General features: G+C 48.5%; 63 protein-coding genes and 1 pseudogene (2 of these 64 cut by a window edge). 52 read left to right on the forward strand and 12 right to left on the reverse strand.

From position 1 onward, the window contains the following. Together MKO97_RS06060 and MKO97_RS06065 are read right to left on the reverse strand one after the other, a co-directional pair. Positions 1-1,957, reverse strand: partial view of a urocanate hydratase gene (locus MKO97_RS06060; protein ID WP_241105194.1) — the 5' portion only. 23 nt of this gene lie to the left of the window's left edge; 1,957 of the gene's 1,980 nt are visible here — the first part of the coding sequence; it begins with the start codon at positions 1,955-1,957; its stop codon lies beyond the left edge, outside the window. After that, positions 1,950-2,153, reverse strand: coding sequence for a DUF5522 domain-containing protein (locus MKO97_RS06065; protein WP_241105508.1), 204 nt, complete (start codon positions 2,151-2,153; stop codon positions 1,950-1,952). Before MKO97_RS06065 ends, MKO97_RS06060 begins: the two co-directional genes overlap by 8 nt. A gap of 136 nt (positions 2,154-2,289) precedes the next feature. Here MKO97_RS06065 and MKO97_RS06070 point away from each other — a divergent pair, with 136 nt between their 5' ends. From MKO97_RS06070 to hemL, 6 genes are all read left to right on the forward strand, one after another. Further along, positions 2,290-3,003 carry a LytTR family DNA-binding domain-containing protein gene (locus MKO97_RS06070; protein ID WP_241105196.1) on the forward strand — a complete coding sequence of 238 codons (714 nt, stop codon included), beginning with the start codon at positions 2,290-2,292 and terminating at the stop codon, positions 3,001-3,003. Between the two features lie 165 nt (positions 3,004-3,168). Continuing rightward, positions 3,169-5,013 carry a HAMP domain-containing sensor histidine kinase gene (locus tag MKO97_RS06075; protein WP_241105198.1) on the forward strand — a complete coding sequence of 615 codons (1,845 nt, stop codon included), beginning with the start codon at positions 3,169-3,171 and terminating at the stop codon, positions 5,011-5,013. A 719-nt stretch (positions 5,014-5,732) separates the two neighbouring features. Then, positions 5,733-7,523, forward strand: a complete 1,791-nt coding sequence (locus MKO97_RS06080) for a T9SS type A sorting domain-containing protein (protein ID WP_241105199.1) — start codon at positions 5,733-5,735, stop codon at positions 7,521-7,523. A gap of 45 nt (positions 7,524-7,568) precedes the next feature. Beyond that, the gene (locus MKO97_RS06085) at positions 7,569-8,468 is read left to right on the forward strand and encodes a 1-aminocyclopropane-1-carboxylate deaminase/D-cysteine desulfhydrase (protein WP_241105201.1); all 900 of its coding nucleotides are present in this window, start codon (positions 7,569-7,571) and stop codon (positions 8,466-8,468) included. Next, the gene (locus tag MKO97_RS06090; protein WP_241105202.1) at positions 8,461-9,339 is read left to right on the forward strand and encodes a glucosaminidase domain-containing protein; all 879 of its coding nucleotides are present in this window, start codon (positions 8,461-8,463) and stop codon (positions 9,337-9,339) included. Before MKO97_RS06085 ends, MKO97_RS06090 begins: the two co-directional genes overlap by 8 nt. 16 nt (positions 9,340-9,355) lie before the next feature. Next, positions 9,356-10,642, forward strand: coding sequence for a glutamate-1-semialdehyde 2,1-aminomutase (hemL, locus tag MKO97_RS06095; RefSeq protein WP_241105204.1), 1,287 nt, complete (start codon positions 9,356-9,358; stop codon positions 10,640-10,642). A gap of 47 nt (positions 10,643-10,689) precedes the next feature. Here hemL and MKO97_RS06100 read toward each other — a convergent pair whose 3' ends face one another. Further along, positions 10,690-11,052, reverse strand: coding sequence for a hypothetical protein (locus tag MKO97_RS06100; protein ID WP_241105206.1), 363 nt, complete (start codon positions 11,050-11,052; stop codon positions 10,690-10,692). A gap of 90 nt (positions 11,053-11,142) precedes the next feature. Then, the gene (gene lysS, locus MKO97_RS06105) at positions 11,143-12,852 is read right to left on the reverse strand and encodes a lysine--tRNA ligase (protein ID WP_241105207.1); all 1,710 of its coding nucleotides are present in this window, start codon (positions 12,850-12,852) and stop codon (positions 11,143-11,145) included. A gap of 131 nt (positions 12,853-12,983) precedes the next feature. Here lysS and MKO97_RS06110 point away from each other — a divergent pair, with 131 nt between their 5' ends. Together MKO97_RS06110 and lipB are read left to right on the forward strand one after the other, a co-directional pair. Further along, positions 12,984-13,715: a hypothetical protein gene (locus MKO97_RS06110; RefSeq protein WP_241105208.1), complete on the forward strand. Its 732-nt coding sequence runs from the start codon at positions 12,984-12,986 to the stop codon at positions 13,713-13,715. 44 nt (positions 13,716-13,759) lie between these two features. Next, positions 13,760-14,419: a lipoyl(octanoyl) transferase LipB gene (gene lipB / locus MKO97_RS06115; RefSeq protein ID WP_241105210.1), complete on the forward strand. Its 660-nt coding sequence runs from the start codon at positions 13,760-13,762 to the stop codon at positions 14,417-14,419. On the opposite strand, the gene MKO97_RS06120 is transcribed toward lipB, so the two are convergent. Further along, a complete protein-coding gene (locus tag MKO97_RS06120) occupies positions 14,416-15,024 on the reverse strand; it encodes a ribonuclease HII (protein WP_241105509.1) in 609 nt (202 codons plus the stop codon). The two genes, lipB and MKO97_RS06120, sit on opposite strands and share 4 nt — an antisense overlap. Before the next feature lie 119 nt (positions 15,025-15,143). Here MKO97_RS06120 and MKO97_RS06125 point away from each other — a divergent pair, with 119 nt between their 5' ends. From MKO97_RS06125 to MKO97_RS06165, 9 genes are all read left to right on the forward strand, one after another. Continuing rightward, on the forward strand, positions 15,144-17,033 hold the full coding sequence (locus MKO97_RS06125) for a S8 family serine peptidase (protein ID WP_241105212.1): 1,890 nt from the start codon (positions 15,144-15,146) through the stop codon (positions 17,031-17,033). 208 nt (positions 17,034-17,241) lie between these two features. Then, positions 17,242-20,346: a SusC/RagA family TonB-linked outer membrane protein gene (locus MKO97_RS06130; protein WP_241105214.1), complete on the forward strand. Its 3,105-nt coding sequence runs from the start codon at positions 17,242-17,244 to the stop codon at positions 20,344-20,346. A gap of 11 nt (positions 20,347-20,357) precedes the next feature. Then, positions 20,358-21,884, forward strand: a complete 1,527-nt coding sequence (locus tag MKO97_RS06135) for a RagB/SusD family nutrient uptake outer membrane protein (RefSeq protein WP_241105215.1) — start codon at positions 20,358-20,360, stop codon at positions 21,882-21,884. A 17-nt stretch (positions 21,885-21,901) separates the two neighbouring features. Then, entirely contained in the window at positions 21,902-22,756 is an 855-nt protein-coding gene (locus tag MKO97_RS06140; protein WP_241105217.1) for a Calx-beta domain-containing protein, read from the forward strand. Positions 22,757-22,854: 98 nt separating this feature from the next. Next, positions 22,855-23,550, forward strand: coding sequence for a lipopolysaccharide assembly protein LapB (locus MKO97_RS06145; protein ID WP_241105218.1), 696 nt, complete (start codon positions 22,855-22,857; stop codon positions 23,548-23,550). Beyond that, entirely contained in the window at positions 23,550-24,914 is a 1,365-nt protein-coding gene (gene murC / locus MKO97_RS06150) for a UDP-N-acetylmuramate--L-alanine ligase (RefSeq protein WP_241105219.1), read from the forward strand. Before MKO97_RS06145 ends, murC begins: the two co-directional genes overlap by 1 nt. 66 nt (positions 24,915-24,980) lie before the next feature. Further along, positions 24,981-25,676: a DNA repair protein RadC gene (gene radC, locus MKO97_RS06155; protein ID WP_241105220.1), complete on the forward strand. Its 696-nt coding sequence runs from the start codon at positions 24,981-24,983 to the stop codon at positions 25,674-25,676. 53 nt (positions 25,677-25,729) lie between these two features. After that, the gene (locus MKO97_RS06160; protein WP_241105221.1) at positions 25,730-26,422 is read left to right on the forward strand and encodes a YjjG family noncanonical pyrimidine nucleotidase; all 693 of its coding nucleotides are present in this window, start codon (positions 25,730-25,732) and stop codon (positions 26,420-26,422) included. A 2-nt stretch (positions 26,423-26,424) separates the two neighbouring features. Beyond that, positions 26,425-27,189, forward strand: a complete 765-nt coding sequence (locus MKO97_RS06165) for a hypothetical protein (protein WP_241105222.1) — start codon at positions 26,425-26,427, stop codon at positions 27,187-27,189. Here the strand turns inward: MKO97_RS06165 and MKO97_RS06170 are convergent. Further along, on the reverse strand, positions 27,186-28,463 hold the full coding sequence (locus MKO97_RS06170) for a replication-associated recombination protein A (RefSeq protein WP_241105223.1): 1,278 nt from the start codon (positions 28,461-28,463) through the stop codon (positions 27,186-27,188). The two genes, MKO97_RS06165 and MKO97_RS06170, sit on opposite strands and share 4 nt — an antisense overlap. Before the next feature lie 138 nt (positions 28,464-28,601). Between MKO97_RS06170 and MKO97_RS06175 the strand changes: the two genes are divergently transcribed. Continuing rightward, positions 28,602-29,360 (forward strand): rhomboid family intramembrane serine protease, encoded by a 759-nt coding sequence (locus tag MKO97_RS06175; RefSeq protein WP_241105224.1) that lies wholly within the window; start codon positions 28,602-28,604, stop codon positions 29,358-29,360. Here MKO97_RS06175 and rlmB read toward each other — a convergent pair. The 6 genes from rlmB to MKO97_RS06205 all read right to left on the reverse strand — a co-directional run bounded on the left by rlmB (position 29,357) and on the right by MKO97_RS06205 (position 37,799). Further along, positions 29,357-30,091, reverse strand: a complete 735-nt coding sequence (rlmB, locus tag MKO97_RS06180; protein WP_241105225.1) for a 23S rRNA (guanosine(2251)-2'-O)-methyltransferase RlmB — start codon at positions 30,089-30,091, stop codon at positions 29,357-29,359. The two genes, MKO97_RS06175 and rlmB, sit on opposite strands and share 4 nt — an antisense overlap. Before the next feature lie 65 nt (positions 30,092-30,156). Beyond that, the gene (locus tag MKO97_RS06185) at positions 30,157-30,666 is read right to left on the reverse strand and encodes a lipid-binding protein (RefSeq protein ID WP_241105226.1); all 510 of its coding nucleotides are present in this window, start codon (positions 30,664-30,666) and stop codon (positions 30,157-30,159) included. 11 nt (positions 30,667-30,677) lie between these two features. Further along, positions 30,678-31,400 (reverse strand): BT_2262 family domain-containing protein, encoded by a 723-nt coding sequence (locus MKO97_RS06190; protein WP_241105227.1) that lies wholly within the window; start codon positions 31,398-31,400, stop codon positions 30,678-30,680. 11 nt (positions 31,401-31,411) lie between these two features. After that, complete coding sequence (locus MKO97_RS06195; protein ID WP_241105228.1) at positions 31,412-32,854, reverse strand: SusD/RagB family nutrient-binding outer membrane lipoprotein; 1,443 nt, start codon at positions 32,852-32,854, stop codon at positions 31,412-31,414. A 12-nt stretch (positions 32,855-32,866) separates the two neighbouring features. Further along, entirely contained in the window at positions 32,867-36,043 is a 3,177-nt protein-coding gene (locus MKO97_RS06200) for a SusC/RagA family TonB-linked outer membrane protein (RefSeq protein ID WP_241105229.1), read from the reverse strand. 94 nt (positions 36,044-36,137) lie between these two features. Further along, a complete protein-coding gene (locus MKO97_RS06205) occupies positions 36,138-37,799 on the reverse strand; it encodes a hypothetical protein (RefSeq protein WP_241105231.1) in 1,662 nt (553 codons plus the stop codon). Positions 37,800-37,974: 175 nt separating this feature from the next. Here MKO97_RS06205 and rpsL point away from each other — a divergent pair, with 175 nt between their 5' ends. The 34 genes and pseudogenes from rpsL to carA form a co-directional block, all read left to right on the forward strand. Beyond that, the gene (rpsL, locus tag MKO97_RS06210) at positions 37,975-38,358 is read left to right on the forward strand and encodes a 30S ribosomal protein S12 (protein ID WP_241105232.1); all 384 of its coding nucleotides are present in this window, start codon (positions 37,975-37,977) and stop codon (positions 38,356-38,358) included. 90 nt (positions 38,359-38,448) lie between these two features. Continuing rightward, positions 38,449-38,925, forward strand: a complete 477-nt coding sequence (gene rpsG / locus MKO97_RS06215; RefSeq protein WP_241105233.1) for a 30S ribosomal protein S7 — start codon at positions 38,449-38,451, stop codon at positions 38,923-38,925. Between the two features lie 9 nt (positions 38,926-38,934). Continuing rightward, positions 38,935-41,058, forward strand: a complete 2,124-nt coding sequence (fusA, locus tag MKO97_RS06220; RefSeq protein WP_241105235.1) for an elongation factor G — start codon at positions 38,935-38,937, stop codon at positions 41,056-41,058. Positions 41,059-41,068: 10 nt separating this feature from the next. Beyond that, positions 41,069-41,374, forward strand: a complete 306-nt coding sequence (rpsJ, locus tag MKO97_RS06225; protein ID WP_241105237.1) for a 30S ribosomal protein S10 — start codon at positions 41,069-41,071, stop codon at positions 41,372-41,374. A gap of 616 nt (positions 41,375-41,990) precedes the next feature. Continuing rightward, positions 41,991-42,608 (forward strand): 50S ribosomal protein L3, encoded by a 618-nt coding sequence (rplC, locus tag MKO97_RS06230; RefSeq protein ID WP_241105239.1) that lies wholly within the window; start codon positions 41,991-41,993, stop codon positions 42,606-42,608. Then, positions 42,608-43,237, forward strand: coding sequence for a 50S ribosomal protein L4 (rplD, locus tag MKO97_RS06235; RefSeq protein ID WP_241105240.1), 630 nt, complete (start codon positions 42,608-42,610; stop codon positions 43,235-43,237). Before rplC ends, rplD begins: the two co-directional genes overlap by 1 nt. Positions 43,238-43,245: 8 nt before the next feature. Beyond that, a complete protein-coding gene (gene rplW, locus MKO97_RS06240; RefSeq protein ID WP_241105241.1) occupies positions 43,246-43,536 on the forward strand; it encodes a 50S ribosomal protein L23 in 291 nt (96 codons plus the stop codon). Positions 43,537-43,551: 15 nt separating this feature from the next. Beyond that, positions 43,552-44,376: a 50S ribosomal protein L2 gene (gene rplB, locus MKO97_RS06245; protein ID WP_241105242.1), complete on the forward strand. Its 825-nt coding sequence runs from the start codon at positions 43,552-43,554 to the stop codon at positions 44,374-44,376. Between the two features lie 6 nt (positions 44,377-44,382). Further along, a complete protein-coding gene (gene rpsS, locus MKO97_RS06250; RefSeq protein WP_241105243.1) occupies positions 44,383-44,652 on the forward strand; it encodes a 30S ribosomal protein S19 in 270 nt (89 codons plus the stop codon). 6 nt (positions 44,653-44,658) lie between these two features. After that, entirely contained in the window at positions 44,659-45,072 is a 414-nt protein-coding gene (gene rplV, locus MKO97_RS06255) for a 50S ribosomal protein L22 (protein ID WP_241105245.1), read from the forward strand. A 5-nt stretch (positions 45,073-45,077) separates the two neighbouring features. Beyond that, positions 45,078-45,839: a 30S ribosomal protein S3 gene (gene rpsC, locus MKO97_RS06260; RefSeq protein WP_241105247.1), complete on the forward strand. Its 762-nt coding sequence runs from the start codon at positions 45,078-45,080 to the stop codon at positions 45,837-45,839. A gap of 18 nt (positions 45,840-45,857) precedes the next feature. Then, complete coding sequence (gene rplP / locus MKO97_RS06265; protein ID WP_241105248.1) at positions 45,858-46,277, forward strand: 50S ribosomal protein L16; 420 nt, start codon at positions 45,858-45,860, stop codon at positions 46,275-46,277. Between the two features lie 12 nt (positions 46,278-46,289). After that, positions 46,290-46,481: a 50S ribosomal protein L29 gene (rpmC, locus tag MKO97_RS06270; RefSeq protein WP_241105249.1), complete on the forward strand. Its 192-nt coding sequence runs from the start codon at positions 46,290-46,292 to the stop codon at positions 46,479-46,481. 16 nt (positions 46,482-46,497) lie between these two features. Then, positions 46,498-46,755, forward strand: a complete 258-nt coding sequence (rpsQ, locus tag MKO97_RS06275) for a 30S ribosomal protein S17 (RefSeq protein WP_241105251.1) — start codon at positions 46,498-46,500, stop codon at positions 46,753-46,755. A 2-nt stretch (positions 46,756-46,757) separates the two neighbouring features. Beyond that, positions 46,758-47,126, forward strand: a complete 369-nt coding sequence (gene rplN, locus MKO97_RS06280) for a 50S ribosomal protein L14 (RefSeq protein WP_241105253.1) — start codon at positions 46,758-46,760, stop codon at positions 47,124-47,126. A gap of 12 nt (positions 47,127-47,138) precedes the next feature. Then, a complete protein-coding gene (rplX, locus tag MKO97_RS06285) occupies positions 47,139-47,453 on the forward strand; it encodes a 50S ribosomal protein L24 (RefSeq protein WP_241105254.1) in 315 nt (104 codons plus the stop codon). A 2-nt stretch (positions 47,454-47,455) separates the two neighbouring features. After that, a complete protein-coding gene (gene rplE / locus MKO97_RS06290) occupies positions 47,456-48,007 on the forward strand; it encodes a 50S ribosomal protein L5 (protein WP_241105255.1) in 552 nt (183 codons plus the stop codon). 3 nt (positions 48,008-48,010) lie between these two features. Further along, a complete protein-coding gene (gene rpsN / locus MKO97_RS06295; RefSeq protein ID WP_241105256.1) occupies positions 48,011-48,280 on the forward strand; it encodes a 30S ribosomal protein S14 in 270 nt (89 codons plus the stop codon). A gap of 153 nt (positions 48,281-48,433) precedes the next feature. Continuing rightward, on the forward strand, positions 48,434-48,832 hold the full coding sequence (gene rpsH, locus MKO97_RS06300) for a 30S ribosomal protein S8 (protein WP_241105257.1): 399 nt from the start codon (positions 48,434-48,436) through the stop codon (positions 48,830-48,832). Positions 48,833-48,843: 11 nt separating this feature from the next. Continuing rightward, positions 48,844-49,386 (forward strand): 50S ribosomal protein L6, encoded by a 543-nt coding sequence (gene rplF / locus MKO97_RS06305; protein WP_241105258.1) that lies wholly within the window; start codon positions 48,844-48,846, stop codon positions 49,384-49,386. A gap of 11 nt (positions 49,387-49,397) precedes the next feature. Continuing rightward, on the forward strand, positions 49,398-49,751 hold the full coding sequence (gene rplR, locus MKO97_RS06310) for a 50S ribosomal protein L18 (protein WP_241105260.1): 354 nt from the start codon (positions 49,398-49,400) through the stop codon (positions 49,749-49,751). A 6-nt stretch (positions 49,752-49,757) separates the two neighbouring features. Then, the gene (rpsE, locus tag MKO97_RS06315; protein WP_241105261.1) at positions 49,758-50,276 is read left to right on the forward strand and encodes a 30S ribosomal protein S5; all 519 of its coding nucleotides are present in this window, start codon (positions 49,758-49,760) and stop codon (positions 50,274-50,276) included. An 11-nt stretch (positions 50,277-50,287) separates the two neighbouring features. Then, entirely contained in the window at positions 50,288-50,470 is a 183-nt protein-coding gene (gene rpmD, locus MKO97_RS06320) for a 50S ribosomal protein L30 (RefSeq protein WP_241105263.1), read from the forward strand. Between the two features lie 12 nt (positions 50,471-50,482). Further along, entirely contained in the window at positions 50,483-50,935 is a 453-nt protein-coding gene (gene rplO, locus MKO97_RS06325; RefSeq protein WP_241105264.1) for a 50S ribosomal protein L15, read from the forward strand. A 13-nt stretch (positions 50,936-50,948) separates the two neighbouring features. Continuing rightward, the gene (secY, locus tag MKO97_RS06330; protein WP_241105266.1) at positions 50,949-52,295 is read left to right on the forward strand and encodes a preprotein translocase subunit SecY; all 1,347 of its coding nucleotides are present in this window, start codon (positions 50,949-50,951) and stop codon (positions 52,293-52,295) included. A gap of 2 nt (positions 52,296-52,297) precedes the next feature. Continuing rightward, the gene (infA, locus tag MKO97_RS06335; RefSeq protein ID WP_007136545.1) at positions 52,298-52,513 is read left to right on the forward strand and encodes a translation initiation factor IF-1; all 216 of its coding nucleotides are present in this window, start codon (positions 52,298-52,300) and stop codon (positions 52,511-52,513) included. A gap of 12 nt (positions 52,514-52,525) precedes the next feature. Continuing rightward, complete coding sequence (gene ykgO / locus MKO97_RS06340) at positions 52,526-52,642, forward strand: type B 50S ribosomal protein L36 (protein ID WP_084139925.1); 117 nt, start codon at positions 52,526-52,528, stop codon at positions 52,640-52,642. 2 nt (positions 52,643-52,644) lie between these two features. Continuing rightward, positions 52,645-53,019, forward strand: coding sequence for a 30S ribosomal protein S13 (gene rpsM, locus MKO97_RS06345; RefSeq protein ID WP_241105268.1), 375 nt, complete (start codon positions 52,645-52,647; stop codon positions 53,017-53,019). 9 nt (positions 53,020-53,028) lie between these two features. Continuing rightward, complete coding sequence (rpsK, locus tag MKO97_RS06350) at positions 53,029-53,412, forward strand: 30S ribosomal protein S11 (protein WP_241105270.1); 384 nt, start codon at positions 53,029-53,031, stop codon at positions 53,410-53,412. 80 nt (positions 53,413-53,492) lie between these two features. Further along, a complete protein-coding gene (rpsD, locus tag MKO97_RS06355) occupies positions 53,493-54,098 on the forward strand; it encodes a 30S ribosomal protein S4 (protein ID WP_241105274.1) in 606 nt (201 codons plus the stop codon). 17 nt (positions 54,099-54,115) lie between these two features. Then, entirely contained in the window at positions 54,116-55,108 is a 993-nt protein-coding gene (locus MKO97_RS06360; protein ID WP_241105276.1) for a DNA-directed RNA polymerase subunit alpha, read from the forward strand. Positions 55,109-55,173: 65 nt separating this feature from the next. Beyond that, a pseudogene (gene rplQ, locus MKO97_RS06365) lies at positions 55,174-55,662 on the forward strand (50S ribosomal protein L17); the annotation flags it as partial. Positions 55,663-55,920: 258 nt separating this feature from the next. After that, positions 55,921-56,715 carry a hypothetical protein gene (locus tag MKO97_RS06370; protein ID WP_241105278.1) on the forward strand — a complete coding sequence of 265 codons (795 nt, stop codon included), beginning with the start codon at positions 55,921-55,923 and terminating at the stop codon, positions 56,713-56,715. Between the two features lie 190 nt (positions 56,716-56,905). Continuing rightward, positions 56,906-57,059: the beginning of a glutamine-hydrolyzing carbamoyl-phosphate synthase small subunit gene (gene carA / locus MKO97_RS06375; RefSeq protein ID WP_241105282.1), read on the forward strand. The gene runs 965 nt beyond the window's last position; 154 of the gene's 1,119 nt are visible here — the first part of the coding sequence; it begins with the start codon at positions 56,906-56,908; its stop codon lies beyond the right edge, outside the window.

The following is a 57,059-nucleotide window of genomic DNA, read 5'->3' on the forward strand; positions in this document are numbered from 1 at the left end:
TATTCGGCAACGTCACCTTCAGCAACGGCTCGGCCTCCATGGCGCGTTTGATCGCAAAGACCGCACCTTCGTTACGGGCCCAGCTACGGCGTGAAATACCGTTGTTGACGTCCCAGAACAGCATGGATTTGAGTCGTCTTTCGGCGTCGGCGGTTCCGTCCAATAACATCCCGAAACCACCGTTGATGACTTCGCCCCAACCTACACCGCCTCCGTTGTGGATGCTGACCCACGTCGCACCCCGGAAGCTGTCGCCGATCACATTTTGGATGGCCATATCGGCCGTAAAACGGGAGCCGTCATAGATGTTCGACGTTTCACGGTAAGGCGAGTCGGTGCCCGAGACATCATGGTGGTCACGACCCAGTACCACGGGCCCGATGGCGCCAGAGGCAATGGCATCGTTAAAGGCTTGTGCGATGCGCATCCGTCCTTCCGCATCCGCATAGAGGATGCGTGCTTTCGACCCTACGACAAGGTCATTGGCCTTGGCTCCTTTGATCCAGCGGATGTTGTCTTCCATCTGCAAACGGATTTCATCGGGCGCCGTTTGTGCCATTTCCTCCAGGACCTGGCGGGCAATGGCATCCGTTTGGTCGAGATCTTCCTGTTTTCCGGAGGTACAAACCCATCGGAACGGTCCGAATCCGTAATCGAAACACATAGGTCCCATGATATCCTGCACATAGCTCGGATAGCGGAAATCGATGTGGTTTTCGGCCATAATATCGGCACCAGCCCTTGAGCATTCCAGCAGGAAGGCGTTTCCATAATCAAAGAAATAAGTGCCTTTTGCCGTGTGATGGTTCACGGCAGCCGCATGTCGTCGGAGGCTTTCCTGCACTTTCACACGAAATGCAGCCGGATCTTCCGCCATCATCCGGTTGGATTCCTCAAATGTGAGTCCGGCAGGGTAATAACCACCGGCCCACGGATTGTGGAGGGAGGTCTGGTCAGAACCCAGGTCTATATGTAATCCTTCCGCATCGAAGCGCTCCCAAATGTCCACCACGTTCCCGAGATACGCGAGCGAAACGGTTTCCTTTGCGGCCTGTGCGGCCCGAACGCGGGATACGAGTCCGTCAAGCTCTTCCCATACTTCATCAATCCATTTCTGGGAGTGGCGGATATGGGTAATTTTCGGATTGACTTCCGCGCAGACCGTGATACAGCCCGCGATATTGCCCGCTTTCGGCTGCGCACCGCTCATACCTCCGAGTCCGGAGGTTACGAACAAGGACCCCTCGGGTGATTTCCCGATTTTGCGGAAGCCATTCAATACGGTGATGGTGGTGCCGTGGACGATGCCTTGCGGACCGATATACATGTAGCTACCGGCCGTCATTTGTCCGTATTGCGTTACGCCCAGCGCATTGAAGCGTTCCCAATCGTCGGGTTTGGAATAGTTCGGGATCATCATACCGTTGGTCACGACGACCCGCGGCGCGTCTTTATGCGACGGAAAAAGGCCCATCGGATGCCCCGAATACATGACCAGCGTTTGCTCGTCTGTCATTTCGGAGAGGTAGCGCATGGTAAGCAGGTATTGCGCCCAGTTTTGGAACACGCCTCCATTGCCTCCATAGGTGATGAGTTCATGCGGGTGTTGGGCGACGGCATAGTCGAGGTTGTTTTGGATCATGAGCATGATGGCGCGCGCCTGCACGCTGTTTCCCGGATACTCATCAATGGGGCGGGCATACATGCGATAGTCGGGTCTGAGGCGGTACATGTAGATACGCCCATACGTTTCGAGTTCGGCCCTGAATTCCTGCAATAACGTCGCATGGTGCTTGGGGTCAAAATACCGCAAGGCATTCCGGAGTGCCAGTTTTTTTTCTTCCCCGCTTAGGATTTCCTTGCGTTTCGGGGCGTGGTTGATCGAGGGGTCATACGGTTTTGGTGCCGGAAGGGTAGCGGGAATACCCTGGCGTATCAGCTCCTTGAAATTATCCATTTTTCGGTGTATTGGAAGGTGTTTTCCGGTTGGTTCCGGTGTTTTTATCAAAGCCATATGGACAGTGGCGGCAGCCGCTTTTGCAGCAATAGCCGCGGGCCAGATGGTATTTTTCGGTGAAGCAACGATAGCCCTCAGGAGTGAGGTAGAAGTCTTCTCCTTCGATTAATGCAGGTTTTGGGCTGTTCTCGTTCATTTCTGGACTCAAAAATACGGTTTAATTGGATAATGCTCAATTTTCATGTGTGTCCGCTGAAAATATGCCTCAAATGAATCCTTGATGTAAATCTATGATGTGGAATTAGTATTTTTATCCCACTAACCAATCTGTAATGAAACCGCAACCGCACCTTTTGATCATCGATGACGATGACATGCACCTCGCCATGCTCGAAGAGAAGTTGGAAGCGCTGGGGTTCAAAAACATCATTAAAGCACAGGGTTATGATAATGCTGTTAAGGCATGGACGGATACCGACCCGGATATCGTTTTGATCGACTACTATCTCGACAAAGGGAAGACGGGATTGGATTTTGTGGAAGAGTACCTGCTGAATGCCAATGTACCCGTCATCATTCTGTCTACTTTTTATAATGATACGGTCTTCGACCAAATTATGAAAGTAAAGCCGATGGAGTTTCTTTCAAAAGGGTGTAGTGGGTTCGAGTTGCGTAAAGCAATTGATTTGGTGACAGCCAAATATGAAGCGGATGTACAGCAGAATGCCGTCAAGGATTTTTTCTTTATAAAAGTGGGGCGGCTGATTCGAAAAGTAGAAGTCGAAAAGATTGAGATTATTCAGGTCGACGGAAAGTATCTTAATGTTTGGTTCGACGGACGCCAATTCCCTTTTCGCTCAACCCTTCATCAGTTTGTCCGGAAACTACCCCCTCATTTTGCGCAGGTACATCAGTCGTATGTGGTGAACATGAAGTTTATTGATGCGATTGATCTGGAAGAGAATGTCATCTACCTGAAATCGACGAAAGCATATATCAGCCGTTCCTTCCGCAAATCGTTCCTTGATCGGTACTACCATTTATAAGCGTTACGATTCCTTTATCGCCATCCAAAAAGGAGGTAACAAAAGGCGATTAGCATAAATTTGTAAGGTAAATTGTAAATTTTAGGTTGCTGTAAAATGGGCAAGTACCTTTCAAAATCTCGTAACCATCGGTCTAAGCTGCTTATTTGTTGGGCAGTAACTATCATGTTCCCGATTTTTTTTGCCTGCTCTCCAAACGCAGGGGAAACGCATGAGGCGCGCCGTCTTTCTGCGTCCGACTTCCACCGCAACCATAGTTATGATGAGATGCTCAAGGCGCGGCAGCGTTACGGTTTGGGGCATCCGGTTGCCCTTCGTGTGATGATGTCACATTTACTGTACGAGTCCTCTCAAGAATCATATTCCACTCGTGACACCCTGAATTTGATTGACCGGCTTACCCGACGAAGCCACGATTCGATTTTTCGGTCGGTGTACCACATCCTTGAAGCGCGGTACCAAAATAAGTACAACCGCCACCTGTGCTACTTACATGCCACCAAGGCAAGGGATTTCTTCGAGGCCACCCAGGATACGTTTGGTATGGTCGACGCGTATAAAATTTTGGCGCACCGTTCCGGCACCACAACGGATGATGGGGGCATCAGTGCGTCCGATCTAAAGCGTTACGAGAAGCGGCTCACCGATTTGGTTCGGTCGTCTTCACACATCGAACACCGTCAATATTATTTGCAAAGCTTGTTGATAAGCGATCCCAGGCTGATTAAAAAACAGGACATTCGTTACTTTGAAGGCATCTACCGGCAATTGGAGGCGCTGCGGCCAGACTCAATCCTATTATGGACGGGCAGGCAGAATCTGATGATGGACTATTATTATAAAGGAATGCGTGTTCAGTCTGATTCGATGATGCGCGTGTGTGTCGCCACCGCACCAATGAGAAGGAGGAGCCGCGCCCTCCTTGATTCGAGTTATGCCAGTCAAATCACTACTCCGGACCAACAGATTGCCGTTTACCTGAAGGCATTGGCAGCGTACGAGCGAACTCGTATCCACGACAATCAGTTGTTGTTCGATATTTACGATTGTATGGCAGATGCATTCCGAAGAAAAAACGATTTCAGGAATGCGTTGGACTATACGGTTCTGAAAGACAGTGTAGAGGCTGCAGAGGCCTTGAGCCAAAAGGAGGTAGCGGTGCAAACCTTGGAATCTCGCTACAAAGTAAAACAGAAAGATGCGGAACTTCTTCAAAAGGAAAAAGAACGGCGCAAGTTTTATTACCTGTTTCTTATTGGGGCCCTTGTTGCGGTAATTACCACGGCACTAGGATACTACAATTACGTAACGCGCCGGAAATTGCAGGCGCTGAATCAGCAACAGGAAGACGTGAAACGCGTGATTTCACACGATTTGTTGTCTCCGTTAAGCGCACTGGAGATGTTAAATTCGCGAATGGAAAAGAGCCTTCCTGACGACGGTTCCATAAGCGAAGGGCTTAGGAGGCAACGGCTCTACCTTCATCATATACAGGGGCTTTGCCACAATTTGGTAGGCTGGCTATGGCATGACAGGTCTGACGCCCGCCAGGAAATGGCGCTTGAGGAAGTGGTCAAAGGAGTGCTCATAGAACTCGAAGCTTTCTTCGTCTCCTATGACACGAAAGTGGGCTATGAATTGTCTGGGCCAGCCTCGGAACTACAACTTTCAGATCCGAATGCATTCCGAACGATAGTGCGAAATCTGCTCACAAATTCAGTTCGGCATGGAAAAGCTCATGTCATAAAGATGTCGATAGACACCTCACCAAAATATCTGATATTCCAGATTTTGGACGACGGGACCGTTATTGACGCTGAACTGGCGAAGAGGTTAGCGGATTTCCTCAATGGGCAAGCCGACCAGCGAAATATTTCTGGTCTTGGCCTTTATTTGGCAGGCCGCTTTTTAAAACGCCTCCGAGGTCATTATGAAGTGGTGCCCGCCAGGGAATACGGCTTTAGTAATAGCCACAATTTACGATTTCCTCTCAACCGCTCCAAAATATAAGTAGGTAGCGGAAGGAAGCCGGTCTGCACTTTGGGGTCAGCCTCGGTCTCGACTTTTACCCATAAACCGAAAGGTCGTTTTGTCTTTTTGCCATACTATTCACGCGAATAATGTCGTAAATGGTATTAAAATTGACTTATTCGGTAATAATATCGGTATAAGCGGTTTACTACAGTCAATACGTAGTAGAAAATACCGAACATACCCCTTTTAGAAAGGCATATGTCCACCCGAAGGCAACTTTCGGACAACGTCCGTATAATCTTTGGTGCAGCACGATTTCCGGCGCACATTTGTTCCAGAAAAATGTACGGAGGCCGGGCAAGGTTGCCTTTCGTAAGAAGATAAAAAGGGGAAATATGTCAACAATTAGACAATACGAAGTAAGACAACCATTCAGAGCTACCAATATTGTGATTGGTCGCGATCTAAGATGGTGATCGAAACGTAAACATTGAGGCCAGCATCCTGCGTTTAGTACGCATCTCTTAATCCCCCCTTGTCTTCGTCTGAGATAATTTAAGATTATCGTTTTGGGGCAGACGTAGACACAATTCCTTGCTAGTGGAAAGACGTAGGATCGCGGGCTAATGTAGTATTTTTTTTAATACTGCGTGTAAATCTTTGAAAATTTTGAATAACGACGAAGGCGATGTGTGGTAGAAACGATGCCTACAGGCAAGGTGATGCGCACCGCGTTTTCCTCTAAATGACGAAAGATGAAACGATTCGTTTTGACATGTTGGTTCGCCTTTCAGTTGACTTCCGCTTATAGTCAATTGTATATGACGGGCAGTAGCTATTTGTATGCAGTTAATCAGGTGGTTACGGTATCGCAGCAGGTACAGTTGGGAGCCTCGACTTTTCTATACATGAGAGGTTCCTCTCAATTGATGCAGCGAACCAATGGCGCATCCAGTAATACCGGTTCTGGCGTGTTGTCTGTTTATCAGGAAGGAAGTTCCAACCAATATAAATATAACTATTGGTGCTCACCTGTGGGTGGCACAACGGGTACGGGCAATATTGATTTTGGTGTGACGCAGCTCTCCAGGCCAACTACAACTACGGCCAGCACCGCGGCGGTTATGTTGCCCAATAATGCAAGTGGCCTGGACGGCATCGCCAACCCGCTGAGTATTGCGCCGTATTGGGTGTATAAATTCCTGTCTGGCACCAACTATTCCGAATGGATCGCTGTCGGAAGCGCCTCCACCATCTCCGCGGGTCAGGGGTTCACGATGAAGGGGACATCTGGAACAGACGCCACGGCCATATTGGGCGTAAGTAACAATCCGGGAAGTGCGCAACGCTATGATTTCCGCGGGCGTCCGAACGACGGCACAATTTCAGTCAGTGTAGGTTTGGGAAAGTATACTCTTACCGGCAATCCATATCCGTCAGCTTTGGATCTCAATGCCTTCCTGCTGGATTCGGGTAATACTGCCATAGATGGATCTGCCTATTTTTGGGAGCAAAGTGTCACGCCCAACTCCCACAATCTTAACCAATATGTGGGCGGATATGGTGCATACGTACCCGTGAGCATGGCGTCAACAGGTGTTTACACGGCAGCAACGTTTGCTACTTACAACAATGACGGTTCTGTCAACAACCCGTCGGTCGGAACAGGTACGGCCATTCCGCGTCGTTATTCTCCTATCGGGCAGGGTTTTATGGTAAAAGGGACTAGTAATGGAAGTGTCTCCCTTAAAAATAGTCATCGCACTTTCGTAACGGAAGGCGCTTCCAACAACAGTGTCTTCTCGCGTTCGGCCGCTGCGGCCGCCGCAATTGATAGTGTGGAAGGAGAATCGAATGACACTCTTACAGTGCCCACCCAAATCCGCCTGAATATTTCGTTGGGTAATGGGTTCTCCCGACAAGCTGTATTGATTCTCGAACACACAGCTACCGAAGGCCTTGATCATGGTATGGAGGCGGAGAATGCAGACGATTTCACGACGGATGCAGGATTTTACCTTGACGGGAAAAATTTTGTAATTGATGCCGTACCGTTTTCAGTAAATCGCATAGTGCCCATGGTGGTGAAAGCAGAGGAAGATACAACCATTGGTTTTTCCTTGAGCGAAACCGTTGAGTTTCCGTCGCAGCAGGCTATTTTCATTCATGACACCGCCGACGACTCGTACCACAACTTGCGCGAGTCAGCCTACTTAGTCGACGTGGCCACTGGCGTGGATAGTGAACGATTCAAACTGTGCTTCCAAAATCCGAATATGCTGTCGACCTCGGATGACTCGCTCGCGACCCTAGGGGTATTCCAGAATAACACTTCTAAGCAATTATGGATTGAGAATCCGGCGTCTGATAAAATCCAGTCCGTACGTGTCTTTGATATTGCCGGAAGAGAGGTAATGACGGTCTCAGAGCCTGCCACTGCCACGCAGTTGCGCTACTCTATGGCGCAATTCGCTTCCGGAGCCTATATCGTAAAGATTGATCGGATTGGTAAGAAACCGGTTACCCGCAAAATACTGGTTAAGTAATAAGACGGCTACGGCCGTTTTTTTATTGCGTATTTTTACGCAATCGTGGAAGTATCAACACAACTTATTGCTACCCCTTTTCCAATTACGCTTGCTATTCGACGCGAAGATCTCATCCATCCCGTCGTATCGGGAAACAAATATCGAAAGCTCAAATACAATCTGAAGGATGCCATATCGGTTTGTGCCCGTTTATTGGTGACATTTGGCGGTCCGCACTCCAATCACATCGCGGCGACGGCTTTTGCCGCTCACGAAGCGGGTCTTTCATCGTTGGGACTTATTCGCGGTGAGGAATGGGAAGCCAAGCTATCCGAAAGCCCGACGCTGCAGTTTGCCAGGGAATGCGGTATGGAATTCCGATTTCTTTCAAGGGAAAACTATCGCATGCGTAACGACCCAGCGTTTTCCGATTCCCTCCGCCAGCAATGGCCACATGCCTTGGTATTGCCAGAAGGAGGGACCAACGAATTAGCAGTCACAGGGTGTAGCGAAATACTCGGAACGCAGGATGAGAACTATGACATCATCTGTTGCCCCGTCGGCACCGGTGGCACCATAGCGGGCCTCTCACGCGCCGCGGCACCCCACCAGAAAATCCTCGGATTTCCCGCGCTAAAAGGCGATTTTCTAAAAGAGGATATTCGTAAATTTGCGAACAACGATAATTGGGAACTCGTGACCGGCTATGAATTCGGAGGGTATGCCCAAACGGATGACCGATTGGTGGCCTTTATCAATGCGTTTTATGCCGAAACCGGAATTCCGCTCGACCCTGTCTATACGGGAAAGATGGTTTTCGGCGTTATGAAGGAAATCGCTACCGGACGGTTTGCCGCCGGGACCCGAATTTTGTTGATCCATACAGGTGGCTTACAAGGAGTTACTGCCATGAATGCACGCCTGCAAAAAATGAAACGACCAATACTGACGTTAGATGTATAAAAGAATCGCGTTTTTTCTCAGTCTTCTTACCCTGGTTTCCTGCCACTCTACGAAAAGTGTCGTACGAACGACCAAATCGGTGCCCGCCAAACCGCGAACACATGTGGCAGGAGGTGTTCGAAAGCCGTTACAAAAGCCGTCATCCAATGCTAACAACGGCGCTCCTGCAAGGCGCGATACAGAAACCATCGAGTCGACCTCACGTACCGTGGTGTACAGTGACGTGGTAAACGCCTACGTAGACCAGTTCAAGGAAACAGCTATGGGCAACATGCGGCAGTACGGCATTCCTGCCAGCATCATCCTCGCGCAGGGTATTCTCGAATCGGGTGCTGGAAGAGGGGATCTTGCCCTTTCCGCCAACAATCACTTTGGAATAAAATGCCACAACGACTGGACGGGTGATACGGTTCGCCACGATGACGACTCCGATCAAGAGTGTTTTCGTAAATACAAAGATCCGGCGGAATCCTATCGCGATCATGCCCTGTTTCTAACGGGTCGTAGTCGTTATGCCTCCCTGTTTCAATTGCCGAAGGGGGATTATGAGGCATGGGCGCGTGGACTGAAAAACGCGGGCTATGCGACCGATCCCAAATACCCGGATAAACTCATCGGTTACATCGAGCGCTACAATCTACATCAGTATGACAGCCAGGTATTGGGCGTCGAATTTGTACCGATAAAGAGAGAGGAAGATGTCCGCAAAGATCCAGTAGTATCGACCGAGCAGGGCACGTATGAAGTCCAAAAAGGCGATACACTCTATTCCATTTCAAAGCGGTTTAATCTAACCGTAGAAGAACTTATGACCAAAAATGGGCTTACCGGAAATGCACTTTCGATAGGGCAGAAGCTGCGGGTGCAATAAGCTGAAATCTTACATTATGATATACGAAAGAAGCAGTCGGTTGTTCGCCGACGCGCAACAAGTAATTCCCGGTGGCGTGAATTCACCGGTACGCGCTTTTAAAGGAGTCGGAGGCACTCCTATTTTTATGGAGCGTGCGGAAGGGGCCTACCTTTATGACGCAGACGGTAACCGCCTGATTGACTACATTAACTCCTGGGGCCCCATGATCTTGGGTCATGCCTATCCACCCGTCGTTGAGGCGATAACGGAAAGAGCGAAGCGGGGAACGTCGTTTGGAACCCCCACGGAGCTGGAAACCGAGATTGCCCGTCTGGCGCTGCGGATGGTGCCGGGTATCGATAAAATCCGTTTTGTCAATTCAGGAACGGAAGCGTGTATGAGCGCGGTACGTCTTGCCCGGGGTTTCACCAAACGCGAGAAAATCATCAAGTTTTCAGGATGCTACCACGGCCACTCCGATGCGTTTTTGATTGCCGCCGGCAGCGGAGGCGCCACTTTCGGAGTACCCAATAGCCCTGGCGTGACTCAAGGGACCGCGAAAGACACGTTGTTGGCCACCTATAATAATCTCGCTCATGTCGAAGAGCTCGTGGCTGCAAATTCAGGTGAGATTGCTGCCATTATCGTAGAGCCTGTGGCGGGTAATATGGGATGTATTCCACCTGTGCCGGGTTTTCTGGAAGGACTTCGGGCCGTTTGTGATAAGGAGGGCATTTTGCTCATTTTCGACGAGGTCATGACGGGTTTCCGTTTGGCCCGCGGCGGCGCCCAGGAACTATATGGCGTGACCTCCGACATCGTGTGTTTTGGGAAGGTAATCGGAGGTGGATTACCCGTAGGCGCTTTTGCTGCCCGGGATGAGATCATGTCGTATTTGGCGCCCTTAGGGCCGGTCTACCAGGCAGGTACCCTATCCGGAAATCCGCTGGCGATGGCGGCGGGTCTGGCGATGTTGTCAGCACTGGATGCCGATCCGGATGTGTTTCGACGATTAGAAGAAAAAACCACCTATTTGGGTAATGGCCTGTCCTCTGTACTGAACCATGCGGGCATTGCCCATACAATCAACCAAAAAGGCTCGATGATATCGGTACATTTCGACGCACGTCCGGTAGTGGATTTCGCTTCGGCGGCCAATGGCGACAACGAACGGTTCCGCGTATTTTTCCACGGGATGTTATCGGAAGGTATTTACATTGCCCCATCCGCCTATGAAACGTGGTTCCTGACGGATGCGTTGACTACCGATGACCTTGATTTTACCATCCAAGCGGTGGCAAGAGTAGCGAAGAAGTTATAAAAAAAGTCCGGTAGCAATACCGGACTTTCTATTCTGTTTGCACTAAACTATTCGTGTGTAAGACGATACAACAATTCTTTGTTGGCCCGTAGTTTTGACATCGTCTCTGCATCAAAGGTAGCAGCCATTTTGTGCTCAATTATCGAGGCAATGTACTCTTTACGCTCTGTCGATAAATCACCATTCTCCGTCAACATTTTATATTTCGTCACGAAAAGGCCTTTCATATCGGATTTTTGATTCGGTGTCAATGTGATAAAGTTGCTGAGTTCGGTGACGTTTTTTTCGACTCTTTGGTCAACTGAACTTTTCGGAGTCGACTCGGTCAATCCTTTTGGTTGGGCAGGTCGGGTCTGAGCTGATACGCCCAAACCGACTAATAAGGCAAATGCGACAAATAGTTTTTTCATGCTATGTTTCTTTACAAGTGGTTTAATCGAAGACCAAATCTAACCAATAAAAGTGGAAACGCAAAATGATCCTGCGTAAACGCTCCTTGATCAGGCAATTAAATGGACCGTTTTTTGGTCGCCGTCAACGGTTACCTGGATAAGCTTGTGACCCGATAGCGCTTTCATCGCCGCGTCCCATTTTTTGCCGCTCAATTCCGAACGTGTTTTCAATTCGGCCAATGGACTCACATTGTCAGATGCTTTCAACAGGTCTATAACCAGTTTTTCATCTGCGGATAGTTCGATCTGTACCTGCTTTTTCTCAGGACGCATTTGCGGGAAGAACAACACTTCCTGAATTGATGCATTGTTCGTAAGGAACATGATTAGGCGATCCATACCAATTCCAAGTCCTGATGTCGGCGGCATACCATATTCAAGTGCGCGCAGGAAGTCATTGTCGATAAACTGCGTGGCCTCAAGGTCACCGCGTTCGGCCAGGGCCAATTGGGCCTCAAAGCGCTCGCGTTGGTCAATCGGGTCGTTCAGTTCCGAGTAGGCATTGGCGATTTCCTTGCCACATACCATGAGTTCGAAGCGCTCGGTCAGTTCGGGATGGTCGCGGTGTTGTTTGCACAGCGGCGACATCTCTTTTGGATAGTCCGTGATAAAGGTCGGCTGGATAAAATGTCCTTCGCATTTCGCGCCGAAAATCTCGTCGATCAGTTTTCCTTTCCCCATGGTCGCATCTACTTCGATACCCATAGACTTGGCTGCTTCAAAGATTTCGTGCTCCGATTTCCCAGTGATGTCGAATCCGGTGAACTGAAGGATCGCATCGGTCATCGAAATGCGTTGGTAAGGCGCCTTGAAATCGACCGTATGTTCACCAAAGGTCGCCACCGTCGTTCCGTTTACTGCCATCGCACAGTGCTCGAGCAAACGCTCGGTGAAATCCATCATCCAGTGGTAATCTTTGTAGGCCACATAGATTTCCATCGCTGTAAACTCCGGGTTGTGGGTGCGGTCCATCCCTTCATTTCGGAAGTTCTTGGAAAACTCATATACACCATCGAAGCCCCCTACAATCAGGCGCTTGAGATACAATTCGTTGGCAATCCGCATGTAGAGCGGCACGTCGAGCGCATTGTGATGCGTGACGAAAGGACGTGCAGCCGCACCGCCCGGTATGGGCTGTAGAATCGGCGTCTCGACTTCCAGGTAGCCACGGTCATTAAAAAACGAGCGCATGGCATTGAAGAGGCGTGTGCGTTTGAGGAAGGTTTCTTTTACATGATCATTGACCGTAAGGTCGACATATCGCCGCCGGTACCGTTGTTCCGGGTCGGCGAACGCGTCATGGACCTTGCCGTCGGCGTCTGTTTTGACGATCGGAAGCGGGCGCAGCGCCTTGGCCAGCAATTGTAGCTCGGTTACGTGAACTGAGACTTCGCCGACCTGTGTTTTGAAAACCGTTCCTTTCACACCGATGAAATCACCGATGTCAAGCAGTTTTTTGAACACGACATTGTAGGCCGTTTTCTCTTCGTCGTTCGAAATATCATCGCGCGAGATGTAAATCTGCACCCGCCCTTCGGCATCTTTCAGTTCGGCAAACGATGCCTTACCCATGATCCGTTTACCCATCAACCGTCCGGCAAGCACGACTTCCTTCCCGTCAAACGCGTCGAATTGTTCGATGATGGTGCGGGAATGTGCAGTTACGTTGAATTCAGCGGCGGGATACGGCTCGATGCCGAGGGCCCGAAGTTCCTGGAGTGCCTCGCGGCGCCCGATTTCCTGTTCGGATAAGGCCATGACAGATTTTTTAAGGCTGCAAAGATACGGCGTCGGTAGAAATGTTGCAACCGCTTGTTTAGCGCGATATCTCGTGTCGGAGTCGATGGTTGGTGCTGCCAAAAAAAGCTACCTTTGTAAAAAGAAATCGTATGAAAAAAGGGTTCCTATTGCTGGGGGTCGCGCTGCTGATAGTGTCATGTCAGGTAGTGGAAAATATTGATATAAAGGAAGATGGAAGCGGTTCGATCCGTTATGATATCGATGCCTCGCAGATGATGCAAATGGCAGGCGATCAGGTAGAGCAATCGCTGAAGAGCGAAATGGGTGAGGTGCGCGATACCGTCATCGACTTCAGTTCGCTCGCCACGATGATGAAAGACAGTCTCGCTAAAATGACGGTAGAGGAAAAACAGTCATTTGAGGTGTTGAAAAGGTTAAAGCTGGGCATGCATATGGATCCCCAAAAGAAAGAGCTTGCCCTTAAAATGGACATGGCATTCGGTTCCGTTTCGGAGTTGCGGGATATGATGGAGCTTCTCAAGAAAACCCAGGAATTGAAAAACGGGAGCACTCCAACGGTAGGTGGAGGAGATTATCAGGAACTCTCCTATTCGTATGACGGCCGCAAGTTTGGCCGAAAGGTAACTATTACCAACAAGGATGCCTTTGCTAAAGCGAAAGATTCGCTAGGCGGGGTGATGGCGCTGTTCGGGAGTTCAAACTATACATTGAAATACCATTTCCCGAAAAAAGTCAAATCGGTTTCAGATAAAAAAGCTGTTATTAGCGACGACCGTCGTACAGTGACGATGCCATATGGACTGTCAGAGTATATGGGGAACCCGGAGGCAATGAGCCTCGAGATTGTTTTAGAGAAATGATTACTGTCTCCAATCGCGATGTGATCTTTCGGGATCTTGGTCACATGGACTATCAGGAAGCCTGGGATCTGCAAGAGCAACTGTTTTCGGAGATTGTGGCTCGGAAGACGGCCAATCGTTCGGGTTTAGAAGTGGCACCTACGCCTAATTACCTGCTGTTTGTAGAACATCCCCACGTCTATACGTTGGGGAAAAGCGGCGACCTCTCGAATTTGCTGCTCAACGAATCACAGTTGGCAGCGAAAGGTGCACGTTTCTATAAAATCAACCGAGGTGGCGACATTACGTACCATGGTCCGGGACAATTGGTCGGATATCCCATTCTCGATCTGGAGAATTTTTTTACGGACATCCACAAATACCTGCGCTTATTGGAAGAAGCGATTATACTTACGCTGGGCGACTACGGTTTGAAAGGTGTCCGGAGTCCGGGGGAAACCGGCGTCTGGCTGGATGTAGGTACTCCGTTTGCGCGAAAGATATGTGCCATGGGTGTTCGCGCCTCTCGTTGGGTCACAATGCATGGTTTTGCACTGAATGTCAACGCCGATCTCGGGTATTTCGATAACATCATCCCCTGCGGCATCCGCGGCAAAGGCGTTACCTCTTTACACGTTGAACTGGGAAGGACGTTGGACCTGTCGGAAGTAGCAGGGAAGGTGAAAAAGCACTTTGCAACGCTTTTCGACGCACAGATTGTTTAATCACCGAAGCCGAACTCGAGTTGTTCCTCCGGAAGTAGGCGAAACGATTGCCGATGGTACGTGCAGGGTCCGTGAAGGCGGATAGCGTCTCGATGGGCAGGTGTTGGATAGCCTTTGTTTTGGTTCCACTTATACATCGGGAATTCTTCGTGCAGCCGGGCCATATAATCATCCCGATAGGTTTTGGCTAGTACGGAAGCTGCCGCAATGCTGAGGTATTTTCCGTCACCTTTTACGATACAACTATGCGGAATGCCATCAACCGAACGAAAGCGGTTGCCGTCTACTATTATATACTCAGGCGTCGGGGTGAGTTTTCGGACACATTCCTGCATGGCCTTGATCGAAGCGTTCAGGATGTTGATTTCATCCACAACGAGGTGGTCGAGGTGTGTTACGGAAAAGGAGATAGCCGCACTTTCTATGATGGGGCGTAAGGCGTAGCGTTCTTTTTCTGTAAGTTGTTTAGAATCGTTTAACCATTCGTGTGTGAAGTCGCGCGGAAGAATAACCGCAGCCGCGGTAACCGGGCCTGCAAGACAGCCCCGTCCGGCCTCATCGGTTCCGGCCTCGAACGCGCATTCTGAAAAAGAGGGCAGTAGCATCATCGTAAAAGGCAAATGTAGGTAAATGCAACGTATGTATACGATGCGTTAAAAATAAGCCGTTGCAACATCGCATTTGATTAATTCATAAATTAGCACGCTAATACCAATTTTTGGATATGAAAAAGAAATATACACTTGCCATGCTTGTTCTGATTCCTTTCCTCGGAATGGCCCAGACGGTAAAGCAGCGTCAGGAGATCGTCTCGCACTACGATTTGGAGGCGCTCAGACAAATGAAAGAACAGTTCGAGTCGGATTTCTACCAGAACTATAACAAGGCGCTCGAGTTGGCGCGCATCAACGGATGGCCACTACGTATTGAAAAACCGAACGGAGGATTTTCCGAATTGCAGGGCGTAACGGAGGACGGTCGACCGTTATATTACACGACGGATAACTTAGGCGTTATCAATACCAGTAGGGCCAACCACCTTCATCCGGGAGGTTCGCTGGGGCTCAGTCTCACCGGACTTGATATGTTCGCTGGTGTATGGGATGGGGACCATCCACGTACTACCCACAACGATTTCGGAGATCGAATTTTTGAATTCGACAATGATCCTACTACCGGATTTCACGCGACCCACGTTACGGGAACAATCATTAGTTCGGGTGCAAGCAGCGCTACCGGTAAAGGAGTGGCCTACCAGGCTACGGCTTGGGTGTGTGATTGGACAAATGACGTCGCGGAAATGACCAGCACGGCCAGTCAGGGAATGTTGCTTTCAAACCACTCGTATGGACTCGACGCGGGCAGTGGCAATAATTTTCCGGAGTCCTATTTTGGTGCCTACATAAGCGCTTCCAAACAGCTAGATGATTTGATGTATGCGGCTCCCTTTTATCAAGTGGTGGTTTCTGCGGGCAACGATCGTTCGCAACCGCAGACCATCAACCCTGATAAAGGTGGGCATGATTTGATAACGAAATGGGCTACTGCAAAAAATGCAATAGTAGTTGCAGCTATTAACAATATTACCAATTACACGAGTCCGACCCAAGCGGTAATGTCGTCTTTTAGCAGTTGGGGTCCCACAGACGATAACCGCGTAAAACCTGACATCAGCACAAAAGGAGTCAATGTCAACTCTACCAGTAACACTTCTGATACCGCTTATGCACAGAGCAGTGGAACATCTATGGCGTCGCCGGGGGTCACGGGAGCGTTATTGCTGTTGCAGCAGCATTATTCTAATTTGAATGCCGGTACCTTTATGCGTGCGGCTACACTTCGCGGATTGATGATACACACGGCGAGTGAGGCGGGTGAGTATGACGGTCCTGATTCGCGATTTGGCTGGGGCGTAATCGATGCCCGTAATGCTGCAAAAGCAATTACGGCTACCACGCAACAAAAAGCCATTATTTCGGAACTTACCCTCAACCAAGGCGCAACGTATACGAGATCGGTCACCGTAGATGGTACAGGTCCTCTGGTCGCGACCATTTGTTGGACTGATAAAGGGGGAGTGGTGAACAATTCGGTTGTGGATTTGGTGAATTCACCGTTGGTAAATGATCTTGACATACGTATCACACAAGATAATAATACCTATTTCCCATGGCGCTTGAACGATATAGTGGACGATCCATCCGTGCAGGAAGACAACTCAGTGGATAATGTCGAAAAAGTTGAAGTAAAGAATCCTTCTGGAACGTATACTATAACCGTTACGCACAAAGACAATTTGGTAACGGGAAGCCAGAAATTCTCGCTTATCGTTACGGGGATCGATTTGGCGTTGGGCGTCGAGCAGGACGTTTTCGCTACATTTGACTTATGGCCAAATCCGGTTGCGGATGAGCTGAATGTGGCGGTATCTGACGTTGCAGAAGATCTTTCGGTTGCGATTTTTGATATGCAGGGAAAAAGGCTGATTAATCAAACATTCGAATCCGCGGCGGGGAAAGCGCGTATCGATGTGTCGGGCTTGTCATCGGGTATTTACTTTGTGAAAGTACTTCAGGGTACTAAGGAAGCCGTGCGGAAGTTTGTTAAAAAATAACTTTAACGTCACAATTTCATAAAAATAGGGAAGAGGAAGCAACCTCTTCCCTATTTTTTTATCTCTTAGGGTGAGGAGCAGTTATTAATGAAGTATTAATGTTTTTGCAGAAACTACCGTAAATCTTGGGGTTTTCCGCTGTTAAAAATTTGTTATATTAAAAATAATTGATAGTTTTGCGCCTTTAACTAACTCAAATAAATTCTGTATGAAATCAAAGTTAAATTGGATTATGACGCTGTTCATGGCGTTCTTTATTCAAGTGGCCTTTGCTCAAGAGAAAACGGTTTCAGGTACCGTTACGGATGATTCCGGTGAGGGCCTTCCAGGCGTGAGCGTGGTGGTGCAGGGTACTTCAAAAGGTACGCAGACAGACTTCGAGGGTAAATACTCTCTGAAAGTCGCTGTTGGTGATAAGCTCACCTTCTCGTTTTTAGGAATGGATCCGCAGACTGTCACGGTCGGAGCGTCCAATTCTATCTCGGTTCAATTGAAGACATCGGCTCGTCAGTTGATTGAGGTTGTAGTGGAAGGTTACAACATTACACGTCCAAAAACTAAATCTAACGTCGCCGTTACTACCGTTAGTGCGGCAACAATCGAGCAACGTCCAAACGCTTCATTCATCCAGACGCTGCAATCGCAGGTAGCTGGTTTGAACATCGCGACAGGCAGCGGGCAGCCAGGTGGAAACAGTTTGGTTATCCTTCGTGGTGTAGCGTCGCTAAATGGAAAGATTGAGCCGCTTTACGTAATAGATGGAGTTCCGCTTAATGCAGATAACTTCCGTAGTTTGAACCCAGACGATATCGCATCAGTTTCTGTACTGAAGGATGCGGCGGCAACGGCGAAGTACGGTAACCGCGGTTCGAACGGTGTTATTGTAGTAACTACCAAAAAAGGTAGCTATGAATCTAATTTGTCCATCAAGTATAACGTGACGACTGGTTTTTCAAAGTTCCAGGGTAACGATTACAATATGATGAATTCCCGTCAGATACTTACGCTCGAGCGTGAGCGCGGCGACGGGTTGGGTGCTAGTGGTGGACTTGGGAACATCCCGCTTACGGATGCTCAGATAGCCTCGTATGGCAGCACCAACTGGAACAACTATTTCTTTCGTACCGGATACTCGCAGAACCACACGTTGAGCCTGACAAGCGGTAGCAAAACGCTCGCTTCGTTTACTTCATTTGGTTTCTTCGATCAACAGGGTATCCTTCGTAACACAGACCTTAATAGGTTCACATTCCGCAACAACCTTACTGGTCGTAGCGCAAATGAGAAGTTCAATTATTCGACTAATATTACCATTAACTTCTCACGCCGAAATGAAGCGACTTCGGTTGGTACTGGTGGGGTTAACCAAAACTATCTTGTCGGTGCCAACAACGGTCTTCCGTATATCTCTCCTGATATGTGGGTAAGTGGTCAGCAGACTTTTGTTGACTATCAGACCGACACGATTTTTGATCCAGATTTGACAGATGCTGTCAATGGTCCTTTGGCCGGAACCTTAGCATACACTCCGTTGTTCCTCGTGGATAAATTGAAATCATTCTCAAATGAGATTGATGAACTCAAAGGTGTGGCTTATTTTGAAGCGTCATATAAAATAGCTAAACACTTCACTCTTGGGTTGAATTCAGGTCTCGACTACACCCAACAAACCGCTACTGTATTTCAAGATCCTGAGGCATTTAACTCCTTCGTTTTTCAGAACGCGGCCGAAGCGATTGGTTTCCAGACGCAAACGTTCCAACGTGACGCGGCGTTTAACACGAATACCAGTCTGAACTATAACAGATCATGGGGTAAACATACACTAGATGTTACGGCATTCACGGAGTATTATAAAACTCACTTCAATTCATTTAGTTACACCCAGAACGGTCTTGATCCAAAGCAGTCATTTCCAGGAGGTGGCTCGGGTTACGTTGCAGACACGGAGAATGATGATTTCAATGTGCCGACGGTCGGGGCTACGAAGTTGGAGGGTGGACTTTTCTCGTATTTCGCAGTTGCTGACTATGATTATGACGGACGATTTGGTTTAGGTGGTACCGTTCGTCGGGATGCGTCATCGCGTTTTGCCAACTCCAACCGTTGGGGTACCTTCTGGTCGGTAAGCGGTCGTTGGAATCTTGACAAAGAAGCGTTCCTACAGGGTTCATTCGTCAATAAGTTGAAACTACGAGCTTCTTATGGTACCAATGGTAACCAAGATATCTCGAATGGAACTTATCTTGCGTTGAACAATACCCGAAACTTGTATACTGTTGCTCCGTTGTATCAAAACGCGTCTGGTTTAGCACCGACTAACCCTGCTAACCCGAACCTCAAGTGGGAGACCGTTACGCAAACCAACATCGGTACCGACTTTGAAATGTTTGGTAGTCGCTTGGTGGGTACCGTTGATTGGTATTACAAGAAAACTACAGATCTGTTCCTCGACCTCACACCGCCACTAAGCAGTGGTTGGTCTACGTACGCAGGAAACTTCGGTAATATGTGGAACCGCGGTCTCGAGGTAACGTTGTCTTATGATCTGGTTCGTCCGGCTGATTCAAACCCTGAAGGTTTGAGTGTTAAGTTGCGTTTCAATGGTTCGCGTAACATCAACCGTATTGGAGACATCGCAACGGCTAGTGGACTTATCGACAATGGTCTTTCTGTTGTTCAGGAAGGGCGTGTCCTCAACGAGTGGTTCCTGGTGCGTTACGCAGGTGTAAACCCGGCTACCGGTAACCTTTTGTTTTACAACAAGGACGGTGAGTTGACTGAAAATCCAGATGGTGCCGCTGATCGTGTGCTAACAGGTAAATCATCGATACCTGTGTACCAGGGAGGCTTCGGTGCTGACATTGATTATCATAATTTCTACGTCTCTGCCCAGTTCTCTTACGTAGCCGACATTTGGCGTTATGATTACGACTTGCAGGGTGTTCAGGATCCAACCGACATAGGTGTGTTCAACAAGTCGACAGACATCCTTCGGGCTTGGACGCCAGATAATCGCATAACCGACATGCCGTCGCTTACTGCTACAAACCTGTCGCTTGACGGAGACTCTGATCGTTATTTGAAGGATGCGTCTTATGTTCGTCTCCGTTATTTCACAGTTGGATATAACTTCCCTAAGCGTTTTCTTGATAAGACTTTCCTCAAGAACTTGAAAGTTTTCGCTCAGGCTGAGAACTTGGTGACCTGGTCAAAGTGGAGGGGTTGGGATGCCGAGAGTACACGTGGATCTGACCAATATCAATATCCTACCCCAAAGATTATTTCACTTGGTGCACAGATTGAATTTTAAAAAGAAAGAAAATGAAAAAGTTTAAAGTAACTATTTTGGCTTTGATGGGGTTGGCCTTTGTTTCGTGCCAGGACGCCGTCGATATCGTGCAGGGCGGGGAACTATATCCTGAGACCGCTTTTCAGACAGTAGATGATCTTCAGCTGGGACTTGTTGGTGTTTATGGAGTGATGCCCGGTGAAACGGAAATAGGTTTCAATGCTATTTTTACGGATGAGGTTCGGATCGGTTATGCCAATGGTGGCCAAGGCCTTATCCAGGGTGAGTATGGATTTATCCTCAATACCAATTCAGGTGATGCTGCCTCTATTTGGTTCTCGTATTATCGTATGTTGATGTTTACGAATCGTGTGCTTGAAGCTGCCGGAACCATTGTGCCAAGTGGTGATGATGAGACGGCTCAGTACAAAGATGTTATTGCGCAATTACACATTCTTAGAGCATGGGCGCATTTCAAATTGTTGTGCTACTTCTCTACCGATTTGACTGACGACAATGCGCTAGGTGTTATCTTAGGAGATCACCCGATTGCGGTTACTGGCGAGTACTTGCCACGTGTAACGAACGGGGAAGTTTTTGCTTTGATCAACTCTGATCTTGACTATGTCACAGATTTAACATCAAATGCAGACAATGCGGATAATAAGTTCATCTCTCCGGATTTCGTGAAGGCGTTTCGCGCTCGTATGGCCGCTTTCAGAGGTGATTACGCTACCGTTCTTACCTTGACCAATGAGCTGATAGCTGATTATCCTTTGACGCAGCGCGGCACGGGTACATCACCTGCTGGTCCGGCTACAGTAACTTCGGCGAATTCAAATTACATGAAATTGTGGGCTGACTTGGATATTACCAACGGAAGCGATGAAATCATTTTTAAGCTCGATCGCGTTTTGGGCGATTCGGAAGTAGGTGGTATTTTCGCTTCAGTAAACGCTACTGCCGACGGTTCTCCATTCTATGAGATGAGCACAGACTTGTTCAATCTGCTGAATGTACCTGGCGACGTTCGTTTTAATGCATTTGTTCACCCTACAAGTACAAACAGTCCTGACCTTCCGAACAATGGTGTGTACGCTATCGGGAAATACACAGGTTCTGCTGGTATTGCGTTACTGAATGACCTCAAAGTTTTCCGCACATCTGAAATGGTGTTTCTGAAAGCCGAGGCACAGGCTGCTACCGGTGATTTGGTGGGTGTTGCAGCCACACTACAGACCATCAACGCAGCACGTTTCCGTAACAATGCGCCGGTTATCGCTGTACCTGCAACTGCACAGGCGGCGTATGCCGAGATTTTGAAACAACGGAGAATCGAGCTTTGTTTCGAAGGACACCGCTATCTTGACCTCAAGCGTCTGGGTGCACGCGCAGGTGTTGACATCGTTCGTAATCCGCTTGACTGTGCCATCAACGGGGCATGTACGTTGAGCACAAGCGACTATCGATTCACTATGCCGATTCCTTCCTCCGAATTGTCTGCTAACCCTACAGTTCGTTCACAACAGAATCCTGGTTACTCGGTTACTGGTAATTAATAAAATGCTATATTAAGATGAAAAAGTTTCTAATTAAATCCTGTCTGGTAGCGCTGTTCACAGCGTCGCTGGTTAGCTGCGAGGAAGATCGCGTAATCTATTCTGGTGGCGATTTCGTTACCTTTGAAAATGGTGGGGAAGAGCGTCTCAGCGTGTTTGAAAATGCTGGAACGGTCACTGTTCCCGTACACCTTTCCGTACCTCGTTCTGAGGACGTGACAGTAAACCTTTCCACTACAAATGGAGAGGCAGTGAGCGGAACAGACTTTAATCTGGTTACGACCACCGTGACCATTCCCGCCGGCGAAACCGAAGCTGTAGCAAGTTTCAGCATTGTCGATAACACTGATTTTGGCGAGGCTAAAACGTTTGTGCTTTCTATCTCTGGAACGTCGGCTCCTGACATTATTCTTGGTCTTTCCGGGGATATAGGAACCTACCAAAAGACGGTTAGCATAGTGAATGACGACTGTCCGTCTAAATATACTATTTGGGTAGGTGATCTGGATGTAGAGGATGTTGGTTACGGAATTACTCCGGGTACGGGAGCCGTCACACCGGAAGGAACCTGCGACATTCTTCGTGTAGATAACAATCTCGGTGGCGTTCCAGCGATGATCGCGGGTACTACATTCGATTTGTTGTTCACTCCAGACTTCGACGGTGCCACTACGGGTACTGTAGAGGTTAAGCCAACTTATACCCGTATGTCTGGTGCTAACTTCGTGACCTATTCAGCGATCGGCGTTTACGACGAGGACACTCAGACCATCACACTGGATTACTCAGTTGATGCTCGTAGTGGCTCAGCAAATGGACCGATTTTGGGTACGTTCTGGACAGGAAGTAATGTCATTACGCCTGCACAGTAAGCTGCGCATGTTTGATAAAAAGGACCCGGCATGATTGCCGGGTTTTTTTATGCCTATCCCGTTGCTTTTTTTGGTATTTTTGGCGCAACGCCACGCTTATGAAAACTCTGGTTGTTTGTTTACTAGTTACAATCTGCGGTTTCTCCCAGTCCCGGTTGGAGAAAGCGCAGCGTTGCGTGCAGACAGGCGACTATCAACGTGCTGAGACCCTTGCCAAAGCAGTACTCAGTGAGGAACCTGGAAGCCTCGACGCCATGGAGATGTTAGGCGACATCGCAGGTTACCAAAAACAATGGCCCGAAGCACTATCATATTACAACAGGTTGCGAACCTTGCAGCCCCTGAACGCCGACTATCAATACAAGTATGGGGGTGTAATGGGTATGATTGCCAAAGACAGTAATAAATTCACGGCACTGTCAATGCTTGACGACATACGGAATGCTTTTTTGCGCGCTATCGAGCTCAATCCAAAACATATAGAAGCAAGATGGGCGTTGATCGATTATTACCTTGAGGTTCCGGGTATATTGGGAGGAAGCGAACGGAAGGCACAACGCTATGCCAATGAACTGGCCAAGTTGTCCCCAGTTGACGGTTTTCTCGCGAAAGGACATATAGCAGAGTACTTCAAAAGATACAGCCAGGCGGAGAGTTATTATCGTTCTGCCATCACCGTGGGCAAGTCGCGTACGACGTACGAACGACTCGCCAATCTATACAGAAACCGCCTGAAGCGCCCTGATAAAGCGAGGGAAGTGCTTCTGGAGTACCAAAACCTAAAGAAAAGTTGATGCGCGCACATTTCATTGCAATCGGCGGAAGCGCCATGCATAACTTAGCCCTTGCTCTTCACGATAAAGGATATCATGTTACCGGTTCAGACGATGCGATTTTCGAACCGTCGCTTGGGCGTCTGGCCAAAAAAGGCCTTCTACCGGCAGAACTAGGGTGGTTTCCTGAAAAGCTCGATGGCACAATCGAAGCTGTAATCCTGGGAATGCACGCCAAGGCCGATAATCCGGAGTTGCTTCGCGCGCAGGAATTGGGATTACATATTTATTCTTACCCGGAGTTCCTTTACGAGCAATCGAAGAACAAGACGCGGGTGGTGATTGGCGGGTCCCACGGCAAGACAACGATTACGTCGATGATCCTACACGTCATGAAGTTCCATGGCATCGAGGTCGACTTTATGGTCGGCGCCCAACTCGATGGCTTCGACAATATGGTACATCTGACCGAAGAAAACGATTTTATGATACTCGAAGGAGACGAATATCTGTCGTCACCCATCGACCGGCGACCGAAGTTCCATCTCTATAAACCGAATATAGCCCTTCTTTCGGGCATTGCCTGGGATCACATCAACGTGTTTCCCACCTTCGACAACTACGTCGAGCAATTCGAAATATTTATTTCCCATCTTACGGATGGCGGCATTTTGGTTTATAACGAAGAAGATCCTGTTGTAAAGCGAATTTCCGAGGCAGCCACGAACCCCGTCCGTAAACTCGCTTACCATACCCCCACCTATACGGTTCGGGATGGGAAGACGCTATTGGCCACGCCAGAAGGTGATATGCCCATCGAAGTGTTCGGTGCCCATAACCTGAGCAACCTCGCGGGCGCCAAATGGATTTGCCAGAATATGGGAGTGGACGAAGCCGATTTTTATGAGGCAATCGCTACCTTTCATGGCGCCTCCAAACGACTGGAGAAAATCGCGGAGAACGCCCGAAGTATCGCTTATAAAGATTTCGCACATTCACCCAGTAAGGTAACGGCTACCACTCGGGCCGTCAAACAACAGTATCCGGATCGTAAATTGGTGGCGTGTCTGGAATTGCATACCTATAGTAGCCTTAACCCGGAGTTCTTAAAAGAGTATCAGGGTGCGCTCGACGCCGCTGATGAAGCGTTGGTATTCTATTCTCCGGATGCATTGGCCATCAAGAGAATGGAACCGATTTCTGCCTCGCAGATTGCAGAAGCCTTCCAACGAGAGGATTTGTTGGTCTATACCGATCCGGGAGCTTTTCGTTCGTTTCTCTTCGGTTTGGATATGCAAAGTCAATCAGTTGCCTTGTTGTTGATGAGTTCCGGAAATTACGGCGGACTGAAATTCGAGGATGTTCGCGACCTTATAAAGAATTAAGAATTCATACGGTTTTCCCGTACTTTCAGAAGCGTCAGTCGTGCTATCTTGCCGGAAAATGCTGATATGTCTGAACAATCTTTTTTTCCTATACGAGCCTGGGCAGAAGACGACCGCCCACGCGAGAAACTCCTATTAAAAGGCAAAGCCGCGTTGTCGGATGCGGAACTGCTGGCCATCCTAATTGGCACGGGCAGCCAGAATGAAACGGCTGTCGATCTAAGTAAACGGCTGCTTGCGGCGTCAGGCAATAATCTCGCCCGATTTGCTAAAATGGGACTAAAGCAACTACAGGAGTTTCGCGGCATCGGCGAAGCCAAGGCGGTTACCATCATAGCGGCACTCGAATTAGGTCAAAGACGCAGGGCGGAATCCTCGCCCGATACCGACAAAGTAACATCGAGCCTTTCGGTATATGAGCTCATGCGTCCGCTGATAGGGGAGTTGCCCCATGAAGAATTTTGGATTATTTACCTTAATAACGCCAACAAGGTGTTGTCGAAATTGCAGTTGAGCAAGGGGGGGATTACCGGTACGCTTGTCGACGTGAGGTTGGTTTACAAACAGGCCGTACAATGTGGGGCCACTTCTATCATCGTATGCCACAACCATCCGTCAGGTGGACTTACGCCGAGCGATGCGGATCGACAGATTACCCGGAAGCTGAAAGCGGCGGGCGAACATTTGGATGTGAAACTGCTTGATCATGTCATTATCACCGAGGTGAGCCACTTCAGCTTTTCCGACGAAGGCATGCTTTAGTTAATTGGAAATCCGGATACCTGTTTTTGCCAAAACTTCACGACATTTGTCAGATGCACCGAGCCACTATTACGGATATTTTCTTTGACCTCGATCATACGCTGTGGGATTTTGACCGCAATTCGGCGCTTGCTTTCGACAAGGTATTTTCAAAACACGGTATTGACGTTGATTTGGAGACCTTCCTCGGACACTATACGCTCATCAACTCTGACTACTGGAACCGCTACGAGCAAAACCTGATTACCATCGAGGAACTCCGATACGGACGTCTACGTTCCACTTTTGAGCGTTTTGGTATGTCTCACGCCCACGACGTGTTGCATACGCTGTCAGAGGCCTATATCGACCACCTCCCGGAGCACAATCATTTGTTTGACGGCGCCATCGACACCTTGCACTATCTGAAGGACAAATATCGTTTGCACATCATCACTAACGGTTTTAGCCACGTACAGAAGAAAAAGATGGCGAATTCCGGGCTACAGCCTTTTTTTGCTACGATAACGGATTCTGAAATGGCGGGCGCGAAAAAACCGGATCCTATTATATTTCGATATGCTCTTGAAAAGGCAGGCACCCACGCATCTTCCAGCGTCATGATTGGGGATAGCCTGGTGGCGGATATCAAAGGAGCATCGGGAGCCGGCTTATACCCTATACATTTTTCTCCTTCCGGACATGCCGTGTCGGAAACTGGCTTTCAAACGATTCGGCATTTGTCCGAACTACAAACCCTTTTTTAATTATGAAGAAGTTTGCTCTTTTTATTTTGTTATTCCTCACCGGATGGTCAAATGCGCAGTCCGTGAACGAGTTTCGCTATGTAGTCATTCCAACCCGATTTGAATTGCAATCGGAGCCGAATCAGTACCGCCTTAACACGCTCTCTAAAAAATACCTGACAGAAGCCGGTTTTGAGGCAGTGCACGAATCATTGATGACAGACGACCAGGTGAACCGCCGTTGCGATAACCTGTTCATCGACATTGTGAAAGTCAAGTCATTACTTACCATTAAAATCAAAGTAGTCTTTAGGGATTGTCGAAATGCGGTGATTTTCGAAAGTAAGGAAGGTAACAGCAAAGAAAAGTCGTACGAGAAGGGTTATCAGGAAGCGCTTGCAAAGGCTTTCGAATCGGTAAAAGAACTGCAGTACACCTATACCGGCAAAAAACAGGATGTCACACCTGAACCGCAGCCGGTCGCCGTGTCAAAACCAGTCGTTCCGGCAGCAGCGACACCTATCGCCACAACGCCTGTAGTGCCGTCCGATACTACGTTGAAGCCATCCTATACTGTAGAAGCCCTCGCGTCGGGTTATTTGATTATTGACAGCAATACCTCAAAGATTGCATTAAAAATCCTCAAGACATCCGATCCTAAAATATATACAGCTTCGCGAAATGGCGACAGCGGCGTATTCCTGAATAAAAACGGCAAGTGGTTTTTCGAATACTATCGTAACGGCACGCTGTATTCAGAGGAGTTTTCTGTCGACTATACCTTTTAGTACCCGTATTTGTCTTTCCAGCGGTTGCGTAGGAACTCCCGGGTCTGCTTCTCTCTTGCGTTATCCCCAGGTTCATAGAAAACCGTCCCCGATAATGCTTCGGGCAGGAACTCCTGTTCAGCGAAGTTATGCGCAAAATCATGTGCATATTTATAATCGTCCCCATATCCCAACTCTTTCATAAGCTTGGTAGGAGCGTTTCGCAGATGTAAAGGCACCGGGAGGTCACCTTGTTGTCGAACGGCTTGCTGGGCAGCTCCTATAGCCATGTAGGTGGCGTTGCTCTTTGGTGAAGTGGCCAGATAGACGGCACACTGACTTAGCAGGATGCGGCTTTCTGGATACCCGATAGTCGTAACAGCCTGGAAGGTGTTGTTCGCGATGACCAAAGCCGTCGGATTGGCATTTCCGATATCCTCACTCGCTAAAATCAACATCCGGCGGGCGATAAATTTTACATCTTCCCCGCCTTCGATCATCCGTGCAAGCCAATATACCGCCCCATTTGGGTCACTGCCGCGCATCGATTTAATAAAAGCGGATATAATGTCATAGTGTTGTTCCCCTGTCTTATCATACAAAACCGTAGTCTGTTGCGCGAGTTGCATGACCGCCTCATTGGTAACGATAATCGCGTCACCGGGTGTAGCGTTGACCACCAATTCGAAGATGTTGAGCAGTTTGCGTCCGTCTCCACCCGAAAGGCGCAATAACGCTTCCGTTTCCTTTAATTCGATGTTACGGGAAGCCAGGATGGTATCGTTCGCGATGGCACGTTTCAAGAGGGCATTCAGGTCGTCTTTAGAAAACGGATTTAGGATGTATACCTGACAACGCGACAGCAAAGCGGGAATCACTTCAAAGCTCGGATTTTCGGTAGTAGCCCCGATAAGGGTTACCCATCCTTTTTCGACAGCGGCCAAAAGGGAATCCTGTTGCGATTTGCTGAACCGGTGGATCTCGTCGATGAACAGGATAGGGTTCTTGGCGGTAAAAAGTCCGCCAGCCTGCTTGGCTTTGTCAATGACTTCCCGGACGTCTTTTACCCCAGAGTTGATTGCGCTTAGGATGTAGAAGGGACGTTTCGATTCTTCGGCGATGATCTGGGCAAGGGTGGTTTTACCCGTTCCAGGAGGTCCCCAGAAAATAAGCGAGGGGATGAAGCCACGGGCAATCTGTTGGGTGAGGGATCCTTCTGGTCCTACCAGGTGTAACTGACTGATGTAGTCTTCGAGTCGCTTGGGTCGTATACGTTCTGCTAAAGGCGCTTCCATAGCTACAAAGGTACACGGTTTCGTATTTGGTGAGCTACTTTGACGGAATTGCTGGTAACCAAAAATAGGATAGCTGCCATTTTTACCGTTTTCGTAATTTGGTGGGATATTTGACAGGCGCTGAGAAAAATAATCGATATGGACGACGGTCGTCACTTCCAATTTTCCCCGTCGGTTTACCTGATGCCGCTGTTGGTAGTAGTGCCGATGTGGTTCGTTTTTGGGTTACAATCGACGTTCCATCACTCATTTGATTTCCTGGGCATCTTGCCACGCCATTGGAGCGGTCTTCCCGGAATTGTCTTCAGTCCGTTTCTGCACGGCAACCTAGGGCACATCGCGAGTAATACGCCTCCTTTACTTATTCTTATTGCCGCGTTGGTCTATTTTTACAGAAGGCTCTCGCTTAAGGTATTGCTTTTTGGTATCCTGTTATCCGGCTTCATTACCTGGGTTATCGGCCGGGATTCCTATCATATCGGGGCCAGCGGTTTGGTATATGTGCTCGTGGGCTTCATCTTTTTTAAAGGCCTGATGACACAGTATTACCGGCTTGTGGCCTTATCGTTTGCCGTAGTGTTGATGTATGGCGGACTGATATGGTATATGTTCCCTGGCATCGACGAGGCTGTGTCGTGGGAGGCCCATTTAGGCGGTATGATCAGTGGGTTTGCCTTTGCCGTGCTCTTCCGGACGCCGAACTATCACGACGACCTGCTCTTTGAATGGCAACGGCCGGATTACGATCCGTCGAACGACAAATTCATGCAGCGCTTTGATGAGCAGGGTAATTTTGTCAATCCACCTCCGCCGGAGCCCGAGCCAGTCGAGGAGGAGCTTCAACCGGGTATTCGCTACCACTTCATCCCCATTGATAAAGAGCGAGGGGAGGATTAACGGCGTTGCCGCACGGCTTCATATAAAATAGCACCGCAGGCTACCGACACATTAAGCGAGCCGATCGTGCCGAACAACGGCAGTTTCGCTTTCTCATCCACTATTTTCAGGACCGATGGATTGATTCCTCTATCCTCCGATCCCATTATGATGGCTAGTGGGCCGGTGAGATTGACATCGTATACGTCCTGATCCGTTTTCTCTGTAGCGGCAACGGTGCGTATTCCGGAGGCCTGGAGCATGAAAACGGCGTCTTTGATATGGTCGACCTTTGAAATAGGGACGTTAAAAACAGCACCGGCTGACGTTTTGACGGTATCGCCGTTAACAGGAGCGGCTCCGGAAGACGAAATGATGATACCGTTTACCCCTGTGCATTCGGCCGTTCGGATGATGGCACCGAAATTCCGGGCGTCTGATAATTGGTCGAGCAACAGGAAGAGGGGTGTGGCTCCGCTTTCCAACACGTTTTCGATTAGCGTTTCGAGATTATGGAACGCCACGGGCGCAATTTGCGCGACAGCACCCTGATGGTTCAACGATGTAAGGCGATTCAATTTCTCAGCTGGAACATAGCTGAAATTGATATGGTGTTGCTTGAGCGTCTTGAGTAGTTCCCGCATAAGGTCGCCCGACGCCTCCTTTTGGATGAAGACTTTATCTACTGGCTTTCCTGCGCGAACGGCTTCCATGATGGCGCGGATACCGAAAATCTGGTGTTGGTTTTCCATTTGGCAAAAGTACTATAAAAAAACCACCGGGATGCCGGTGGTTTTAGGTTGGGTAAAACAAGTTTTTACAACTCGTCTTCTAGGAATCCGGTGCGTTTGTGGCCACCGAATTTGTAGACTGTTCCTGGATCCCAGTCGAATTCAGCTTCGAAGTAGATACTGTCTACTACGTGTCCGCCGAACGAGGTACCACCATTCTTGAATATCTTACCATTCGTTACGTGAACCGTACCACCCGCATAAAGTTCATCGGCACCCGGTTGTCCGGAAAAGGTAAGGTTGGTAAAGTCCGTCGCCTGAACTTTCGTTTTGATTTCGAAAAACTCGTCATGGTCGTCAATCCAAAAGTTTTCGTCGTTTGACGATGCGTTATAAGTCGAATACAATACGTATCCCCCTCCAAACGCAGGTGTTACGCCATCTGGTTCATAGCCTACTATGTGCCAGTCGCCCGCGAAGTTCTTGGTTTTTGTACCACCGGCATCTGGGTTTCCGCCTTCGTCGCATGACACTGCAACAGTGAGACCAAAGGTCGCGAGTGCCATCGTTAATATAGTGAATTTAAATCTTTTCATCTTAGGTTTGATTAAGGTTCAATTTTATCGAGTACGACGTTGAAGGTAAAACCAGCATCCCACACGGTGGTGAAGGTTACCTGGTTTTGTTCTGGATAGGCCATGAGATCGCTCATTTCAGCACTTCCACCAAATGCACCTACAGAGAAAGGCGTTATGGAAAAATTGTTTGCCGGAATGCTGTTGGCGGTGATTACCACAGGTTGGGCTGCATATCCAGCACCATACGAGCGTCCGAGGTCATAGTAGCCTCCGATTCCGTCTGACATGCCATAAGTACCATTGGCGTTTTTCCAGATCAATACATATTCCAAATCCGTATACTGTGCTGTAAGCACACCGTTACGCGTCACCGTTGAACGATATAGGCCGGCGATGCTGCTGATGAGATCGCTGTTTTCGTACACGATAACCGTACGTCCGGCGGAACCAGAGAATCCGTCCTGGTTGGTGGCAGAATACGTCACTTGGTATACATCTGGTTTGTTTGTGTCAACCGAACTGCCGTGCTGGTAGAGCCCTGTAACGGAAGTAGTGTATTCGATTTCGTTATCGCCTTCAGTTACCGTTACACCCGGGTCAGTATACGTACTTCCCTTAGGCACAAAGATCACATCATCACCCAATACAGTGAAGTTTGGGTAATAGGTCACATTCGAGACGCCTCCTGTCGACTCATCAGAGCACGACACGAATAGGAGCGCGAGGATTGGGATTACAAAAAGCTTTTTCATTTTCAATTTTTTTAGTTGGCATCCCACCATACCGGTGTTGTCACAGGTATAAGCGCAGGTGCATTTTGATTAGTGGTGGTCACGTTACTTGGGAAAACCAGTCGTTTAGGGAATTGACCTCCGGTAGTCCCGTTGACAGAGTAAGAAAACTCGCCAGGAACGTAGCTTTCGCTGGTTTGTGGTACTGGCGATACTTCAGGATATCCGGTTCGGTTCTGCTCGAAGAAGGCTTCGAATCCGTTACCCGGGAAGAAGCTGGTCCATTTTTGCACAATGATCGCTTTGATTTTATCCTGAAGCGAACCTCCGGTCGGATATTCATAGGCTCCGCCTGGTGCAATATAGGCAGCCGCGCTGTGTCCATATTTGGAGAACATTTCAGTGACGGCAGCGTCATAGTTCGCTTTCGCACCTGCTCCCGCCGCATAGCGCTCACGTGCTTCCGCCTGAAGGAAAAGGCTTTCTTCATGGCTCATGAAATAAACAGGTGTGGTGGCACTGAGTTTCACGACGGCAAATGACGTTTGCGGTCCGGTGTTGTTGAAGTCACCTTGGTTGAGTGGTCCACCTGCGTTGTAGTAATCTTCCATACGCGGGTCATTGTTCTCATCAAGGTAGGAGTACAGCGTGCGGCTTGCACGGATATTCAACCCGGTGTTCAATTGGCGACGATCGGTTTCGTATAATGGATTGCTTCGGTCAGGTGCGTCTTCAAATTGTGTCATTGCAGCATCTGTATCCAGAAATGCGACACCTGAATTCAATAGCTCAGTTACACCAGCCGATGCCACAGAAGGTCGTACTTCGGTTTGGCGGAGATATAACTTGAGGAGCAATGTGTTGGCGTAGGCCGTCCAGTTGTCCATGTTGCCAGCAAAAACAAAGTCATCATTGCCAGGGGTTTCACCGGTAGACGCTGAGAGATCTTTAGACAGGGCGTCTTTGAGATCCGCTACCATTCGGTCGTAAACTGCTTCCTGGGTTTGGAAAGCAGGCTGGAGGATATTTACATTATTGGCTTCGTCATACGGTATTTGGTCATAAAAGTCAGCCATTATCTGTGAGGCATGCACCTCAAGGGTAGTAGCCATCAGATAGTACTTCCAGTTACCTTGCTCATTTGCCAGTCTTTTTACGTTTCGAAGGTCGCCTAATGCGTCGTACATCGCCGTCCATCCTAACACGTAGTCGTTGGTGCCGATGGAATAATCATCGATTTCCTTATACTGGTTGCTCGAATTACCTTGTGTGAAATGCTGTGACCAAAATCCACCAATAAGGGCATAATAGGATCCTTGTGCACCTGCTACACCGGCAATTCCCGCCGGAAATTCTGTTTTAAGTGCTATATCCGACGGCGACAGCAAATCTGGATCGCTGTTCACATCAAAGTCGTCTTTACTACATGAAAGTAGTAAAGCGGCCGCTGTTATTGATAAAACTATTTTTTTCATGATTCAATTTTTTTAGAATGATAATTTGAGGGTAGCTCCATACGCCCTCTGCGAAGGCAACGATCCAAACTCACCGAATTCACTTGTAACACCATTACCGAAAGTGCTGACTTCCGGATCGACATACGAGTTTCCGTCCGGTGTCCATAGGAACAGGTTTTTACCGTATATACCCAATTGCAGGCGCGTGATTCCCAATTTATCAGTAATCTTGGCGGGGAATGTGTAATACAGACTAACATCGCGCATACGAACGAACGTACGATCAATGATATGTCCTTGTTCGATACCCGGGTTATTGGTAGTATTACCCCAGTAATTCGTGATATTTTCGAACGAAATAGGCGTCGTATTTTCTGAATAGGTGCCGTCTCCGTTGTCAACCACAGAGTTCGGGATAATAAACGGATTCCGATCATTATAGGTTGTCATAATCCCATTACCCACAAAATCGTTCAATCTTCTTGTATACGAATACATCTCTCCACCCTGTTTCCAGTCAAACGCCATTGCGAGTGCAAACGCTTTGTATCGAAGAGTGGTCTGTAAGCCCATTACGAAGTCGCGCTGAATATTTCCAACCCGATTTTCTTCCTCAGATACAGTGTAGTAGCCGGTATCCGGATTCACAACATATTGACCGGCATCGTTTTTAACCGGGGTTCTTACGTAGAAAGTTCCGATCGGTTGACCTTCTTCAGCATACATGTTAACGCCATAAGCATTGTTAATCAACACTTTGGCGTCCCCGTCGATTCGGGTAACTTCGTTAAGGTTCTTCGTGAAAGTATAATTCACCGTCCACTCAAAATCGGCTGTTTTAAGCGGTGTGAAACCCAACGCCAATTCAACACCCTTATTTTGTAAGTCACCCAGATTTACTGTTTGTGTGGTATATCCTGTGGATGGGTCAACCGGAAGTCGACTCAACAAACCTTTCGTTTTATTGTAGTAAACGGAGAGGTCCAAAGTAAGCCGGTTGCTGAACAACGCCGACTCGACGCCAAATTCAAATTCTGTCGTTTTCTCGGGTTTTAGTCGGTTGTTGCCTAAGTTCGAGGAAAGTTCATAGAAATTTACACCCCCAAGAGGCGCCACCAAACTACCAAAGTAAGCGGCGGCAGTACCAACGTTGAGTGTAGATAAGGTCTGATAAGCGCTGGTATCGTTAGCTACACCAGACATCGCCGCACGCAGTTTGACAAAGTCATTTCCTTTTTCATAGAAAATGCCACTGAGGGATACTGAAGGGTAGTAGTATACGTTATCAGACGCCGGAAGGGTAGACGTGATGTCGCGTCGCACAGATGCGGTGAGGAAGTATTTGCCATTATACGAAAGTTCTCCCTGAAGGTAGACCCCCGCAAATTTACGCAACTCATCATTCTGGCTGATTGTAGGACGGTTGGCACTATTCCCAAGTTCGTAGTAGTTAGGTACATCGAGCCCGGTAACGTTTGCAGCAAAAGCATTGATCTCCTGTTTATTATACTGAGTGCCAAGTGTTGCTACCAGTCGTAGTTTTTCAGTAAAACTTTTGTTGTAGTTAAGGTTGAAATAGGTATCAAACTCGCTGCGTTCAATCCGCTGCTCGGTAACACCGCCCACAACTGGGTTAGCACCCGCCAGATCATTCGGTGATCCGTCAAGATAGTCAACGATAGCGCCATAGCTCTTGATAGACTCATTGCGGTAGTTACCACCAATCTGCCAACTCGCCGTCAGTTCAGGTGTAATTTTATACTCCAGGTTTACGTTGCCATAGAGATTGTTACCCCTAATTTTTGTTGAGTTCTCGTTGATCGCCCACCAAGGATTCGTGGCATAAGGTGTGAAGTAATAGCTTGGGGAATTGAACGGATTATTTTTGTAGTCCTGCAGGTCCACGATACTTATGTCTCGTGGAATCTGCATCAAGTCCTGTGGCAGGGTAGAACCTTCGCCCGCGTCATCGCCCTGGCCGGTATTGACCGCATTTTGGTCTTTATTGACATAGTTGATTGCTATACGGGTACTAAATTTACCCGATTTTATGCCGCCATTAAAGGCAAGCGTGCGGCGCAGGTACTGGTCGGCCGTTGTAGGAATGACGCCGTCGCTATTCAGGTCAGTGAAGCTAAGTGCGAAATCCGAGAAATCGTTTCCGCCGGAGATAGAGAGGGCATTCGTGCGGGTGATGCCAGTGTCATAGAAATCCCTCACGTTATCTTCCAGTGCCACGTACGGCTTTATTTGCTGGGAATTGTTATAGACAGTACCCCACGGACGAATCTCACCGTTAAACGCGGGACCCCATGAGCCATTTTCATTACTTGGGCCGGAGCCTGTTGTAAGGGCAGAATATCCTAAGCCATTCCAGCCTTGGCCAAAACTATTTTGCGTGTGCGTCAGGCGCCCCACTTCGTTCATGTCGATGGAAGACACGAAGTCGATTTTAATTTTCTCCTGACGTTTTCCTTTTTTCGTCGTGATAATGATTACCCCGTTTCCAGCTCTTGAGCCATAAAGTGCCGAAGCCGCGGCACCCTTGAGGAATGTCATTGTCTCGATATTGTTAGGATCGATATCGTTTAGTCCAGAGCCCCCGTCGAACGAACGGGTCGTACCAGTAAAGCCGGTGAACGAGTTGTTAAGCGGAGATCCGTCGACGATAATCAGCGGGCTTGTTGAACCGGTGATCGATTTTATACCACGTACAAAAATCTTCGGTGAAGCACCCGGAATTCCCGGAGAGGTGATATCGGCACCTGCCACCTTTCCAGACAGCGTTTCTAATGGGTTACCGTTGGCAACCTGGGTAAGCTGCGCCGCGGTCACGGTTGTTGTCGCATACCCCAACGCCTTTTTTTCACGCTTGATGCCAAATGAGGTGACGACCACACCCTCCAGCTCTACTGCCGAATCGGCCAGTTTCACATTAAGGGTTGTCGAAGTCGCCTTCTGTGTCTGTGTCTGCATTCCGATAAATGAAAACACAAGCGTGTCGGTCGGCGCTGCGGAAATGGAGTACTTACCGTCGAGATCGGTTTGCGTGCCGGTCTGCGTGCCCTGGATGAGGACACTTACGCCCGGCATCGGCAATCCATTGCCGTCGGTAACAGTTCCCGTCACCGTCCTTTGCTGCGCTATCGCCACCTGGACGAAGAGCAGCAAGAGTAATGCTACGTAATTTGTTAGTCGAGATTTCATATTGTATGATTTAGTTATAAAACCAAATATATGAAATAATATGTTAAGAAAAAGAAGGGCTTAAGGCCGAAAGTATAAGAAAACCTTAAAAACTTTAGAAAATCGTCTTAAAACTTATATGCACGATCGAGTTTGATAGCCTGATTTGCTGCCCGTTAGCGGTGCCGTTCGCGTAGGTGATTCGCAAAAGGCCATTTCGTGTTAAAATCCCTGCACCAAGCCCGATTCCTAACAGTTTGCCGTTGTTTCCGGACGTTTCGTCTCGATAATACCCATAATCAAGAACAGAATGGAGGTATAACGACGACCCTACCGTATACCGATATTCGCTCAGTATGCTTGTAAACAGTTGTCCCTGAAGACTGTTTTCGTTAAACCCGCGTATCGAGTTGATGCCGCCGAACCGGTACAGTTCATTTAGGATGTAATTGCCGCTTTGAAGGAAGTAGTCCTGCGTTCGTATGAAAAGGCTGTTTTTCTCATTGAGATAAAAGGAATGAAATGCATCCAGCGTTACGAAATACTGCCCTTCGGTTGCGGTTTTGGATGCGCGCGAACCCGTTCCGGCCTTCAACTGCACCCGCGTCCGCTCGGGGAACAGGAAATCGGAGGTGCGCAAATCCAGGAACTCGAAGGAGGCTGTCAGGAAACGGTTATTGAAATCGCTGAGGGTACTTGTATTTTGGTTTTGGATGTCACTCGATTCGGCAGATTGGTAGCCGAGATAACCGCGGAGGTTGTGCCGGAAAAGATAGCCGGCTTCCAGCGAGGTTTTCGTCGTCTGGAAGGTGCTGTCCTGCCGAAAGATGTTCAGTGACATTCGCAATCCCAATCGTGAGCGGAAGATGTACGGCAATTCTAGCGAGGCATTGAACGTACGCTGCTGGTTGCCGTCGCTTTTCCAATACAACGCAAACTCCTCGCCCGAATTCAACAGGTTGGTCAGTTGCAGGTCGAGATAGCCATTGAAGCGTACGTTACGTTCCTCATCGTTCGAAAATCCCAGAAAGCCTTCGAATCGGTTCGCTTTCGCTTTTTCGACATACACATATACTTTCGTTGTGTCTTTCGCAAACAGGATTTCCGGATAGCGTGTCTGCGTCACGAAACGGAATTTATCAAACTCCGTTTTCAACGCAGCGAGGTTGTCGCGCGTCAGGGGTCTGTCGCGGAAGGTTCGTTCCACGCTGGCTTTATGTCCGGCCGGAAATTGATCATAGCCGTTGACGACAATGGCATTGACGCTTCGCCGATCGCCGCGGTCAATCCACAAATCGGCCGCCAGTGCGCTTCCTTCCCGCCGGAAATCGCGCAATTGCAAACGCGCTAAGGGGTAACCATTGCGTTCAAAGGCAGCGAGCCATTGTGTGAGGCGATTTTCCGATTCAGCAAATGGAACCGTTTCCTTTGCGATGAGGGGTAGGATATCACGAAGCGTTTCCCGTTCTGCCGCACCTATATATATAATGAGCGCTTTTGTGCGTGGCCCCAATCGAAATACAGCGCTTACCGCAGAGTCAGTCGGACGTGTCCGGCTTGCGATCTCATTTTCGATAAAACCGGCGCGGGTGAGCTGCTCCGATACCGTCTCGAGTTCCCGGTTTACCGAACGCAGATCAGGGTGCTGTTTCCGGTAGGAAATCGAATCGAGGGTGCGTTGCTCGTCGGGCGTATCGGTCGCCAGGGTGAGCGTTATCCGTTGCGCCGACGCGGGCAGCATAAGAAACAGGGCCGCAAAAAAGAAGAGTCGTCGCACGTAATACATTTGTATAGGAACGCAAGTTAACCCCTTTTTCATATACCGTTGACAATGCCGAAACACGACCTTGAAAATTAATGTTTTACCATTTGTTTCATTCAAAATTATCCTTACATTTGCAACCCCGTAAAATGGGGATTTTATAACCAATAGTAATTATTAGCAGTACATTATGCCAACAATTCAGCAATTAGTAAGAACCGGAAGGGCTCAGATGACTAAGAAGAGCAAATCGATTGCTTTGGATGCCTGCCCTCAAAGAAGGGGAGTTTGTACGCGTGTTTACACTACGACGCCTAAGAAGCCGAATTCCGCTATGCGTAAAGTAGCGCGGGTTCGTCTTACCAATGGTAACGAAGTGAACGCTTACATCCCTGGTGAAGGGCACAACCTCCAAGAGCACTCGATAGTATTAGTCAGGGGCGGAAGGGTAAAAGACCTGCCGGGAGTTCGTTATCACATCGTCCGTGGTGCACTTGATACATCAGGTGTAGCCGGCCGTACGCAACGTCGCTCCAAGTATGGTGCAAAACGCCCAAAAGAAGCTAAAAAGTAATTAACTAGTCTGAAGTCAAAAGTCTAAAGTCAAAAGTCTGAGACGACTTTTCCACTTTCCACTTTCCACTTTCGACAAAAAAGCAAAGAAATGAGAAAAAGACAGGCCAAAAAAAGACCTCTTTTACCAGATCCAAAGTTTAATGATCAGTTGGTCACCCGGTTCGTGAACAACCTCATGTGGGACGGTAAAAAATCCGTAGCCTTTACCGTTTTCTACGATGCACTTGATATCGTGGAAAGCAAGAAGAACAATGATGAGAAGACCGCACTCGACTTGTGGAAAGATGCTCTCAACAACGTCATGCCTCACGTAGAGGTGCGTAGCCGCCGTGTAGGTGGTGCGACGTTCCAGATCCCGATGCAGATTCGTCCGGACCGTAAAATTTCCGTAGCCATGAAGTGGCTGATCCTCTACGCACGTAGAAGAAACGAGAAGTCAATGGCCCAGAGATTGGCAAACGAGATCCTGGCCGCTGCCCGCGAGGAAGGCGCCGCTGTTAAGAAGCGTATGGATACGCACAAAATGGCGGAAGCAAACAAAGCATTCTCTCACTTTAGATTCTAATCACCCAAAATGGCAAGAGACTTAAATTACACCAGGAATATCGGGATCGCCGCCCACATCGACGCCGGAAAGACGACGACGACGGAGCGTATCCTTTTTTACACCGGTAAATCACATAAAATCGGAGAGGTGCACGATGGTGCCGCAACGATGGACTGGATGGCGCAGGAGCAGGAGCGTGGTATCACGATCACCTCTGCTGCGACTACCTGCGAATGGACGTTCCCAACCCAACAGGGCAAACCAACTCCAGACGCAAAATCGTACCACTTCAACATCATCGATACCCCGGGTCACGTTGACTTCACCGTAGAGGTGAACCGTTCGCTTCGCGTTCTCGACGGACTCGTATTCCTTTTCTCTGCGGTTGACGGCGTTGAGCCACAGTCGGAGACGAACTGGAGGCTTGCTGACAACTATAAAGTGCCTCGTATGGGCTTCGTCAACAAGATGGACCGTCAGGGATCGAACTTCCAGGCTGTGTGCCAACAGGTACGCGACATGTTGAAATCGAACGCCGTGCCAATCGTTCTTCCGATTGGTGATGAGGAAGATTTCAAAGGTGTGGTGGATCTTGTGAAAAACCAGGCAATCGTTTGGCATGAGCACACCCAAGGGGCTACTTTCGACGTGATCGAAATCCCTGAGGACCTGAAAGCAGAAGCACACGAACTTCGTGCGCAACTGATCGAGGCCGTTGCCGAGTATGACGAAAACCTGATGGAGAAATTCTTCGAAGACGAAAACTCCATTACCGAAGACGAGATCAACGCAGCACTTCGCAAAGCGACCATCGATATGTCGATCATCCCGATGCTGTGTGGTTCTTCTTTCAAAAACAAAGGAGTTCAGTTCATGCTGGATGCGGTTTGTAAATACCTTCCGTCGCCACTTGACAAAGAAGCTATCGAAGGTACCAACCCTGACACAGACGAGCCGGCTTTCCGTAAGCCTGACGTGAAAGAGCCGTTCGCGGCCCTCGCGTTCAAGATTGCTACTGACCCTTACGTAGGTCGTCTGGCGTTCTTCCGTGCGTACTCAGGTCGTCTCGACGCAGGTTCCTACATCCTGAACACCCGTTCCGGAAACAAAGAGCGTATTTCCCGTATCTACCAGATGCACGCCAACAAGCAAAACCCAATCGAATACATCGAGGCAGGTGACATCGGCGCTGCGGTAGGTTTCAAGGATATCAAGACTGGTGATACCATGTGTGACGAGAAGCACCCGATCGTACTCGAATCGATGGACTTCCCGGCGCCTGTAATCGGTATTGCAATCGAGCCTAAAACAAAAGCGGACGTTGATAAGATGGGTATGGCACTCGCCAAACTCGCAGAAGAGGATCCAACCTTCCAGGTGAAGACGGACGAGGCTTCAGGCCAGACCATCATTTCGGGTATGGGCGAGCTTCACCTCGACATCCTTATCGACCGTATGAAGCGTGAGTTCAAGGTAGAAGTAAACCAGGGCGAGCCTCAGGTAGAATACAAAGAAGCCTTCACCAAATCGGCACAACACCGTGAGGTCTACAAAAAACAAACCGGTGGTCGTGGTAAGTTTGCGGATATCGTATTCCGCATCGAGCCGGCTGACGAAGGTTTCGTAGGACTCCAGTTCGTCAACGAGGTGAAAGGTGGTAACGTACCGAAAGAATACGTTCCTTCCGTAGAGAAAGGATTCAAGGCAGCCATGAAACAAGGTCCTTTGGCCGGTTACGAGGTAGACAGCCTGAAAGTAACACTTCTCGACGGATCGTTCCACCCGGTTGACTCCGATGCACTTTCCTTCGAATTGGCAGCGAAAATGGGTTACAAGGAATCAGGCCGCGCGGCCGGTGCCGTAATCCTCGAGCCAATCATGAAGCTGGAAGTGATCACACCGGAAGAAAACATGGGTGATATCGTAGGTGACCTTAACCGTCGCCGCGGACAGGTGAACGACATGAGCGACCGTAACGGCGCGAAAGTCATCAAAGCATTCGTTCCGCTTGCCGAAATGTTCGGTTACGTAACGACGCTTCGTACCCTGTCTTCCGGACGCGCTACTTCTACAATGGAATTTGACCATTATGAAGAAACGCCGGCTAACATCTCGGAGGCTGTAATCAAGAAAGCAAAAGGTAACGCTTAATTAAAAGAACATGAGTCAGAAAATCAGAATAAAACTGAAATCGTACGATCACATGCTCGTCGACAAATCGTCCGAGAAGATCGTAAAAACGGTTAAGAGTACCGGAGCTGTGGTTACAGGCCCTATTCCGTTGCCGACCAACAAAAAGATCTTTACCGTGTTGCGTTCGCCGCACGTTAATAAGAAGTCACGTGAGCAGTTTGAAGTGATGTCTTACAAAAGACTGATCGACATCTATTCATCGTCTTCTAAAACCATCGACGCGCTTATGAAGCTCGAGCTTCCAAGCGGTGTTGAGGTAGAGATCAAAGTGTGATAAAACACATTGCTGTATAGAAATGGCCGGACGCGTTCCGGCCATTTTTTTTTTAGGGATGTCTGGGTTGACACCGTAGATTTAACAAAATAGACGGTTTTCCCGTACGTGCCGTATTTCCGGAGTTTGTATTTTACCTTCAGGGAAGGGGCGGATGCATCCCTTACAAAATGCCTCGCAATTTTCAGTACGGGAAAACCGCACATTTTGTTAAATTTTTATTACGAACGTGTGTCCGGTGTTTTCTTTTTCAGAAGCCAATCCGGCTCTCCGCTCTAGCTTTCTCCGCCAGCGCCCTCTTTGCAACGCCGCCTTCCGGCTCCTCGCGTCGCCGTCGCCGGCGGCAAAGAAGAGGCGCCGGCGTCAAAAGGCTGCCGCTTCGATCCGGGCTAAAACGCGAGTTCACAACGGTGGCTGATGCGCGCCAGGTCGTGCAATTCCGCGTATTTTCTAGTCTTGTATCCCCTGTCATTGCCGGTTTTTGTCTTTTTGAAAGAAAATGGAGAAAACCTGCTGATTTAGTTTTGTTTACTGATTATAAGTCTCTATATTTGCACGCTCTAAAAAGTGGCTACCCGCTACTTTTAAAATAATGTTTAATAATTAATTAGTTTTTATGTCTGGGTTAATTGGTAGAAAAATCGGCATGACCAGCATCTTCGACGAGAACGGAAAGAACATTCCGTGCACCGTCATCGAGGCAGGTCCATGCGTGGTTACCCAAGTCAGAACCAATGAGGTCGACGGGTATGAAGCGTTGCAACTTGGTTTCGATGACAAGACTGACAAACATTCCAGCAAAGCGGCCGTAGGTCACTTCAAAAAAGCGGGAACTGTTGCCAAGAAAAAAGTCGTCGAATTCCAGGATTTTGCAACTGAACAGAAATTAGGAGATGTCATCGATGTTTCCATTTTCGAAGAAGGTGAATTTGTGGACGTACAAGGTGTGTCCAAAGGAAAAGGCTTCCAGGGTGTTGTAAAGCGTCACGGCTTCGGCGGTGTCGGACAAACAACACACGGTCAGCACAACCGTCTCCGTGCTCCGGGTTCGGTAGGTGCGTCGTCCTATCCATCCCGCGTATTCAAAGGAATGCGTATGGCGGGCCGTATGGGTGGCGTCAATGTGAAAGTTCAAAACCTGAAAGTGTTGAAAGTGGTGGCCGACAAGAACCTTCTTGTGGTTAAAGGGTGTGTTCCCGGACACAAAAACGCTTACGTAATCATTCAGAAGTAATGGAAGCAAAAGTAGTAGATATCAACGGAAAAGAGACCGGACGCACCATTCAACTGGATGCTTCTGTGTTCGGCATCGAGCCGAATAACCATGCGGTTTACCTCGACGTGAAGCAATACCTTGCCAACCAACGTCAGGGAACCCACAAAGCGAAAGAGCGTGCTGAAGTCACGGGCTCTACGCGCAAGATCAAAAAACAAAAAGGTACCGGTACTGCCCGTGCAGGTTCGGTTAAGAGCCCGGTATTCAAAGGCGGTGGTACTATCTTCGGTCCACGTCCGCGTAGTTACTCGTTCAAGCTCAATAAAAACCTGAAGCGTTTGGCACGTAAGTCGGCGTTCTCTATCAAAGCGAAAGAGTCGAACCTGATCGTTCTTGAAGACTTCACCTTTGAGACGCCAAGCACGAAGAACTTCACTAACGTATTGAAAGCGTTAGGATTGGAGAACAAAAAGTCGCTGTTCGTACTGGGTGGCGAAAACAAAAACGTATATTTGTCGTCCCGTAACCTTGAGCGTTCAAGCGTTGTAACCAATTCAGAGCTAAGTACTTATGCTATCCTGAACGCGAACAACATCGTCCTGACTGAAGGTTCACTGGAAGGAATTGTTGAAAACCTTAGCAAATAAGAAGTCAGATGAGCACTATCATTAAACCCATCGTAACGGAGAAAGTGACCAAAGAGGGGGAGGCTTCCAACCGCTTCGGTTTCGTAGTTGACCGCAAGGCCAACAAAATCCAGATCAAGAAGGCTGTTGAGGCTGCATATGGCGTAACTGTCGTAGCCGTCAACACCATGAACGTCCGTCCTGACCGTTCTGTGAAGTACACCAAAAGTGGACTGATCAGCGCCAAAACGAATGCTTACAAAAAAGCAATCGTCCAGGTGAAGGAAGGGGAAACGATCGACTTTTATAACAATATCTAATAAAAAGGCAGCGAAATGTCAGTTAGAAAATTAAAACCTATTACCCCGGGTCAGCGATTTAGAGTCGTGAATAGCTTTGACACTATCACGACTGATAAGCCGGAACGCTCTTTGTTAGCGCCGATAAAAAACTCAGGAGGTAGAAATAGTCAAGGAAAGATGACCATGCGTTACACAGGCGGTGGTCACAAGAAAAGGTATCGGATGATCGATTTCCAACGTGCAAAAGCAGGCGTTCCTGCCACGGTGAAATCAATCGAGTATGATCCGAACCGTACTGCGTTCATCGCGCTTCTGTATTATGCAGATGGAGCTAAAACGTATGTTATTGCGCAAAACGGGTTGAAAGTTGGCCAGACTGTCGTGTCAGGCGAAACAGCAGCCCCAGAGATTGGAAACACCCTTCCATTGAGCAAAATTCCGCTCGGAACCGTGATTTCCTGTATCGAACTTCGTCCTGGACAGGGTGCGGTCATTGCCCGCTCTGCCGGTACATTCGCCCAGTTGATGGCCCGTGACGGTAAGTATGCGACCATCAAGATGCCTTCGGGTGAGACACGCCTGATCCTGCTGACCTGTTCGGCTACGATCGGTGCCGTTTCGAACTCGGATCACCAGTTGGTAGTTTCCGGTAAAGCCGGTCGCTCACGCTGGTTGGGCCGTCGTCCTCGTACCCGTGCCGTAGCGATGAACCCTGTCGATCACCCGATGGGTGGTGGTGAAGGACGTTCTTCGGGCGGTCACCCACGTTCACGTAAAGGTCTTCCGGCTAAAGGATACCGTACACGTGCGAAGGCGAATCCGAGCAATAAGTACATTGTAGAACGCAGAAAGAAATAATAAGAAATGGCACGTTCATTAAAGAAAGGACCTTACGTTCACTATAAACTGGAGAAGAAGGTTCAGGAAAATACAAACAAGGCGGTCATCAAGACCTGGTCACGGGCTTCCATGATCACGCCTGATTTCGTAGGCCACACCATCGCTGTCCACAACGGACGCCAGTTCGTACCGGTATATGTTACCGAGAACATGGTAGGGCATAAGTTAGGAGAATTTTCGCCGACACGGTCTTTCCGTGGTCACGCGGGTGCAAAAAATAAAGGAAAAAAATAAGAAGCCATGGGAGTTCGTAAAAGAGAAAGAGCCGAAGCCATCAAAGAGGCTAACAAGCAGGTGGCGTTCGCAAAACTGAATAACTGCCCTACTTCGCCTAGAAAAATGCGCCTGGTAGCGGACTTGGTGAGAGGTCAAAAAGTAGAAAGAGCTTTGGCAATCCTAAAGTTCTCATCGAAAGATGCTTCTCGTAAATTGGAAAAACTGATGCTGTCGGTTATTGCCAACTGGCAAGCTAAAAACCCGGATGCATCCATCGAAGAGGCTGGCCTTTTCGTAAAGGAAATCCGCGTAGACGGAGGTATGATGCTCAAAAGGCTCCGTCCGGCGCCACAGGGCCGTGCCCACAGAATCAGGAAGCGTTCCAACCACGTAACCGTGGTCCTTGGACAATCAGATAACACACAAAGCAATTCGTAAGCAGCATGGGACAAAAGACTAATCCAATTGGAAATCGCCTTGGTATTATCAGGGGATGGGATTCAAACTGGTATGGCGGAAATGACTACGGTGACAAAATCGCCGAAGACTACAAAATCCGTAAGTACATCCACGCTCGCTTGTCGAAAGCCAGTGTTTCAAAGGTAATCATCGAGAGAACCCTTAAGCTTGTAACCGTTACTATCACCACTGCACGTCCTGGTATCATCATCGGGAAAGGCGGCCAGGAGGTAGACAAGCTGAAAGAGGAACTTAAGAAGATCACCGACAAAGAGGTTCAAATCAACATCTTTGAAATCAAGAGGCCTGAACTCGATGCTTTTCTGGTTGCGTCTAGCATCGCGCGTCAGCTCGAAAGCCGTATTTCTTACCGTCGTGCCATCAAAATGGCGATCGCTGCGTCAATCCGCATGAACGCCGAAGGTATTAAGGTAATGATCTCCGGACGTCTGAACGGTGCTGAAATGGCACGTTCGGAAAGCTTCAAAGAAGGACGTATTCCTCTGTCAACTTTCCGTGCTGACATCGATTATGCTTTGGCAGAAGCACACACGACGTATGGTCGTCTGGGCATCAAAGTATGGATCATGAAAGGTGAAGTGTATGGAAAAAGAGACCTTTCTCCTCTGGTAGGAATGGACAAGAAAGCTGCAGGCGGCAAGAGCGATTCACCACGCGGAGAGCGCGGCGATCGTCGTGACCGCGGAGAACGCAGCGGCAAACCGGCTCCACGTAAGAGAAAGTAATTTAAAACGTAAAGAAAAATGTTACAGCCTAAAAGAACAAAATACCGCAAGGTACAGAAGGGTAGGATGAAGGGCAATTCCATGCGTGGGCACGAGCTCTCGAACGGAATGTTCGGCATCAAGTCCCTGGATTCTTCTTTCCTGACTTCCCGCCAAATCGAGGCAGCGCGTATCGCCGCTACCCGTTACATGAAAAGGGAAGGGCAGTTGTGGATCAAGATCTTCCCGGATAAGCCGATCACCAAGAAACCACTTGAGGTACGTATGGGTAAAGGTAAGGGTGCTGTCGAATATTGGGCAGCAGTCGTAAAGCCGGGTCGTATCATGTTTGAGGTAGGTGGTGTGCCGATTTCTGTGGCAAAAGAGGCGCTTCGTCTCGCTGCCCAGAAGCTTCCGGTGAAAACCAAGTTTGTAATCGCCCGCGATTTCGAGGCATAATTCTAAAGCATCATGAAACAATCAGAAGTTAAGAATCTGTCTGTTGCTGATCTCCAGCAAAAACTCGCCGAGGCGAAGAAGACGTACAACGACCTAAAGATGGCGCATGCGCTGTCCCCGATCCAAAACCCACTGCAGATCCGTTCGGTCCGCAGGACGGTTGCCCGTCTGGCAACTGAGATTGCCAAAAGAGAGTTACAATAATTTGTAGTCCGAAAAGATGGAAACAAGAAACTTAAGAAAAGAAAGAATCGGGGTCGTTACTTCCAACAAGATGGATAAGTCTATCGTGGTAGCAGAAGTATCGAAAGTAAAGCACCCGCTATACGGTAAGTTCGTATTGAAGACCAAAAAGTACGTCGCACACGACGAGAAAAACGACTGCAACATCGGTGACACCGTAAGGATCCACGAGACGCGTCCGTTGAGCAAGACGAAGTGCTGGCGTTTAGTTGAAATCATTGAAAGAGCGAAATAACCATGGTACAACAGGAATCAAGATTAAAAGTAGCAGACAACACCGGTGCTAAGGAAGTCCTTACCATCCGTGTTCTGGGAGGCACCAAAAGAAGGTATGCTTCCGTAGGCGACAAGATCGTAGTGGCCATTAAGGACGCGACTCCGAACGGAAACGTGAAGAAAGGCGCCGTATCCACAGCTGTTGTAGTGCGTACGAAAAAAGAAGTACGCCGCGCCGATGGTTCATACATCCGCTTCGATGACAACGCATGTGTACTCCTGAACGCTCAGGGCGAGATGCGCGGAACCCGTGTTTTCGGACCGGTTGCCCGTGAACTCCGTGAGAAGCAGTTCATGAAAATTGTTTCACTGGCACCTGAAGTGCTTTAATCCCTTACAGAGATGACAAAGCTTAAAATCAAATCAGGAGATATCGTAAAGGTAATCGCCGGTGACCACAAGGGAACCGAAGGTAAAGTTACCCGCGTGTACCGTGAGAAAAACAAGGCCATCGTGGAAGGCGTTAACATGGTGTCGAAACACACCAAGCCAAGCGCTAAAAACCCACAGGGTGGTATCGTGAAGAAAGAAGCGCCTATCCACATTTCAAACCTGGCGCTAATCGATCCTAAAACCAAGACACCAACCCGCGTTGGTTTCAAAGTGGAAGGTGACAAGAAGGTACGAGTATCAAAGAAATCTAATCAGGTATTATAGTCATGGCTTACGTTCCAAGATTGAAACAAGAGTATAAAGACCGTGTGGTCGCTGCTCTTAAAGAAGAATTCGGTTACAAAAACGTGATGCAGGTTCCAAAACTGGAGAAAATCGTTTTGAGCCGTGGCGTCGGAGCAGCCGTTTCCGATAAGAAACTGATCGATTACGCAGTAGAAGAGCTGACGAAAATCACAGGCCAGAAGGCCGTATCGACCATCTCTAAGAAAGACGTCGCTACGTTCAAACTCCGTAAAGGAATGCCTATCGGTGCGAAAGTGACCCTTCGTGGCGAGCGTATGTACGAATTCCTGGATCGTTTGGTAACCGCAGCGTTGCCACGCGTACGTGACTTCGGCGGTATCAAAGCTACAGGCTTTGACGGTCGTGGAAACTACAACCTCGGTGTTACCGAGCAGATCATCTTCCCTGAAATCGACATCGATAAAGTGAACAAGATCTCGGGTATGGACATCACGTTCGTAACGACTGCCAAAACAGACAAGGAAGCACAATCGCTTCTCGCAGAACTAGGTTTACCTTTTAAAAAGAATTAAGACATGGCCAAAGAATCAATGAAGGCCCGCGAGGTCAAAAGAGCGAAGACGGTAGCTAAGTATGCAGAGAAGCGTAAGGCGCTGCTCGAAGCAGGCGACTACGAAGCCCTGCAGAAACTGCCACGTAACGCTTCACCTGTCCGTATGCACAACCGTTGCAAACTGACCGGAAGGCCAAGAGGGTATATGCGTCAGTTCGGTATTTCGCGTGTTACATTCCGTGAAATGGCGAACCAAGGACTCATCCCTGGCGTGAAAAAAGCCAGCTGGTAAAATCCAGTTTTGATATTTCGACAGATAGTTGTAAGTTTGCCGGATTTTTGACGGAAACGTACGACTATCTGTTGAAAATTTTTTTGAAGTTTAATGGCTTCAGGTTCAGCCGGATGGTCCGGTTTTGAATACCAAAGCCGCAATTGTAATTTTATGTACACAGATCCAATCGCGGATTTCCTGACTCGAATCAGGAACGCTGTGGCTGCCAACCACAAAGTGGTAGAGATCCCTGCTTCGAACATGAAGAAGGAAATTACCAAGATCTTGTTCGACCAAGGCTACATCCTTAGCTACAAATTCGAGCAAGACACCGTTCAAGGCACCATCAAGATTGCCCTTAAGTATGACAAGGAGACGAAAGAGCCTGTCATCAAGGACATCCAGAGAATTTCAAAACCAGGTCTTCGTAAGTATGCAGGCGCTACTAAGTTGCCACGTATCCTTAACGGTCTTGGCATCGCCATCGTTTCTACCTCAAAAGGTCTTATGACCAATAAGCAGGCGAAACAACTCAATGTAGGCGGTGAAGTAATTTGTTACGTATACTAAAACCACACACAATGTCAAGAATAGGTAAAAATCCAGTCGCGATTCCAGCCGGTGTAACAGTAGACGTTGCTAATGGTGTGGTAACAGTAAAAGGTAAACTTGGTCAACTGACACAGCCGTTCGCGGACGTAGAAGTGAAGATCGAGGACAATCAGGTGATCGTAACACGTTCGGCTGATGATAAAGAACAAAGATCGAAACACGGTCTTTACAGGGCGCTGATCAATAACATGATCGTGGGTGTCTCTGAAGGGTTCACAAAAGAACTCGAACTGGTCGGTGTCGGTTACCGTGCATCGAATACAGGTAACAAGCTTGATTTGGCGCTCGGTTTCTCACACAATATCGTACTCGAAATCGCTCCTGAAGTGAAATTGGAGACGGTATCTGAGAAAGGTAAGAATCCAATCGTAAAACTGACTTCCCACGACAAACAGCTTCTCGGAGCCGTTGCGGCGAAAATCCGTGGCTTCCGTAAGCCGGAGCCGTACAAAGGAAAAGGTGTCAAGTTCGTTGGTGAGGTATTGAGAAGAAAAGCAGGTAAATCAGCTTAATAAGTAAGAGTATGGCACTGACAAAAACTGAAAGAAAACAGAGAATCCAATTCCGTATCCGGAAGATCGTGAGCGGTACTGCCGCAAAACCGCGTCTTGCCGTTTTCAGGAGTAATAAAGAGATCTATGCTCAGCTGATCGATGACCTTAATGGTACGACCCTTCTCGCCGTTTCATCACGCGACAAAGGCTTCGACACCAAAGGAACCAAAATCGAGATTGCAAACGCTGTCGGCAAAGCCGTAGCGGAGAAAGCGTTGAAAGCCGGAATCGAGGCCGTTACCTTTGACAGGGGCGGTAACCTCTACCACGGACGTGTTAAATCATTGGCGGAAGGCGCACGCGAAGCCGGCCTTAAATTCTAAGCTCAAATGAAGAATAAAAGTATCGAATTAGTAAAACCGAGCGGACTCGAACTGAAAGACCGCCTTGTAGCTGTCAACCGCGTTACCAAAGTAACGAAAGGTGGACGTGCTTTCGGTTTCTCGGCCATCGTAGTCGTTGGTGACGAAAACGGTGTGGTAGGCCACGGTCTCGGAAAGTCGAAAGACGTATCCGAAGCCATTGCGAAAGCAGTGGAAGATGCCAAGAAAAACCTGGTCAAGATTCCGTTGAGCGGACAGTCTGTTCCACACGAACAGAAAGGCAAGTTCGGCGGTGCCCGTGTTTTCCTGATGCCTGCTTCACACGGTACCGGTGTTATCGCCGGTGGTGCGGTTCGTGCCGTACTCGAGTCAGTAGGTATCCACGACGTATTGTCAAAATCACAGGGATCTTCTAACCCACACAACGTGGTAAAAGCGACGTTCGACGCGCTGTTGCAAATGCGTAGCGCTGCTACCGTTGCCAAGCACCGTGGCGTTTCCCTGGAAAAAGTGTTTAAAGGTTAATAGCAGAAAAAATGGCAAAGCTTAAAGTAAAACAAGTAAGGAGTCAGATCAACTGCCCGCTTACGCAGAAGCGAGGCCTTGAAGCCCTCGGTTTGCGCCGTGTGGGTCAGGTCGTAGAGCATGAGTCAAATCCTGCTATCCTTGGGATGATCAAAAAAGTAAAACACCTGGTTTCCGTAGAGGAGTCCAAATAATACGGTATAGAGATGAATTTGAGTAATTTACAACCTGCTGCAGGTTCTACGCACAATCAGAACAAACGAGTAGGCCGTGGTGAAGGCTCCGGAAAAGGTGGTACTGCTGCACGCGGACACAAAGGAGCGAAGTCACGTTCGGGCTACTCTAAGAAGATTGGCTTCGAGGGTGGTCAGATGCCCCTTCAGCGCCGTGTGCCTAAATTCGGTTTCAAAAACATCAACCGTGTGGAATACCAAGGTGTGAACCTTGATACCCTCCAGAAACTGGTTGACAATGGTGTGGTGACCGATACCGTGGATTTCAACACGTTGATCGAGAACCGCCTGGCTACCAAGAATGAGGTCGTAAAGATCCTTGGCCGTGGTGAGCTGAAAGCGAAACTGAAAGTATCCGCACACAAATTCACAGCAACTGCAAAGGCGGCTATCGAGGCTGCAGGTGGAGAAGCTGTAGAACTATAACCCTTCTGTTAAGATGAAGAATTTTTTTGAATCAATACGCAATGTCTGGAAGATCGAGGAGCTGAAGAACCGTATCGTGCTCACGCTCGGCCTTCTGCTCGTGTATCGCTTCGGCGCTCACGTTCCGCTTCCGGGCATCGATACGACTCAATTAAGCGGCTTAACAGGACAAACGGAAAGTGGTATCGGATCGATTCTCGATATGTTTACGGGTGGTGCCTTCTCTAAGGCTTCCGTATTCGCACTCGGGATCATGCCTTATATCTCTGCATCCATCGTGGTGCAGTTGATGGGTATCGCCATCCCTTACCTGCAAAAACTCCAGAAGGACGGCGAAAGCGGACGTAAGAAAATCAACCAGATTACACGTTGGTTGACCATTCTTGTTTGTCTCGTACAGGCTCCGGGCTATATCTTCAACCTGAACCAGACGCTGCCTAAGTCAGCGTTTGCAGACGGTTTCTTCGATGTATCCTTCCTGTTCGTATCCGTGACCATTCTTGTAACCGGTACCATCTTCGCGATGTGGCTGGGTGAGAAAATCACCGATAAAGGTATCGGAAACGGTATCTCCCTCCTCATTATGATTGGTATCCTGGCCCGTATGCCGCAGGCGTTCGTGCAGGAATTCGCTTCTGTTGTGACCAACAACGGTGGTGGACCGATGCTTATCGTATTGGAGATTATCGGTTGGCTTGTGGTCATTATTGCCTGCGTGCTCTTGGTAATGGCCGTTCGCAAAATCCCCGTACAGTACGCCCGTCGTACCGTTGCCGGTGAGTTCGAGACGGATGCTACCGGTGCAAACCGACAGTTTATTCCACTTAAGCTGAACGCGTCTGGTGTAATGCCGATCATCTTCGCTCAGGCAATCATGTTTATCCCTGCCGCTGTTGCCGGGATTAACAAACAGTCGGAGCTGGCGCAGTCGATTCACACAACTTTCCAAAATATCTTCGGATTCTGGTATTGCTTCGTTTTCGGGCTACTCATCGTAATCTTCACGTATTTCTATACGGCGATTACGGTTCCGACCAACAAAATGGCCGACGACCTGAAACGCAGCGGTGGTTTCATCCCTGGCATTAAGCCCGGAGAAGAAACGGCGAACTATCTTGACAGAATCATGTCATTGGTGACGTTCCCTGGTTCCCTGTACTTGGTGTTGATTGCGATCCTTCCTGCGATCGTTCACAACCTCGGAGTGCAACAGCCATGGGCGATGTTTTACGGCGGAACGTCGTTGATTATCATGGTAGGTGTCGCAATCGATACCATCCAACAAATCAACGCCTACATCCTGAACAGGCATTATGATGGCCTGATGAAGAGCGGTAAGAATAGAAAAGCGGTCGCGTAAGCATGGCAAAACAGTCAGCAATAGAACAAGACGGTTCCATCATCGAGGCACTCTCGAATGCGATGTTCCGTGTTGAGTTGGAAAACGGACATATCGTCATCGCGCACATCTCCGGTAAAATGCGTATGCACTACATCAAGTTGCTCCCGGGTGACAAGGTGAAACTGGAAATGAGCCCATACGATCTGTCAAAAGCGAGAATCACGTACAGATATTAAAAAAAGACAGAGATGAAAGTAAGAGCATCCGTAAAGAAGAGAAGTGCCGAGTGCGTCATCGTACGCCGCAAAGGCAGATTATACGTAATCAACAAGAAGAATCCTAGATTTAAACAAAGACAAGGGTAATTATGGCAAGAATAGCAGGGGTAGACATCCCCAAAAACAAGAGAGGCGTTATTGCTTTGACCTATATCTTCGGTATCGGAAAAAGCCGTGCGTCCGAGATCCTGGCCAAAGCCAATGTTAGTGAAGACACCAAAGTGCAAGATTGGAACGACGACCAGATCAGTGCGATCCGTGATGCCGTGTCTTATTACAAAATCGAAGGAGAACTTCGCTCCGAGACGTCGCTGAACATCAAGCGTCTGATGGACATCGGTTGCTACCGTGGCATCCGTCACCGTTCCGGACTTCCGCTTCGTGGACAACGTACGAAAAACAACTCCCGTACGAGAAAAGGTAAGAGAAAAACTGTTGCGAACAAGAAGAAAGCAACTAAATAATAAGTAGTAATGGCTAAAGCGAATACCAAAAAACGCAAGGTTGTAATCGAGTCGACAGGTGAAGCACACATCAGCGCTACCTTCAACAACATCATCATCTCCCTGACCAACAAAAAAGGGGAAGTGATCGCATGGTCGTCAGCAGGTAAGATGGGCTTCCGCGGTTCTAAAAAGAACACGCCGTACGCTGCCCAGATGGCGGCTGAAGATTGCAGCAAGGTAGCTCTTGAGGCTGGACTCAAAAAAGTGAAGGTGTTTGTGAAAGGACCGGGCAACGGACGTGAGTCTGCCATCCGTTCTATCCACAACGGCGGTATCGAGGTGACAGAGATCATCGACGTGACTCCAATGCCTCACAACGGTTGTCGTCCACCGAAAAGACGTCGCGTTTAATTAATAGTACTATCTGGCGGAGCCCGGTCATCGGAGGATTAGACCTGAATTCATGATCGCCGCCCTTAATCAAATTTAAAATGGCAAGATATACTGGTCCACAAACAAGAATCGCCCGTAAATTCGGCGAGGCGATCTTCGGAGACGATAAGTCGTTCGAAAAAAGAAATTACCCACCGGGACAACACGGTCTCGCGAAAAAAAGAGGTAAGAAATCCGAATATGCCGTACAGTTGATGGAAAAGCAGAAAGCGAAGTACACATACGGTATCCTGGAAAAACAATTCCGCGGTCTCTTCGAGAAAGCCGCTGCCAAGAAAGGTGTAACAGGCGAAGTACTGTTGCAACTTTGCGAAGCGCGTCTTGATAACGTAGTATTCCGCATGGGCATCGCACCGTCACGTCGTGCTGCCCGTCAAATCGTTTCGCACCGCCATATTACGGTAAACGGTGAGTTGGTAAACATCCCGTCTTACCACCTGAAGCCGGGCGACAAAGTAGCCGTCCGCGAAAAATCGAAGTCAGTTGAAGTGATCGTGAATTCGTTGGCAGCCTCTGCTCACGTTTACGAGTGGATCACCTGGAACAACGACCAAATGGAAGGTACCTTCGTAAGTGTACCGGCCCGTCTCCAGATCCCTGAGAACATCAAGGAGCAGCTGATCGTCGAATTGTATAACAAATAAAAACTGACTGAGTCGTAATGGCAATATTTAATTTTCAAAAGCCCGATAAAGTTATCATGATCGATTCAACCGATTTTGAGGGGAAATTCGAATTCCGCCCCCTCGAACCCGGTTACGGATTGACCGTTGGTAATGCCCTCCGGAGAGTACTGCTCTCTGCACTTGAGGGGTACGCAATCACCTCTGTGAGGATTGAAGGTGTCGACCACGAGTTTTCCACGATCTCCGGCGTTGTTGAGGATGTCACCGAGATCATCCTGAACCTGAAGCAAGTTCGTTTCAAGCGCCAGATCGAAGACGTCGATAACGAATCAGTTACGATCTCGCTTTCAGGAAAGGACCAGATAACGGCAGGTGATTTCCAAAAATTCATCTCCGGCTTCCAGGTACTTAACCCAGACCTCGTCATCTGCAATCTCGACAGCAAAGTCAACCTGAACCTTGAACTCACCATTGAGAAAGGTCGCGGGTATGTCTCTGCCGAAGAGAACAAAAAGCAGAACGCTGCCATCGGAACCATCGCTACCGACTCGATCTTCACCCCTGTGAAGAATGTGAAGTATGCGATTGAGAACTTCCGTGTCGAGCAAAAGACCGACTACGAAAAACTCGTATTCGAGATCAAGACCGACGGTTCTATCGCACCGAAAGATGCGTTGACAGAGGCCGCTAAAGTACTCATCCACCACTTCATGCTCTTCTCTGATGAGCGCATCACACTCGAAGCCGATGAAATCGCGCAAACCGAGTCGTATGATGAAGAGTCGCTGCACATGCGCCAGCTCCTGAAGACCAAGTTGGTCGATATGGATCTGTCAGTGCGCGCGCTCAACTGCCTCAAGGCAGCCGAAGTGGAGACATTGGGTGACCTGGTTTCCTTCAACAAAAATGACTTAATGAAATTCCGCAATTTCGGTAAGAAATCACTCACCGAACTCGACGAACTGGTGGCCAACAAGAACCTTACGTTCGGAATGGATTTGTCAAAATATAAGCTCGATAAAGAATAACTAACTTCTTCATATTTTGCTCTCCAGGGCGGATCGCAGCAAGATGAAGATTTAAACAGAATGTCATGAGACACGGAAAAAAAGTAAATCACCTTAGCAGGCAGGCGGGTCACCGCAAGTTGATGCTCGCCAACATGGCATGCTCACTTATCGAGCACAAGCGCATCAATACTACAGTAGCAAAAGCAAAAGCGCTGAAGCAATTCGTAGAGCCGCTGATCACCAAATCAAAGGAAGACACGACACACAACCGTCGTATCGTGTTTGCCTACCTTCGTAACAAATACGCCGTAACCGAATTGTTCCGCGACGTAGCGGCCAAAGTAGGCGACCGTCCGGGAGGATACACACGTATTATTAAACTCGGAAATCGTTTGGGTGACAACGCCGATATGGCGATGATCGAACTGGTCGACTTCAACGAACTCTACAACGGAGGCAAGAAAGAGGAGAAAAAAGGACGTAGCCGTCGTGGTGGTAAGAAGGCAACTTCTGCTGCTGCTCCAGCCGCCGCCGCTCCTGCTGCTGCACCTGCTGTAGAAGAAGCTCCAGAAGTAGTTGCTGCTCCCGTAGTAGAAGAAGCGGTAGTAGTCGAAGAAACCGTAGCTGTTGAAGAGACGCCGGTTGCGGAGGCTCCTGTTGCTGAAGAGACAGCGGTTGAAGAGGCCCCGGCTGCTGAAATCGCAACGGAAGACGCTCCTGAAGCGGCTGCTGAAGACGAAGAAAAGAAAGAAGGCGAAGCTGAGTAAATGTCGGTGAACGCTGAAAATAGAGGGGTAGACGTTTCGTCTATCCCTTTTTTGTTTTTAGATATGAGAAAGTTATTTTTTGTGTTTGCCTTGGCAGCTATTGTTTTTGGCTGCAGTAATGATGAATCGGAACCGTCTTGCCGTTTGATAAGTGTGTCTACCTTACCCTTATGGTTCGAGGATTACCTGACGGGTGTTCCGTCCTCCGATCCCACATTCGACGGAAAATTACATTTTAGTTATGTAAATGGGAAAATTGCAAAGGTGAAAGGAGGGATGATGAGAAGGAGTGACCCCCATACTTTTTTTATGACGGGCTCGGTAGAAGATAGCCTTGTATACAATGGCGACAGTGTTCGAGTGTATGTCGCCCACAATATTGATCCCTTTTTACAGCGGGTACATACCTATCGCATAACAAACAATCAACTGACATATTGGAAGAAAGCGGAGGTATCGGTTTCGGGGCTCGTTTACTTCCCCAATTTGACATACGAATACAATGGGGATACCATTTTGGAGAAGCGTAACGGAAACCTGTGGCGCGTGTTCGAAATGCAGAATGGAAACCTGACGAAAGTAACGCAGAATTTTTATGACGCACAGGGGCAGTATGCCGGAAAACGCGAATGGCTTTTTACGGATTATGACACCTCTCCTAATCTTCTAAAGGGAAAGTTTTATATCGAAGGCGCCTTTTTTGCTGCTTTTTCCAATAACAACTACAGACGCTGGGAAGAACGTTCCTCGTATGTTCTAGACGGGCAGGAGATTTTCGGTGGACCTTCTTATGTGGAGTATGGTTTAACGTATGACGCGGACGGAAGCGCGACTCTTTTTGAACAATCATGCAATTAGTCTCATCGGCACTTTTTTTGAAGAGCACTAAATCGATTACCTTTGCAGCGTTTACCAGAGAGGGTATACGAAGCAGCTAGTGCCAGAAGCGTAAAAGGTTAAGCATTTCAAGTATGATTTTACTAACTACCAACCACTAACCACTGACTACTGACCACTAATTACCGACTACTAACTACACACAACTACCATGAAATACCACACACGTCCAACCGCCCTCCTGCTGCTCGCCGACGGGACGGTCTTTTACGGAAAATCCATCGGGATTTCCGGCACCACTTTCGGCGAAGTTTGCTTCAACACCGGCATGACCGGCTATCAGGAGATTTTCACCGATCCATCGT

It is taken from the genome of Flavobacterium sp. HJ-32-4 (genome assembly GCF_022532105.1).
Lineage (GTDB): Bacteria > Bacteroidota > Bacteroidia > Flavobacteriales > Flavobacteriaceae > Flavobacterium.

Coding starts and splice junctions, on each gene's coding strand:
- rplN (WP_241105253.1), top strand. CDS start 46,758: ATGGTACAACAGGAATCAAGATTAAAAGTAGCAGACAACACCGGTGCT.
- rplE (WP_241105255.1), top strand. CDS start 47,456: ATGGCTTACGTTCCAAGATTGAAACAAGAGTATAAAGACCGTGTGGTC.
- MKO97_RS06195 (WP_241105228.1), bottom strand. CDS start 32,854: ATGAAAAAAATAGTTTTATCAATAACAGCGGCCGCTTTACTACTTTCA.
- rpsN (WP_241105256.1), top strand. CDS start 48,011: ATGGCCAAAGAATCAATGAAGGCCCGCGAGGTCAAAAGAGCGAAGACG.
- rplO (WP_241105264.1), top strand. CDS start 50,483: ATGAATTTGAGTAATTTACAACCTGCTGCAGGTTCTACGCACAATCAG.
- rplF (WP_241105258.1), top strand. CDS start 48,844: ATGTCAAGAATAGGTAAAAATCCAGTCGCGATTCCAGCCGGTGTAACA.
- MKO97_RS06170 (WP_241105223.1), bottom strand. CDS start 28,463: ATGGAAGCGCCTTTAGCAGAACGTATACGACCCAAGCGACTCGAAGAC.
- rpmC (WP_241105249.1), top strand. CDS start 46,290: ATGAAACAATCAGAAGTTAAGAATCTGTCTGTTGCTGATCTCCAGCAA.
- MKO97_RS06100 (WP_241105206.1), bottom strand. CDS start 11,052: ATGAAAAAACTATTTGTCGCATTTGCCTTATTAGTCGGTTTGGGCGTA.
- MKO97_RS06125 (WP_241105212.1), top strand. CDS start 15,144: ATGAAAAAGAAATATACACTTGCCATGCTTGTTCTGATTCCTTTCCTC.
- rplX (WP_241105254.1), top strand. CDS start 47,139: ATGACAAAGCTTAAAATCAAATCAGGAGATATCGTAAAGGTAATCGCC.
- MKO97_RS06160 (WP_241105221.1), top strand. CDS start 25,730: ATGCACCGAGCCACTATTACGGATATTTTCTTTGACCTCGATCATACG.
- MKO97_RS06090 (WP_241105202.1), top strand. CDS start 8,461: ATGTATAAAAGAATCGCGTTTTTTCTCAGTCTTCTTACCCTGGTTTCC.
- rplC (WP_241105239.1), top strand. CDS start 41,991: ATGTCTGGGTTAATTGGTAGAAAAATCGGCATGACCAGCATCTTCGAC.
- ykgO (WP_084139925.1), top strand. CDS start 52,526: ATGAAAGTAAGAGCATCCGTAAAGAAGAGAAGTGCCGAGTGCGTCATC.
- MKO97_RS06120 (WP_241105509.1), bottom strand. CDS start 15,024: ATGCTACTGCCCTCTTTTTCAGAATGCGCGTTCGAGGCCGGAACCGAT.
- rplP (WP_241105248.1), top strand. CDS start 45,858: ATGTTACAGCCTAAAAGAACAAAATACCGCAAGGTACAGAAGGGTAGG.
- MKO97_RS06075 (WP_241105198.1), top strand. CDS start 3,169: ATGTTCCCGATTTTTTTTGCCTGCTCTCCAAACGCAGGGGAAACGCAT.
- MKO97_RS06200 (WP_241105229.1), bottom strand. CDS start 36,043: ATGAAATCTCGACTAACAAATTACGTAGCATTACTCTTGCTGCTCTTC.
- rpsK (WP_241105270.1), top strand. CDS start 53,029: ATGGCTAAAGCGAATACCAAAAAACGCAAGGTTGTAATCGAGTCGACA.
- rpmD (WP_241105263.1), top strand. CDS start 50,288: ATGGCAAAGCTTAAAGTAAAACAAGTAAGGAGTCAGATCAACTGCCCG.
- lipB (WP_241105210.1), top strand. CDS start 13,760: ATGGACTATCAGGAAGCCTGGGATCTGCAAGAGCAACTGTTTTCGGAG.
- MKO97_RS06070 (WP_241105196.1), top strand. CDS start 2,290: ATGAAACCGCAACCGCACCTTTTGATCATCGATGACGATGACATGCAC.
- lysS (WP_241105207.1), bottom strand. CDS start 12,852: ATGGCCTTATCCGAACAGGAAATCGGGCGCCGCGAGGCACTCCAGGAA.
- rpsC (WP_241105247.1), top strand. CDS start 45,078: ATGGGACAAAAGACTAATCCAATTGGAAATCGCCTTGGTATTATCAGG.
- hemL (WP_241105204.1), top strand. CDS start 9,356: ATGATATACGAAAGAAGCAGTCGGTTGTTCGCCGACGCGCAACAAGTA.
- rpsM (WP_241105268.1), top strand. CDS start 52,645: ATGGCAAGAATAGCAGGGGTAGACATCCCCAAAAACAAGAGAGGCGTT.
- rplW (WP_241105241.1), top strand. CDS start 43,246: ATGAGCACTATCATTAAACCCATCGTAACGGAGAAAGTGACCAAAGAG.
- rlmB (WP_241105225.1), bottom strand. CDS start 30,091: ATGGAAAACCAACACCAGATTTTCGGTATCCGCGCCATCATGGAAGCC.
- infA (WP_007136545.1), top strand. CDS start 52,298: ATGGCAAAACAGTCAGCAATAGAACAAGACGGTTCCATCATCGAGGCA.
- MKO97_RS06190 (WP_241105227.1), bottom strand. CDS start 31,400: ATGAAAAAGCTTTTTGTAATCCCAATCCTCGCGCTCCTATTCGTGTCG.
- MKO97_RS06360 (WP_241105276.1), top strand. CDS start 54,116: ATGGCAATATTTAATTTTCAAAAGCCCGATAAAGTTATCATGATCGAT.
- rpsE (WP_241105261.1), top strand. CDS start 49,758: ATGAAGAATAAAAGTATCGAATTAGTAAAACCGAGCGGACTCGAACTG.
- MKO97_RS06130 (WP_241105214.1), top strand. CDS start 17,242: ATGAAATCAAAGTTAAATTGGATTATGACGCTGTTCATGGCGTTCTTT.
- MKO97_RS06165 (WP_241105222.1), top strand. CDS start 26,425: ATGAAGAAGTTTGCTCTTTTTATTTTGTTATTCCTCACCGGATGGTCA.
- rplB (WP_241105242.1), top strand. CDS start 43,552: ATGTCAGTTAGAAAATTAAAACCTATTACCCCGGGTCAGCGATTTAGA.
- MKO97_RS06140 (WP_241105217.1), top strand. CDS start 21,902: ATGAAAAAGTTTCTAATTAAATCCTGTCTGGTAGCGCTGTTCACAGCG.
- MKO97_RS06110 (WP_241105208.1), top strand. CDS start 12,984: ATGAAAAAAGGGTTCCTATTGCTGGGGGTCGCGCTGCTGATAGTGTCA.
- rplD (WP_241105240.1), top strand. CDS start 42,608: ATGGAAGCAAAAGTAGTAGATATCAACGGAAAAGAGACCGGACGCACC.
- rplR (WP_241105260.1), top strand. CDS start 49,398: ATGGCACTGACAAAAACTGAAAGAAAACAGAGAATCCAATTCCGTATC.
- MKO97_RS06065 (WP_241105508.1), bottom strand. CDS start 2,153: ATGAACGAGAACAGCCCAAAACCTGCATTAATCGAAGGAGAAGACTTC.
- MKO97_RS06175 (WP_241105224.1), top strand. CDS start 28,602: ATGGACGACGGTCGTCACTTCCAATTTTCCCCGTCGGTTTACCTGATG.
- rpsD (WP_241105274.1), top strand. CDS start 53,493: ATGGCAAGATATACTGGTCCACAAACAAGAATCGCCCGTAAATTCGGC.
- MKO97_RS06135 (WP_241105215.1), top strand. CDS start 20,358: ATGAAAAAGTTTAAAGTAACTATTTTGGCTTTGATGGGGTTGGCCTTT.
- MKO97_RS06185 (WP_241105226.1), bottom strand. CDS start 30,666: ATGAAAAGATTTAAATTCACTATATTAACGATGGCACTCGCGACCTTT.
- MKO97_RS06145 (WP_241105218.1), top strand. CDS start 22,855: ATGAAAACTCTGGTTGTTTGTTTACTAGTTACAATCTGCGGTTTCTCC.
- rplV (WP_241105245.1), top strand. CDS start 44,659: ATGGGAGTTCGTAAAAGAGAAAGAGCCGAAGCCATCAAAGAGGCTAAC.
- secY (WP_241105266.1), top strand. CDS start 50,949: ATGAAGAATTTTTTTGAATCAATACGCAATGTCTGGAAGATCGAGGAG.
- rpsS (WP_241105243.1), top strand. CDS start 44,383: ATGGCACGTTCATTAAAGAAAGGACCTTACGTTCACTATAAACTGGAG.
- fusA (WP_241105235.1), top strand. CDS start 38,935: ATGGCAAGAGACTTAAATTACACCAGGAATATCGGGATCGCCGCCCAC.
- rpsJ (WP_241105237.1), top strand. CDS start 41,069: ATGAGTCAGAAAATCAGAATAAAACTGAAATCGTACGATCACATGCTC.
- MKO97_RS06080 (WP_241105199.1), top strand. CDS start 5,733: ATGAAACGATTCGTTTTGACATGTTGGTTCGCCTTTCAGTTGACTTCC.
- murC (WP_241105219.1), top strand. CDS start 23,550: ATGCGCGCACATTTCATTGCAATCGGCGGAAGCGCCATGCATAACTTA.
- radC (WP_241105220.1), top strand. CDS start 24,981: ATGTCTGAACAATCTTTTTTTCCTATACGAGCCTGGGCAGAAGACGAC.
- MKO97_RS06370 (WP_241105278.1), top strand. CDS start 55,921: ATGAGAAAGTTATTTTTTGTGTTTGCCTTGGCAGCTATTGTTTTTGGC.
- rpsQ (WP_241105251.1), top strand. CDS start 46,498: ATGGAAACAAGAAACTTAAGAAAAGAAAGAATCGGGGTCGTTACTTCC.
- rpsL (WP_241105232.1), top strand. CDS start 37,975: ATGCCAACAATTCAGCAATTAGTAAGAACCGGAAGGGCTCAGATGACT.
- rpsG (WP_241105233.1), top strand. CDS start 38,449: ATGAGAAAAAGACAGGCCAAAAAAAGACCTCTTTTACCAGATCCAAAG.
- rpsH (WP_241105257.1), top strand. CDS start 48,434: ATGTACACAGATCCAATCGCGGATTTCCTGACTCGAATCAGGAACGCT.